Annotated in this window: 54 protein-coding genes (1 of these 54 running past the window's edge); 28 read left to right on the top strand and 26 right to left on the bottom strand. The window is 62.4% G+C overall.

The features are described 5' to 3' along the window. On the bottom strand, positions 1-446 hold the beginning of the coding sequence (locus tag AC3WWH_RS22200) for an alpha/beta fold hydrolase (RefSeq protein ID WP_058324067.1). The gene continues 463 nt to the left of window position 1, outside the view; 446 of the gene's 909 nt are visible here — the first part of the coding sequence; it begins with the start codon at positions 444-446; its stop codon lies beyond the left edge, outside the window. 17 nt (positions 447-463) lie between these two features. On the opposite strand from AC3WWH_RS22200, the gene AC3WWH_RS22195 reads away from it, so the two are divergent. After that, on the top strand, positions 464-976 hold the full coding sequence (locus AC3WWH_RS22195; RefSeq protein ID WP_093232993.1) for a MarR family winged helix-turn-helix transcriptional regulator: 513 nt from the start codon (positions 464-466) through the stop codon (positions 974-976). Positions 977-994: 18 nt separating this feature from the next. On the opposite strand, the gene AC3WWH_RS22190 is transcribed toward AC3WWH_RS22195, so the two are convergent. Beyond that, positions 995-1,369, bottom strand: coding sequence for a gamma-butyrobetaine hydroxylase family protein (locus tag AC3WWH_RS22190; RefSeq protein ID WP_057248853.1), 375 nt, complete (start codon positions 1,367-1,369; stop codon positions 995-997). A gap of 253 nt (positions 1,370-1,622) precedes the next feature. On the opposite strand from AC3WWH_RS22190, the gene moaA reads away from it, so the two are divergent. Beyond that, the gene (moaA, locus tag AC3WWH_RS22185) at positions 1,623-2,672 is read left to right on the top strand and encodes a GTP 3',8-cyclase MoaA (protein WP_082641101.1); all 1,050 of its coding nucleotides are present in this window, start codon (positions 1,623-1,625) and stop codon (positions 2,670-2,672) included. Positions 2,673-2,956: 284 nt separating this feature from the next. On the opposite strand, the gene AC3WWH_RS22180 is transcribed toward moaA, so the two are convergent. Continuing rightward, positions 2,957-5,500: a methyl-accepting chemotaxis protein gene (locus tag AC3WWH_RS22180; RefSeq protein ID WP_058324065.1), complete on the bottom strand. Its 2,544-nt coding sequence runs from the start codon at positions 5,498-5,500 to the stop codon at positions 2,957-2,959. A 452-nt stretch (positions 5,501-5,952) separates the two neighbouring features. Here AC3WWH_RS22180 and AC3WWH_RS22175 point away from each other — a divergent pair, with 452 nt between their 5' ends. Genes AC3WWH_RS22175 through mobB form a run of 3 tightly spaced genes read left to right on the top strand, consistent with a single transcriptional unit; the run spans position 5,953 to position 8,058 of the window. Then, entirely contained in the window at positions 5,953-6,861 is a 909-nt protein-coding gene (locus tag AC3WWH_RS22175; RefSeq protein ID WP_058324064.1) for a DMT family transporter, read from the top strand. 10 nt (positions 6,862-6,871) lie between these two features. Next, a complete protein-coding gene (gene mobA / locus AC3WWH_RS22170) occupies positions 6,872-7,534 on the top strand; it encodes a molybdenum cofactor guanylyltransferase MobA (protein ID WP_058324063.1) in 663 nt (220 codons plus the stop codon). Further along, positions 7,531-8,058 (top strand): molybdopterin-guanine dinucleotide biosynthesis protein B, encoded by a 528-nt coding sequence (gene mobB / locus AC3WWH_RS22165; RefSeq protein ID WP_058324062.1) that lies wholly within the window; start codon positions 7,531-7,533, stop codon positions 8,056-8,058. The genes mobA and mobB overlap by 4 nt, the downstream gene beginning before the upstream one ends. Before the next feature lie 46 nt (positions 8,059-8,104). Here mobB and AC3WWH_RS22160 read toward each other — a convergent pair whose 3' ends face one another. From AC3WWH_RS22160 to AC3WWH_RS22150, 3 genes are all read right to left on the bottom strand, one after another. After that, the gene (locus AC3WWH_RS22160; RefSeq protein ID WP_058324061.1) at positions 8,105-9,706 is read right to left on the bottom strand and encodes a tetratricopeptide repeat protein; all 1,602 of its coding nucleotides are present in this window, start codon (positions 9,704-9,706) and stop codon (positions 8,105-8,107) included. A 269-nt stretch (positions 9,707-9,975) separates the two neighbouring features. Next, the gene (locus tag AC3WWH_RS22155) at positions 9,976-10,719 is read right to left on the bottom strand and encodes a polysaccharide deacetylase family protein (protein ID WP_113399127.1); all 744 of its coding nucleotides are present in this window, start codon (positions 10,717-10,719) and stop codon (positions 9,976-9,978) included. Positions 10,720-10,864: 145 nt separating this feature from the next. Continuing rightward, a complete protein-coding gene (locus tag AC3WWH_RS22150; protein ID WP_058324059.1) occupies positions 10,865-13,213 on the bottom strand; it encodes an OmpA family protein in 2,349 nt (782 codons plus the stop codon). A gap of 417 nt (positions 13,214-13,630) precedes the next feature. Here AC3WWH_RS22150 and AC3WWH_RS22145 point away from each other — a divergent pair, with 417 nt between their 5' ends. The 4 genes from AC3WWH_RS22145 to AC3WWH_RS22130 all read left to right on the top strand — a co-directional run bounded on the left by AC3WWH_RS22145 (position 13,631) and on the right by AC3WWH_RS22130 (position 16,644). Beyond that, entirely contained in the window at positions 13,631-14,413 is a 783-nt protein-coding gene (locus AC3WWH_RS22145) for an ABC transporter substrate-binding protein (protein ID WP_058324058.1), read from the top strand. 168 nt (positions 14,414-14,581) lie between these two features. Next, the gene (locus AC3WWH_RS22140) at positions 14,582-15,385 is read left to right on the top strand and encodes an ABC transporter permease (RefSeq protein WP_057248842.1); all 804 of its coding nucleotides are present in this window, start codon (positions 14,582-14,584) and stop codon (positions 15,383-15,385) included. Next, positions 15,382-16,212 (top strand): ABC transporter permease, encoded by an 831-nt coding sequence (locus AC3WWH_RS22135; RefSeq protein ID WP_057248841.1) that lies wholly within the window; start codon positions 15,382-15,384, stop codon positions 16,210-16,212. Before AC3WWH_RS22140 ends, AC3WWH_RS22135 begins: the two co-directional genes overlap by 4 nt. A gap of 165 nt (positions 16,213-16,377) precedes the next feature. Beyond that, positions 16,378-16,644: an usg protein gene (locus AC3WWH_RS22130; RefSeq protein WP_057248840.1), complete on the top strand. Its 267-nt coding sequence runs from the start codon at positions 16,378-16,380 to the stop codon at positions 16,642-16,644. 118 nt (positions 16,645-16,762) lie between these two features. Here AC3WWH_RS22130 and AC3WWH_RS22125 read toward each other — a convergent pair whose 3' ends face one another. Next, complete coding sequence (locus tag AC3WWH_RS22125) at positions 16,763-17,488, bottom strand: DUF2270 domain-containing protein (protein ID WP_057248839.1); 726 nt, start codon at positions 17,486-17,488, stop codon at positions 16,763-16,765. A 204-nt stretch (positions 17,489-17,692) separates the two neighbouring features. On the opposite strand from AC3WWH_RS22125, the gene AC3WWH_RS22120 reads away from it, so the two are divergent. After that, positions 17,693-18,520 (top strand): class I SAM-dependent methyltransferase, encoded by an 828-nt coding sequence (locus tag AC3WWH_RS22120; protein ID WP_057248838.1) that lies wholly within the window; start codon positions 17,693-17,695, stop codon positions 18,518-18,520. Between the two features lie 47 nt (positions 18,521-18,567). Further along, the gene (locus AC3WWH_RS22115; RefSeq protein WP_492377280.1) at positions 18,568-18,690 is read left to right on the top strand and encodes a hypothetical protein; all 123 of its coding nucleotides are present in this window, start codon (positions 18,568-18,570) and stop codon (positions 18,688-18,690) included. A gap of 21 nt (positions 18,691-18,711) precedes the next feature. Here AC3WWH_RS22115 and AC3WWH_RS22110 read toward each other — a convergent pair whose 3' ends face one another. After that, complete coding sequence (locus AC3WWH_RS22110; RefSeq protein WP_058324057.1) at positions 18,712-19,680, bottom strand: DMT family transporter; 969 nt, start codon at positions 19,678-19,680, stop codon at positions 18,712-18,714. A gap of 402 nt (positions 19,681-20,082) precedes the next feature. On the opposite strand from AC3WWH_RS22110, the gene AC3WWH_RS22105 reads away from it, so the two are divergent. Both AC3WWH_RS22105 and AC3WWH_RS22100 read left to right on the top strand, forming a co-directional pair. Next, positions 20,083-20,952 carry an NAD(P)-dependent oxidoreductase gene (locus tag AC3WWH_RS22105; RefSeq protein ID WP_057248836.1) on the top strand — a complete coding sequence of 290 codons (870 nt, stop codon included), beginning with the start codon at positions 20,083-20,085 and terminating at the stop codon, positions 20,950-20,952. After that, positions 20,949-21,650, top strand: coding sequence for a DNA alkylation repair protein (locus tag AC3WWH_RS22100; protein ID WP_058324056.1), 702 nt, complete (start codon positions 20,949-20,951; stop codon positions 21,648-21,650). The genes AC3WWH_RS22105 and AC3WWH_RS22100 overlap by 4 nt, the downstream gene beginning before the upstream one ends. A gap of 119 nt (positions 21,651-21,769) precedes the next feature. Here AC3WWH_RS22100 and AC3WWH_RS22095 read toward each other — a convergent pair whose 3' ends face one another. The 3 genes from AC3WWH_RS22095 to AC3WWH_RS22085 all read right to left on the bottom strand — a co-directional run bounded on the left by AC3WWH_RS22095 (position 21,770) and on the right by AC3WWH_RS22085 (position 23,542). Then, entirely contained in the window at positions 21,770-22,258 is a 489-nt protein-coding gene (locus AC3WWH_RS22095; protein WP_057248834.1) for an Lrp/AsnC family transcriptional regulator, read from the bottom strand. Positions 22,259-22,323: 65 nt separating this feature from the next. Beyond that, entirely contained in the window at positions 22,324-22,962 is a 639-nt protein-coding gene (locus AC3WWH_RS22090) for a uracil-DNA glycosylase family protein (protein ID WP_058324055.1), read from the bottom strand. Next, positions 22,955-23,542: a thermonuclease family protein gene (locus tag AC3WWH_RS22085; RefSeq protein WP_058324054.1), complete on the bottom strand. Its 588-nt coding sequence runs from the start codon at positions 23,540-23,542 to the stop codon at positions 22,955-22,957. The genes AC3WWH_RS22090 and AC3WWH_RS22085 overlap by 8 nt, the downstream gene beginning before the upstream one ends. 314 nt (positions 23,543-23,856) lie before the next feature. Here AC3WWH_RS22085 and AC3WWH_RS22080 point away from each other — a divergent pair, with 314 nt between their 5' ends. Both AC3WWH_RS22080 and AC3WWH_RS22075 read left to right on the top strand, forming a co-directional pair. Continuing rightward, positions 23,857-25,392: a sensor histidine kinase gene (locus tag AC3WWH_RS22080; protein ID WP_058324053.1), complete on the top strand. Its 1,536-nt coding sequence runs from the start codon at positions 23,857-23,859 to the stop codon at positions 25,390-25,392. A gap of 3 nt (positions 25,393-25,395) precedes the next feature. Continuing rightward, positions 25,396-25,941, top strand: coding sequence for a GNAT family N-acetyltransferase (locus AC3WWH_RS22075; RefSeq protein WP_058324052.1), 546 nt, complete (start codon positions 25,396-25,398; stop codon positions 25,939-25,941). 4 nt (positions 25,942-25,945) lie between these two features. Here the strand turns inward: AC3WWH_RS22075 and AC3WWH_RS22070 are convergent, their stop codons facing one another. Further along, positions 25,946-26,359 carry a diacylglycerol kinase gene (locus tag AC3WWH_RS22070; RefSeq protein WP_058324051.1) on the bottom strand — a complete coding sequence of 138 codons (414 nt, stop codon included), beginning with the start codon at positions 26,357-26,359 and terminating at the stop codon, positions 25,946-25,948. Positions 26,360-26,690: 331 nt separating this feature from the next. Continuing rightward, entirely contained in the window at positions 26,691-27,707 is a 1,017-nt protein-coding gene (cobT, locus tag AC3WWH_RS22065) for a nicotinate-nucleotide--dimethylbenzimidazole phosphoribosyltransferase (protein ID WP_057248828.1), read from the bottom strand. A 213-nt stretch (positions 27,708-27,920) separates the two neighbouring features. On the opposite strand from cobT, the gene AC3WWH_RS22060 reads away from it, so the two are divergent. The 3 genes from AC3WWH_RS22060 to AC3WWH_RS22050 are packed head-to-tail and all read left to right on the top strand — an operon-like array spanning position 27,921 to position 29,665. Next, on the top strand, positions 27,921-28,709 hold the full coding sequence (locus AC3WWH_RS22060) for an adenosylcobinamide-GDP ribazoletransferase (protein WP_058324050.1): 789 nt from the start codon (positions 27,921-27,923) through the stop codon (positions 28,707-28,709). A 36-nt stretch (positions 28,710-28,745) separates the two neighbouring features. Then, a complete protein-coding gene (locus AC3WWH_RS22055; RefSeq protein WP_058324049.1) occupies positions 28,746-28,967 on the top strand; it encodes a DUF1289 domain-containing protein in 222 nt (73 codons plus the stop codon). Further along, entirely contained in the window at positions 28,964-29,665 is a 702-nt protein-coding gene (locus AC3WWH_RS22050) for a retropepsin-like aspartic protease family protein (protein WP_058324048.1), read from the top strand. Before AC3WWH_RS22055 ends, AC3WWH_RS22050 begins: the two co-directional genes overlap by 4 nt. 38 nt (positions 29,666-29,703) lie before the next feature. Here AC3WWH_RS22050 and AC3WWH_RS22045 read toward each other — a convergent pair whose 3' ends face one another. The 8 genes from AC3WWH_RS22045 to AC3WWH_RS22010 form a co-directional block, all read right to left on the bottom strand. Next, a complete protein-coding gene (locus AC3WWH_RS22045; protein WP_058324047.1) occupies positions 29,704-30,465 on the bottom strand; it encodes an ABC transporter permease in 762 nt (253 codons plus the stop codon). Continuing rightward, positions 30,462-31,388, bottom strand: a complete 927-nt coding sequence (locus AC3WWH_RS22040) for an ABC transporter ATP-binding protein (protein ID WP_057248823.1) — start codon at positions 31,386-31,388, stop codon at positions 30,462-30,464. Before AC3WWH_RS22040 ends, AC3WWH_RS22045 begins: the two co-directional genes overlap by 4 nt. Before the next feature lie 105 nt (positions 31,389-31,493). Then, a complete protein-coding gene (locus tag AC3WWH_RS22035; protein WP_058324046.1) occupies positions 31,494-31,976 on the bottom strand; it encodes a YeeE/YedE family protein in 483 nt (160 codons plus the stop codon). Beyond that, positions 31,973-32,380 carry a YeeE/YedE family protein gene (locus tag AC3WWH_RS22030; RefSeq protein ID WP_058324045.1) on the bottom strand — a complete coding sequence of 136 codons (408 nt, stop codon included), beginning with the start codon at positions 32,378-32,380 and terminating at the stop codon, positions 31,973-31,975. The genes AC3WWH_RS22035 and AC3WWH_RS22030 overlap by 4 nt, the downstream gene beginning before the upstream one ends. Next, positions 32,377-32,709, bottom strand: a complete 333-nt coding sequence (locus AC3WWH_RS22025) for an ArsR/SmtB family transcription factor (RefSeq protein WP_057248820.1) — start codon at positions 32,707-32,709, stop codon at positions 32,377-32,379. Before AC3WWH_RS22025 ends, AC3WWH_RS22030 begins: the two co-directional genes overlap by 4 nt. A gap of 635 nt (positions 32,710-33,344) precedes the next feature. Beyond that, positions 33,345-34,601: an extensin-like domain-containing protein gene (locus AC3WWH_RS22020; RefSeq protein WP_058324044.1), complete on the bottom strand. Its 1,257-nt coding sequence runs from the start codon at positions 34,599-34,601 to the stop codon at positions 33,345-33,347. 320 nt (positions 34,602-34,921) lie between these two features. Continuing rightward, positions 34,922-35,473, bottom strand: coding sequence for a Kazal-type serine protease inhibitor family protein (locus AC3WWH_RS22015; protein ID WP_057248818.1), 552 nt, complete (start codon positions 35,471-35,473; stop codon positions 34,922-34,924). Between the two features lie 268 nt (positions 35,474-35,741). Further along, positions 35,742-37,556 carry a methyl-accepting chemotaxis protein gene (locus AC3WWH_RS22010; RefSeq protein WP_058324043.1) on the bottom strand — a complete coding sequence of 605 codons (1,815 nt, stop codon included), beginning with the start codon at positions 37,554-37,556 and terminating at the stop codon, positions 35,742-35,744. Between the two features lie 275 nt (positions 37,557-37,831). Between AC3WWH_RS22010 and AC3WWH_RS22005 the strand changes: the two genes are divergently transcribed. The 3 genes from AC3WWH_RS22005 to AC3WWH_RS21995 all read left to right on the top strand — a co-directional run bounded on the left by AC3WWH_RS22005 (position 37,832) and on the right by AC3WWH_RS21995 (position 39,595). Beyond that, positions 37,832-38,224 (top strand): acyl-CoA thioesterase, encoded by a 393-nt coding sequence (locus AC3WWH_RS22005; RefSeq protein WP_057248816.1) that lies wholly within the window; start codon positions 37,832-37,834, stop codon positions 38,222-38,224. Between the two features lie 68 nt (positions 38,225-38,292). Then, positions 38,293-38,823: a hypothetical protein gene (locus tag AC3WWH_RS22000; protein WP_373419928.1), complete on the top strand. Its 531-nt coding sequence runs from the start codon at positions 38,293-38,295 to the stop codon at positions 38,821-38,823. Positions 38,824-38,959: 136 nt separating this feature from the next. Then, complete coding sequence (locus AC3WWH_RS21995) at positions 38,960-39,595, top strand: TerC family protein (RefSeq protein WP_058324041.1); 636 nt, start codon at positions 38,960-38,962, stop codon at positions 39,593-39,595. A 104-nt stretch (positions 39,596-39,699) separates the two neighbouring features. On the opposite strand, the gene AC3WWH_RS21990 is transcribed toward AC3WWH_RS21995, so the two are convergent. Further along, on the bottom strand, positions 39,700-40,053 hold the full coding sequence (locus tag AC3WWH_RS21990; RefSeq protein WP_057248813.1) for a DMT family protein: 354 nt from the start codon (positions 40,051-40,053) through the stop codon (positions 39,700-39,702). A gap of 485 nt (positions 40,054-40,538) precedes the next feature. On the opposite strand from AC3WWH_RS21990, the gene AC3WWH_RS21985 reads away from it, so the two are divergent. Continuing rightward, a complete protein-coding gene (locus tag AC3WWH_RS21985) occupies positions 40,539-40,982 on the top strand; it encodes a TIGR02594 family protein (protein ID WP_057248812.1) in 444 nt (147 codons plus the stop codon). A 218-nt stretch (positions 40,983-41,200) separates the two neighbouring features. On the opposite strand, the gene AC3WWH_RS21980 is transcribed toward AC3WWH_RS21985, so the two are convergent. Next, complete coding sequence (locus AC3WWH_RS21980) at positions 41,201-41,716, bottom strand: GNAT family N-acetyltransferase (protein WP_058324040.1); 516 nt, start codon at positions 41,714-41,716, stop codon at positions 41,201-41,203. A gap of 232 nt (positions 41,717-41,948) precedes the next feature. Then, positions 41,949-42,554, bottom strand: coding sequence for an Asp/Glu racemase (locus tag AC3WWH_RS21975; RefSeq protein ID WP_245299239.1), 606 nt, complete (start codon positions 42,552-42,554; stop codon positions 41,949-41,951). Between the two features lie 148 nt (positions 42,555-42,702). Here AC3WWH_RS21975 and AC3WWH_RS21970 point away from each other — a divergent pair, with 148 nt between their 5' ends. After that, complete coding sequence (locus tag AC3WWH_RS21970; RefSeq protein ID WP_058324039.1) at positions 42,703-44,457, top strand: adenylate/guanylate cyclase domain-containing protein; 1,755 nt, start codon at positions 42,703-42,705, stop codon at positions 44,455-44,457. 6 nt (positions 44,458-44,463) lie between these two features. After that, positions 44,464-46,635, top strand: coding sequence for a CHASE2 domain-containing protein (locus AC3WWH_RS21965; protein ID WP_057248809.1), 2,172 nt, complete (start codon positions 44,464-44,466; stop codon positions 46,633-46,635). Positions 46,636-46,837: 202 nt separating this feature from the next. On the opposite strand, the gene AC3WWH_RS21960 is transcribed toward AC3WWH_RS21965, so the two are convergent. Together AC3WWH_RS21960 and AC3WWH_RS21955 are read right to left on the bottom strand one after the other, a co-directional pair. Then, complete coding sequence (locus AC3WWH_RS21960; protein ID WP_058324038.1) at positions 46,838-47,854, bottom strand: FecR family protein; 1,017 nt, start codon at positions 47,852-47,854, stop codon at positions 46,838-46,840. A gap of 183 nt (positions 47,855-48,037) precedes the next feature. Continuing rightward, positions 48,038-49,012, bottom strand: a complete 975-nt coding sequence (locus AC3WWH_RS21955; RefSeq protein WP_058324037.1) for a FecR family protein — start codon at positions 49,010-49,012, stop codon at positions 48,038-48,040. A 320-nt stretch (positions 49,013-49,332) separates the two neighbouring features. Here AC3WWH_RS21955 and uvrB point away from each other — a divergent pair, with 320 nt between their 5' ends. The 4 genes from uvrB to AC3WWH_RS21935 all read left to right on the top strand — a co-directional run bounded on the left by uvrB (position 49,333) and on the right by AC3WWH_RS21935 (position 54,854). Then, a complete protein-coding gene (uvrB, locus tag AC3WWH_RS21950; protein ID WP_058324036.1) occupies positions 49,333-52,278 on the top strand; it encodes an excinuclease ABC subunit UvrB in 2,946 nt (981 codons plus the stop codon). Between the two features lie 152 nt (positions 52,279-52,430). Next, positions 52,431-52,934: a hypothetical protein gene (locus tag AC3WWH_RS21945; protein ID WP_492377279.1), complete on the top strand. Its 504-nt coding sequence runs from the start codon at positions 52,431-52,433 to the stop codon at positions 52,932-52,934. Beyond that, entirely contained in the window at positions 52,931-54,421 is a 1,491-nt protein-coding gene (locus tag AC3WWH_RS21940) for a hypothetical protein (protein WP_058324226.1), read from the top strand. The genes AC3WWH_RS21945 and AC3WWH_RS21940 overlap by 4 nt, the downstream gene beginning before the upstream one ends. A 235-nt stretch (positions 54,422-54,656) precedes the next feature. Next, on the top strand, positions 54,657-54,854 hold the full coding sequence (locus tag AC3WWH_RS21935; protein ID WP_492377278.1) for a hypothetical protein: 198 nt from the start codon (positions 54,657-54,659) through the stop codon (positions 54,852-54,854). Positions 54,855-54,884 lie beyond the last annotated feature (30 nt).

Genomic DNA, 54,884 nt, shown 5'->3' with positions numbered 1-54,884 from the left:
TTGCCGAAATGCCGCCAGGCGGCGTCGATCGCCCTGACCGCTGCAGGCATCGTGAGTGTGCGTCCCGGCGAACCGCCATGCCCCGGCCAGTCGAGCGTCACCACTTCAGCGCCGCCTTTGACCAGGCCATCGATCATCGCAGCCAAGTAGTCGCTGCGCGATCCCCAGCCATGCACGAGCAGGATGCGCTTGGCGTTGGCGGCATTGCGCGGAGCGGCGAACTGGCGTGCCAGCACCCAGCCGCCGGCATAGGAAAGCGTCACCGGCTGCCCCGTGGCGATCACGGGCGCCGCGGCCGCGAGCGCCGCCCTCTCCTTGGCGTTCTTAGGCTGCCGGCCGGGCGTCACGCTGAAAAGCTTGAAGGCAAGCCTGCCGGCGGCCTCGGGCGAGAACGCTGCCACGCCTTTCAGCGTGTGGCGGATGACCTTGATCGCAAAGGGTGCCATAGTGGGAATCTCTTGTTATGTTCAATGCTGAACATAATTGTACAACGTTGAACAAAAATCAAGTGACGACAGAACACCATTTCCCTTGGGATCACCCCCGTTTCCGCAGCTGGATCGCGGTTGCGCGCGCCTGCCAGCTCATGCAGCAGACGGTGACGCGCGAGATCGCCCATCTCGACATCAAGCCGCCACACCTCGATATCCTGATCAACCTCTACCGCTTCGACGGCATTTCGCAGCAGGAACTGGCACGCAAACTGCTGGTGGGCCGCTCCAACATGAGCATGCTGTTGCCGCAGCTGGAAAAGCGCGGCCTGATCCTGCGCCGCGGTGACGAGAAGGACAAACGGGTACTGCGGTTGTCGCTGACACAGGAGGGCCGCAACCTTACGGAGGCAGCCATGGAGATCCACACGGCGCTGATCGAGAAATTGCTGGACGACGAGCCGTTGGAGGACTGCATGGTGGTCACCCGATCCATGGAGCGGCTGATCGGGATACTGCTGAAAGAAGAGGACGAACTGGCCTGACGACAGGCACAGTCGAGATCAGCGCGGCTTTTCCGTCTTGTCGCGCGACATGCCCTTCTCAGCGAGTTCCTGTTCATAAGCACCGAAGAGCTCTCCACCCTTCTCGCCGAGTTCGCGCAGATAGCTCCAGGTGAAGATGCCGGTATCGTGAAAATCGTCGAAACCGATGCGCACCGCGTAGTTGCCGGTTGGCTGCACTGAAATGATCTGCACGTTGCGCTTGCCGGGCACCGTCACCCGTTGGCCCGGCCCATGGCCCTGCACTTCGGCAGACGGCGATAGTACCCGCAGCATCTCCGCCGAGAGATCGAAGGATGCGCCATCGTTGAAGGCGACGACGAGCCGGTGGCGATCCTTGGAGACACGCAGTTCCGTCGGCCAGATTTCACTCATATTGCCTGCTCCTGTTCGCGAACGGCAAACGCGATGCCGTCCATTCGCCGTGATCCGCCTGAAAGCTTCATCGCACCTTGCTTGCTGAAACCTCCTATCCCTGATGCGGCTTTGACTTAGGGATGAGTATGCACTAGCGCAGAAATCGGCTGGCGAGAATTACCCTGCTCTTCCGATCAACACTTTGCGACAGTATGCGCCTTGACGCGAGCAGGTTCGACAACGACATTGAAAGGGCTGGGAGAAAGCCGTTTTGAACACAGCCACGATAGACAGGTTCGGCGCCAGGCCGCTAGAGCAGAAGACCGTTCCAATGATCGACCCCTTCGGTCGGGCGATTACCTATCTGCGCGTGTCGGTCACCGATCGCTGCGATTTCCGCTGCACCTATTGCATGGCGGAACACATGACCTTCCTGCCGAAGAAGGATCTGCTGACGCTCGAAGAATTGCACCGGCTCTGTTCCGCCTTCATCGCCAAGGGCGTGCGCAAGCTGCGGCTCACCGGCGGCGAGCCGCTGGTGCGCAAGAACATCATGTTCCTGGTGCGTGAACTCGGCAAGGAGATCGAGGCCGGCCGGCTCGACGAGTTGACGCTGACGACCAATGGCTCGCAGCTCGCGAAATATGCCTCCGAGCTTGTCGAGTGCGGCGTCAAGCGCATCAACGTCTCGCTCGACACGCTCGATCCGGCGAAGTTCCACCAGATCACCCGCTGGGGTGACCTCTCCAAGGTCATGGAAGGCATCGACGCGGCCCAGGCTGCCGGCCTCAAGATCAAGATCAACGCCGTGGCGCTGAAAGGTTTCAACGACGCGGAGATCCCCGATCTCATGCGCTGGGCCCATGGCCGCGGCATGGACCTGACGCTGATCGAAACCATGCCGATGGGCGAGATCGAAGAAGACCGCACCGACCACTACCTGCCGCTCTCCGAGATGCGCCGGCAATTGGAACAGAGCTTCACGTTCTCGGACATCCCCTATCGCACCGGCGGCCCTGCCCGTTATCTCGAGGTCGCCGAAACCGGCGGACGGCTCGGCCTTATCACGCCGATGACGCATAACTTCTGCGAAAGCTGCAACCGCGTCCGCCTCACCTGCACCGGCACGCTCTATATGTGCCTCGGCCAGAACGACGCGGCCGACCTGCGCACTGCGCTCCGCGCCTCCGAAGACGATGCCTATTTGAGCCAGGTGATTGACGAGGCGATCGGCCGCAAGCCGAAAGGCCACGACTTCATCATCGACCGGGAGCACAACCGCCCCGCCGTCGCCCGCCACATGAGCGTCACCGGCGGCTGAGCTTCCCGCACGATACCAACTTTGGATGAACAACCGGCAGGCGGCCCCTCAACCGCCTGCCGGCACCTTCTCCCTCGCCAAGCGGGGAGAAGGGAATGTGGGGCACACGCTCGTGTCCCCACGTACTCCGCACAGATGCGTCGACGGCTTGCGCTTTCCGGCGACCTACATTGGGATGTCTTGCCGCAGTGCACGTCCCCTCGCCCCGCTTGCGGGGAGAGGGTTAGGGTGAGGGGCTGACAAGCCGGGCGGCAAGCCTTGAAAGCCGCCGTCGGAGGAACAGATCAGGCCGCGTAGCTCCCGCGCCCCTGCGCCTGCGCACCCATTCCCTCCGTACCGGTGCGGAAGCGCTCGATCTTCTCGTTAAGCGCTTCCACCTGCCGGCGCAGCCCGTGGATCTCGGCGGTGTTCTCCTCGACCATCGCGGCGTTCTGCTGGGTGATCAGTTCGACCTCGTGCACGGCGGAATTGACCTCGTTGAGGCCGGTATATTGGTCAGCCGCCGAGGCCTCGATATTGCTGACGAGGTCGTGGATCGTGGTGATGTGACTGTTGATGACGGTGAGCGCATCGCCTGTCTCCTGCACCAGAGCCACGCCGCTCCGCACCTGTGCCGAGCTTTCCGAAATCAGCCCCTTGATCTCGCGGGCCGCTCCTGCGCAACGCTGGGCAAGCTCGCGCACCTCCTGCGCCACCACGGCAAAGCCACGTCCGGCCTCGCCTGCCCGCGCCGCCTCGACGCCGGCATTCAGCGCCAGGAGGTTGGTCTGGAAAGCGATCTCGTCGATGACGCCGATGATCGTGCTGATCTTCTCCGACGAGCGATTGATCTCCGCCATGGCGTCGATCGCCTTGGCGACCACCTGGCCGGAATGCTTGGCATAAGAATTGGTTTCGCCCACCGACACCGTCGTCTTGCGCGCACTTTCGGCCGTCGTGCGGACGATCTCCGTCAATTGCCGAAGGGCACGCGAGCTTTCCTCGAGTGCGGCCGCCTGCTGCTCGGTGCGGCGTGCCAGGTCGTCAGCCGACGACGCGAGATTGCCGGTGCCACCGGTGATCTCGCCGGTAACGACACGCACGTCGGCCAGCGTCGCCCGCAGTGCCTCGACCGCATTGTTGTAGGTGCGGGCCATGATCACGTAGTCGGCCGGCAGGTCCTCGGCCATGCCTTCCTCGAGATTGCCGTCGGCGAGAGCTGCGAGAACATCCGAAAGCGCATTCAGCGCCTGCATCTGCTCGGCCTCGACACGGGCACGCTCCGCGGCGCGGCGCGCTTCTTCTTCTGCCGAAAGCGCACGCGCCGCCTCCGCCTCGCGCCCCAGCCGCACGTTCTCGAGGGCATTGTCGCGGAACACGGCAACGGAGCGCACCATGTCGCCGATCTCGTCGCCGCGGTTGCGACCCTCGATGGCAACGTCGAGATCGCCGCCGGCAAGCCGCGTCATCGTTTCGGTCACGCGCTTCAGCGGGCCACGCAGCGTTTCGACCAGCATCAGGCCACCGATGATGGCGAGCAGCGTGCCGGCAATCATGGCGACGATCGAGACATCGGCCGAGCGCTGGCTGTCGACCTTGCCGGCTTCCTGCGCGCTGCTGACGAAACTCTCAAGCGTGGTGCTGGCAGTGGCCACGAGTGCCGAAGCTTCCGCCTTGGCCGCCAGCCAGCGGCCGCCGACGTCGATCAGTGCCGCGGTGTCCTTGTCGATGTTGCCGAGCGAGGGCCCAAGCTTCGCCGGAAGATCGCGAAGCGCCGCGTTCTTGCCGCCGAGTTCGCCGAGCTTGCCCGCCGTTTCGCGAACCGCCTGGATGTCAGCCATGACCGGCTCGCGGCCCGCGGCATCGAGCTTGCGGTGCAACTCGCTGATATGCAGCCGCGTGCTGTCGAGCCCCTTGAAGGTATCGCCCATCAGCGCGATGAGGGTCTTCAGTTGTGAAATCTCGGCATCCATGCCGACGAAGCGCTTGGCCGCCGTATCCGAGTTCTTGGCTGCCTCCTTGGCGAAGTCCGCTTCATATTTGGAGAACTTGCTGAGGATCGGCACCAGCGCGTTTTTCTTCGCCTCGCTGTCTTCGGCACCGGCAAGGATCGCCTGAACCTTGAGCGCCTGTTCCTTCACGTCGGCAATCGGCGCTTGCACCTTTTCCGAGGCAATCTTTTCGGCCTCATCGATCTGCTTCACGAGATGCGGCAGCAGCTTGCCCGCCTGATCGATCTTGGCATCCGGATTGACGGCCATCGTGACCGGCAGTCGGAATTTCTTGATGCGCTCGGCCAGGCCCTGATAGGCGGCGGCATCGAAGAGCAGCGCCTTGGCGAAGGCTTCCTTCTCGCCGGATTCCTTGCGGATGATGTCGATCTGCTTGTAGGCACTGTTGCCCTGCTCGGTCATGTCGGCGAGCGCCGTTTCCAGCGATGCCGTCACCTGGTCCCGCTCGAGCTTGGTCACCCAGAGTTTGTCCGTCTGGCTGCGCATCGTCTCACCCAGCGCCAGCACCGAGGCGATCTCCGCCTTGTCCTCACCGCGCGTCAGCAGGCCGTCCAGCGTCTTCACGCCGCTTTCCTGCTCGTCGATCTGGCTCGCCAAAGCAGCCCGAGTTTCCTCGCTCGGCGCATCGGCAAAAGCCTGCAGCGCGCTGCGCAGCGCCTGGAAGTCCGAGAGATTGTTGATGGTTTCCCGCGTCACGGTCATATGGCCGTTGAGCGTGCGGGCGGTGAAGAAGCCAATGAGACCAATACCGGCAATCAGCGCCACAAGCGGAACCACGAAAAGCAGAACCTTGGTGACGATCCGCAAACGCTGCAGCAGGCGATCGATGAAAGACATTGCGCACCCCTGAATTATTCTTATGGGAAGCAGGCCCGCGCGGCGGCTTTTCTTGGTGGAAACACCGATGGGACGAGTGCCGAAGGCTCTCCTAAGCCTGGGCAGACGTCCCTGGAATGGCCACCCTGCAAGGTTACTGCGGCGCCACCCCGCCGATCGCGTCATGCGAATGGATGCGGAATTGCAGCGACGATAGGCAGCGAAACTTAAGATTCCGCGAATAAGCTCAGTTCGCCGGCGGACGTTTTAGCGGCCTGCCACAGTCTTCCGGGCAATTGAACTCGGCCGGGGCTGACCGTTCTACTTGCGCTGAAAGAAAAACGGCCGCCGCATGCGAACCCGTTTGCACAAGCCGGCAGCCAATGCTTAAACATTGGGCGATCCATCCCGTGGATTCGCCTCCCCATTCGTCGACAGCGTAGCCCGCTTTCCGGCGCCGCAGGACAGCCAGCATGCAAGCCTCCACCAATTTCCGCGGCATTCTTTTCATGTGCCTGGCGATGGTCACGTTCTCCTGCAACGACGCGCTGGTCAAATCCGTCACCGGCGCGATGAACGTGGGCCAGATCATCTTCGTGCGCGGGCTGCTGACGACGCTGATGGTGGTGCTCGCCGCCTGGCAATTTCGCGCCTTTCGTCCGCTCCGCACCCTGATGCAGCCGGTGATCCTGCTGCGCATCGCCATGGAGGCGCTCGCCTCGGTCACCTATATCTCCGCCCTCGGCCAGATCCCGCTCGCCAATGCCTCGGCGATCATGCAGGCACTGCCCCTGGCCGTCACGCTCGGCGCCGCCCTGTTCCTTGGCGAGCCAGTCGGCTGGCGGCGCTGGACGGCGATCATCGCCGGCTTCATCGGCGTGCTGATCGTGCTTCGGCCCGGTCCCGAGGGCTTCACGCCGGCGGCACTGACCGTCGTCGCCTGCGTGTTCGTCACGGCAACCCGCGATCTCTGCACCCGCCGCATCGGCCATGACGTGCCCTCGCTTTACATCACCGTGTCGACCTCCCTTGTCACAACCATCGTCGGTGCCGTCCTCATCCAGCCGATGGGCGGCTGGCAGCCAATGTCGGCGATGACCTTCAGCCACATCGCCGCCGCGAGCATCCTGCTGATGCTCGGTTACCAGACGATCGTGCTGGCAATGCGCGCCGGCGATATCTCGGTCATTGCGCCCTTCCGCTACACCAGCCTGATCTGGTCGATCGCGATCGGTATCTTCTTCTTTACGGAAGTGCCCGATACCTGGATGCTGGTCGGCGTTGCGGTCATTATCGGTTCGGGCCTCTACACCTTCTACCGCGAGACCCTGCGCGGCCGAAAAGCGGTCGCCCAGCGCTCGCTGACCGGCCCTTTGGAATAGGAGCCGCGCGATGCCGGACACCTCACGCCCTCTGATCAGCGAACCGCTGCCCGCCGTCATCCTCGCAGGCGGATTGTCGCGCCGCATGGGAAGCCCGAAGTCTGACCTTCACCTGGGTGGCCGCACGATGCTTTCGCACATCATCGCGCGGCTTCGTCCCCAGGTCACCAGCATAGCCGTCAACCTCAACGCCGAACCGGCAGACACCATCGACGGAAATACGCCCGTTGTTGCCGATACGGTTCCGGGCTTTCTCGGACCGCTCGCCGGCGTGCTGACGGCCATGCGCTATGTGGCAGGGGCTACGCCGGAAGCATCCCATGTCGTGGTCGTTCCGACCGACACGCCCTTCTTTCCTGACGACCTCGTCGCGCGACTGATCGCCGCCTTGACCCAACGTCAACAGATTTCCGTCGCGGCATCCGTCGGCCAGATGCATCCACTGTTTGCGCTCTGGCCAGTTGCGCTCGCCGACGAGCTGGAGACCTGGCTGACGAGCGACCCGAAGCGGCGCGTCCGTGCCTTCATCGAACGCCATGCCTCGGTAACGGTCGACTTTCCTGTCACCATGACGCCGAAGGGCGCATTCGATCCCTTCTTCAACGTCAACACTCCTGCGGATCTCACCGAGGCGAAGGAATGGTTGAGCTTTTTCGAGGACAGCAGAGCATGAACGCCATGAAGATCTTCGGCATCGCCGGCTGGAAGAATTCCGGCAAGACCGGACTGATGGTGCGGCTCGTCACCGAATTGACGCAGCGCGGCTACGTGGTTTCCACCGTCAAGCACGCGCACCACGACTTCGACATCGACAAGGTCGGCGCCGACAGCTACCGCCATCGCGAGGCTGGCGCCCACGAGGTGACGATCGTCTCCGGCACGCGGTTTGCGATCATGCACGAATTGCGCGGCGCACTGGAACCGTCCTTCGAGGACATCCTTGCGCGGCTTGCCCCTTGCGATCTTGTGCTCGTCGAGGGCTACAAGCGCGAACCGATCCCGAAGATCGAGGCCCGGCGCCTGGAATCGGCGAACCGCGAGCCGCTGGCCCCCACCGATCCGCATATCTGCGCGATCGCTGCCGATCACCCGGTTGCGGACACTGATCTCGCGGTGTTCGATCTCGACGACACCTCTGCCATCGCCGATTTCGTCGAGCAGGTCACCGGATTGCAGCGCAAGGACAACGCCTCCTGACGACGGCATGTTTCCATACTGATCAGACACAGCGGCGCTTCAGGCTTCAACGCTGCGAAGCGTCGCGATACGCCTTCGGCAGCCCGGCCAGCGCCTGTTGCGTCTTTTGCATCCCCTGCGCGGCCGCCTTGGCATACCATTCGGCGGCGGTCGAAAGGTCCTTCTCCACGCCATCGCCTCTGGCATAGGCGATGCCGAGATTGAGCTCCGCGTCGGCATTTCCTTGTTCGGCCGCCTTACGGAACCAACTGACGGCAGCCGGGGCGTCGATTTCGACACCGATCCCGTTGAGATAGGCCATGGCGAGATTGTACTGCGCCAAGGCATAGCCTTGCTCGGCCGAGAGCCTGTAGAGCCGCACCGCTTCCTCAGCGTTTCTCTCGAGACCCTGGCCGTTTGCATACATGACCGCCAGATTGAATTGACCCTTTGGATCATCGCGCTCAGCGAGCGTCAGGAACCAGTGGTGCGCTTCCGCGTAGTTTTCCGCCACGCCGGTACCGTTCAGGTACATGACGCCGACATTCATCTGGGCCTGCGGATTCCCCTGTTTTGCTGCCTTCAGGAACAGTTCGAACGCCGCAGCCTCGTCCTTCTCGACGCCTCGACCCAGCATATAGAAGATCGCCAGATCCACCTGCGCCGAAACCATGCCCTGGTCGGCCGCCTTGCGGCACCATCTCACCGCCTCCCGATCGTCGCGCCCGACGCCGAAGGCGCGCACGTAAACGCCACAGAGGAGATTTTGCACGTCCTTGTTGCCGGCGTTTGCTGCAGGGCGGAGCCAGCGAATGCCCTCCCTGGCATTGATCCGCCCGGCCTCACTGTTGAAATAGAGCCGGCCGGCATTCGCTTGCCCTTCGATGTCTCCCTGCTCGGCGGCACGCAGATACCAGCGCAGCGCTTCGGCCAGATTGCGTTCCACCCCGGCACCTTTCTCGTACATGAAGCCGAGATTGTACTGAGCGCGGGCCTCGCCGGCGATCGCGGCTCGCGACGTCCATCGGTAGGCCTCCGCATCATTCTTCAGCGTGCCGTTTCCTTGAAAATAGGCGATGGACAGATTGTGCATGGCCGACACCAACCCCTGCTCTGCCGCCTTGCGATACCATTCAAAAGCCGCGGCCTGATCGCGCTTCGCGCCGCGCCCCTCCTGAAGCAGATAGCCGAGGTTGTATTGGGCCGCGGCATAACCTTGTTCCGCTGCCTGCCGGTAGTAGGCCACCGCCTGCACCTCGTCCTTGGCAACACCCAACCCCTGTTCGTAGTGAACCCCGAGACTGTATTGCGCGGCCGGGGTCTTCTGGTCGGCTGAAAGCCGAAACCAGCGTAGCGCCTCGGCATAGTTCTGCTTCACGCCTTCGGCACCATTGAAATAGATCGTACCAAGAAGGAACTGCGCCTTCGCATTGCCCTTCGCGGCCGCCTTCCCGTACCAGCCGATGGCTTTCAAAACGTCGCGCGCAACACCCTCACCTGTCTGGTAGCGTATGCCGATATCGATCTCAGCCTCGACATCGCCTTTCTCGGCGCGCTCCAGCACTTGCTCGAACGGCTGCAATGGCGCACTCGCACCATCCGCGCGCGCAGGCGACGCGAATGCCTGCGATAGCAGCGCGATAACGAACCCGATAACGATACGCTTCATCCACTCCTCCAGAGCCAGACGCATAGCTCGACAAGCCTAAGGGGGAGCTGCCGGCAACGGAAAATGGAATTCGACAAGCCGCTACTTTGCGTCGAGCAGCGGCCTTGCAACTGTCATGAGAGAAACGGCTTGGTCGAGCACGCACAATCCACCACGCGATATGGGATATGGAACATCGCCGCGCTCGGGGAGATATCACTCGACGCAGACATTTTCCGGCGCTGACCATTTCCTGACGGACATTTTCCGCAGCCAGCCGCCAAAATCCGTCAATTCGTCGCGCCGACCGTCATTTCATCCGGAATGTCATTCAATCGGACGAAGCTGTAGCCCTTCGCCTTGAGGTCGAGGATGCCGCGCGCGACGCCGGCGCCGGCGGAATGGGTCGGCTGGTTGATATGGGCGATGATGACATCGCCGTCCTTCGCTGCGCGAATCCGCTTTTCGGCGACGGCTGCGCCGAGCAGCGAGCCGCCGTCGCCGTTCACCGAGTAGCCGGCGATGCGATAACCCATGGCGCGGATCTGGCTCATCGACGAATGGGTATATTTGGCGGTTGCCCCACGGAACCAGTGCGGCGCCGGCAGGCCATGCGCCTTGATCGCCGTCGCACCGCCATCGACTTCGGCCGCAACCGCAGCCTCCGACCCGGCCGCCGCCAGACCATAGACCGAGACCTTCACGTCGATCGGCGGCACATGCATGGCGCCATGATCCTCGATCTCGAACAGATCCGGATGCGCCTTCATCACCTCGACGACGAGGCCGTTGCGCTTCAGCCAGCGCGCGGTCACGAAGATTGTCGCCGGAATGTGGTTCTCGATCAGGGTGCCGAGGATGCGCATGTCGGTCGCGCCGCTGCAGGCATCGAGCGTCAGGGCGACGCGCGGCGCCCCGCTCTTTCCATCTGGATTGGCCGGCAGCCGCAGATCCGGCTCCACGAGCCCCGGTGCTGCGACAGCCGATTGGGTGAGCATGATGAAGGCGAGGAACGGCAGGGCAACGGCTTTCATGGCAATCCGGAAATTAAAGAGGCTGGAGATCTGTGAAACGACGGAAACCCGCCTTTTGCGAGGCGGGTTTCCTAGAGCTATTCGGACATTCCTGCCCGAAGCTTGATCAGCGCTGTGCGACTTTGATCAGCGCTGGGCGACTTTGTTAGCGCTGCGCGACCGGACGGACCAGCGGCGTGACGCGGCGAATGGTGACGCGGCGGTTCTGCTGTTCGGCCTCCTCAGTCCGCACCTTGAGGAAGCGCTCGCCGTAGCCCTGGGTCACAAGGTTTTCCGGCGGAATGCCGTAGACCTCGGTCAGCAGCGATGCGACCGATTCGGCGCGCTTATCCGAAAGCACGAGGTTCGAGCGGTCCGAGCCGACGGCATCAGTGTGGCCTTCGATGAAGAAGGTTTCACCCGGATCCTTCGCCAGAACCTTCTCCATTGCGGCCGCGACCTTGCGCATCGTTTTCGCCTGCGACATCGACACTTCGGCGCTGCCCGTCGGGAAGGTGATCGTATCGAGATCGATACGGCGAACCTTGTCGCGCAGGCGGGCCGAATGACGCACCTCGTCCATCGTGTAGACGCGCTCGACGCGCTCGACCGGCGGCTCGGCCAGGAACTCGTAGTAGTCACGGTCCGGGTCGTCGGAAACGTCGGCAATATAATCACTCACCGGGATGCGCAGACGCATCGGCGGCAGTTCGTAGCCGACGTCGGTGATCGCCGGACGCGGGCCTTCGTCACGCTCGGGAGCATAGATCATCAGATATTCGTTGCCGTCGCGGTCAACGCGCGAGCGCTGCAGGATGTCGCCGTAGCGGTTGTAGACGGTGACGATCCGGTAGCCGCCCGGACGCAGGATGGTTTCGCGGGTGCGGCCGCGCGGAAGTTCGTCGTAATAGGTCTCTTCCGCATCGTGACGCAGACGCGGACGGTCGTCGCCGCGCACGAAGATCTGATCGCCGACGCCGAGGATCACGCGGTTGTCGACCTGCTCGACGACCTTCACCTCGGTGATGTTGTTGGTGACGTTGTTGATGGTCGTGTTGTTGTTGATCACCGTGTTGTTGATGACGGTGTTGTTGACGATGTTGGTCGTCTCCGGAACCACGAAGACCGGCGCCTCATCGACGCGCGTGCCCTTTTCGTTGAGGTTCGCCTCGATCTTCTGCGTCAGGTCGGCCGGGGTCTCGGCGGTGATGGCAGCCTGGGATGCGGCATCGTCTGCCGGCGCCGGCGCGTCTTCTTCCTTGGCGCGCAGCTCCTCGCGCAGCTTCTGGCGCTCTTCGCGCGCCTGGTTGCCGCCGGCATTGTCGGCGTCCTTGTCGCTGTCGAGCACGGCCGCACCGTTTTCAACCGGCAGAACGACGGTCTCGTCGGTCGCCGCCGGGTCTTCGGCGATCTTCACCTTTTCTTCTTCGGTGCGGGTGTCGACCACTTCCGGAACCGGCTGCTGCACCTGCGGCTGCTGCTCGGCGGTCGCCGGCTGCTCGGTCCCCGGGACGGGTTGACCTTCGCCGGTCTGCGGCTGCTCGGTGCCAGGCACAGGCTGGCCCTCGCCGGTCTGCGGTTGCTCCGTGCCGGGCACAGGCTGGCCCTCGCCGGTCTGCGGTTGCTCCGTGCCCGGTACAAGCTGGCCTTCGCCAGTCTGGGGTTGCGGCTCCGTGCCCGGCGCCGTTTCGGTCGGCGCGGGCTGTTCGCCTGCCTTCTGCTCTTCGGTCACGGGCGGCTGCTCGCCGGCCTTCTGCTCTTCGGTGGTCGCAGGCTGTTCGGCTGCCTTGCCGCCTTCCGGCGGGCATGCGGTCGATGCATCCTGACCTTTTGGCACCACGCAGGTACCGGGCTGAGCCTGTTCCGCAGCTTTCTGCTGTTCTTCAGCTGCCTTCTGCTGTTCGGCAGCCTGGCGGGCCGCTTCGTCTTCTGCGGCCTTCTGCTGTTCAGCGGCTTTCTGTTGCTCTTCGGCAGCCTTCTGCTCGTCAGCGGCCTTCTGCTGCTCGGCCGCCTGGCGGGCAGCTTCTTCCTCAGCCGCCTTCTGCTGTTCAGCGGCTGCACGGGCAGCCTCTTCCTCGGCAGCCTTCTGTTGTTCAGCCGCCGCGCGGGCAGCCTCTTCCTCGGCAGCCTTCTGCTGTTCAGCCGCCGCGCGGGCAGCCTCTTCCTCAGCGGCCTTCTGCTGTTCAGCGGCTTGGCGGGCAGCCTCTTCCTCAGCGGCCTTCTGCTGTTCGGCGGCCTGGCGGGCAGCCTCTTCTTCGGCAGCCTTCTGTTGCTCAGCAGCCTGGCGCGCAGCCTCTTCTTCGGCCGCCTTCTGCTGTTCGGCCGCCTGGCGTGCTGCCTCTTCTTCGGCCTGGCGCTGCTTCTGCAGCAGCAGCTCTTCCTCAGACTGACCGCCACCCTCCTGTGCAACCTCGAATGGCTTCATCAGGTTGTCGGCGACAGCGGGCGGAACCGCGACGGACACCGACAGCACCGGCAGCGCGACGGTTGCAAACAGCTTGGATCGAATCGACATTTGTCTTCCTTCCTCTTCTTGGGAGGTCCTGGTCCCGCATCCTCTTCCCAGCGTATGACACGGCTAAGAATGGGTGCGAACGCGAATACTCACGGGGCCTTGACCCAAGGTTCCGGCTTTTTTGTGTTGCCAACGACACGCGCCGTCAAGTGCAATGCCCGAGCCACGCGCCGGTTCCTTGATAAGGGCTAGCGGAGGCAAGATTAACCGGCGCTGAACGCACCGTTCATGTTCATTGCGCGACCCGCTACCACAATCTGCGGTCGAAATCCTTTTCCCGGTGAGCACCGTCGCTTTCCTGTTGATTTTTACAGGAAAAGAGTACGAATATCGCCGCAACCGGAGGCAAACGCTCCGGCAGAAATTGGCATCCGTGAAAAACAAAAAACCGGATGTCGGCCAACAGAGAGGACTATCATGCGTATTTCCAAGCGGCTGGCAGCCGCCGCATCGGCTGCCGTTTTCGTGCTCATGGCAAGCTCGGCCATGGCCGACGGCGAAAAGGTCGTTATCGGCACGGAAGGCGCCTACCCGCCCTTCAACAACCTTGCAGCGGACGGCACGCTGACGGGCTTCGACATCGACATCGCCAAGGCACTGTGCACGGAAATGAAGGCCGAATGCACCTTCGTCACGCAGGACTGGGACGGCATCATTCCGGCGCTGATCGCCAAGAAGTTCGACGCCATCATCGCATCCATGTCGATCACTGCCGAGCGCAAGGAAAAGGTCGACTTTACCAACAAGTACTACAACACGCCGCCGGCAATTGTCGTGCCGAAGGATTCGCCGATCACCGAGGCGACCGAGGCAGCGCTTGCGGGCAAGACGCTCGGCGCGCAGGGCTCCACCACCCATTCCAACTATGCCGAAGCGCATATGAAGGGTGCGGACATCAAGCTCTATCCGACGGCTGACGAATACAAGCTCGACATCGCCAACGGCCGTATCGACGCCGTCATCGACGACGTGGTCGTTCTCTCCGAATGGCTGAAGTCGACAGACGGTGCCTGCTGCAAGCTGCTCGGCACGCTGCCGATCGACCCCGTCATCAACGGCGAAGGCGCCGGCATTGCCGTGCGCAAGGGCGACGACGCGCTGCGCGAAAAGTTCAACAAGGCGATCGAAGCGATCCGCGCCAACGGCAAGTACAAGGAAATCAACGAAAAGTACTTCCCGTTCGACGTTTATGGCAGCTGATTGACGGGATCCGGCGCGATTTCCTAGTGAATCATGCCGGAGAAACGTCAGTTCATGCGAAAAATGCAACGGCGGACGGCTTGCCCTTCCGCCGTTTTTGTTTGACAAGAGCCTAAAACAAAGCGCGATCGATACACACAAAAACGGCGCAAAGGGGAAACTTCTGACATGAGCGGGTTGTTTGCCGGCTTCTATTCCATCCTTTCCTGGATCGGATCGATCGTCGATCCATTCTGCGGCCCCGTCGGGGTCTTTCGTTGGCTGGCGCCCGGCACCTTGCTGGCCTGCGGCGACACAGGCTGGGGCGACGATATCGCCTACGGCTTCGTGGTTACCGCGAGCCTTGCCATCGCGACGCTGCCCGTCGGCCTGCTGATCGGCTTTTTCATCGCCCTCGGAAAGCAGTCCGAAGAGCGCACCATACGGTTGGCCGCCAATATCTACACGACGATCTTCCGCGGCCTGCCCGAACTGCTGACGCTCTTCATCGTCTATTACGGCCTGCAGATCCTCGTTCAGCAGTTGCTGGCGACGCTCGGCTACGAGGGGCCGGTGGAGATCAACGCCTTCTTCGCCGGCATGATCGCGCTCGGCGTCGTGTTCTCCGCCTATTGTTCCGAAGTGCTGCTCTCGGCCTTCAAGGCCATTCCGCATGGACAATACGAGGCCGGCGATGCCCTTGGCTTGCATCGCGGCAGGACCATGCGCCTCATCATCCTGCCGCAGCTCGTGCGCATCGCGCTGCCCGGACTCGGCAATCTCTGGATGGCGCTGCTCAAGGACACCGCCCTCGTCTCGGTGGTGGGCCTGACCGACATCCTGCGCCAGACCGGCGTAGCCGCCCGCGTTACCAAGCAAGCCTTTGAATTCTATGGTGTCGCCTGCGTGCTCTTCCTGATCCTCGCGATGATTTCCTCGATCGTCTTTGCGAACCTGGAACGCTGGACCAAACGTGCGGAGATGGGCCGATGAGCACTGTTGCAACGATGATCCCGCCGCAGGCCCCGCCTCCGGTTCCGCCAAGGCCCTATACGCTGACCCGCTTCGTCGGCAGCGTCGCGCTCGGCGTCTGGCTGGCGCTTGGCGTCGGCATCTTCCTGACCGTCGTCAATGGCTGGGACCCGGAGAAATTCGCGAAATACGGTCCGCGCTTCCTCTCCGGCCTCGGCGTCACGCTGATGCTGGTCTCGATCTCGATCGTCCTCGGCGCCCTTCTGTCGCTGCCGATCGCGTTTGCCCGCATGTCGAAGAACAAGCTCTGGTCGTGGCTCGCCTACGGCTATGTTTATTTTTTCCGCGGCACGCCGCTGCTCGCGCAGCTCTTCCTGATCTATTACGGCCTCGGCAGTTTCCGCCCGCAGCTGGAAACGGTCGGCCTGTGGTGGTTTTTCCGCGATGCGTGGAACTGCGCGCTCTTCGCCTTCACGCTCAACACCGCAGCCTACCAGGCGGAAATCCTGCGTGGCGCAATCGGGAGCGTGCCGCGCGGACAGCGTGAAGGTGCCGCCGCCCTTGGCCTGCCCGAGCGCGTCGCTTTCTGGAAGATCATCCTGCCGCAGGCGATGATCGTGGCGCTGCGCCCCTACGGCAATGAAATCATCCTGATGATCAAGGGCTCGGCGATCGTCGCGATCGTCACCGTCTTCGACCTGATGGGCGAAACCCGTTACGCCTTTTCCCGCACCTTCGACTTCCAGATGTATATCTGGGCGGCCATTCTCTACCTGATCATGGTCGAGATCCTGCGCAACATCTGGAGCATGCTGGAAGCGCGGCTGACCCGTCACCTCAAGCGCTGATTCCGGAAATCACCGACGAGCAAAGCTTGGCAGCACTCTCCGTGAGATGCTGCCAAGCTTTTGTTATTTCTTACGAAAGTTTCATTTCAGGGCAAATATTAGCCCTTGATTAAGAAATCGGGCGTTTCATCATAGAGACCAACCTTTGCGAGAAGTGAGGTCCTAATGACGAACGAAATGGAACTGCAACTGAAGGGCTACGGCCTGACGACCGCTCAGATCCTCTACCACATGCCGGATCATCCAACCTTCCTCCAGACCTATGTGTGGCAGCACTACGACCTGGCACCGGACTTTCCGGAAATGCGCAGCTTCCTGAAATTCTGGGAAGAGAAACTGGATGGACCGCTGCATTCGGTGCGCTATGTGCATCGCAAGCTGATCTCGGCGACGGAATGGCGCGCGCTCAAAGGCGAGTTCATTCTGCACTGAACCGCCGATCGAAACCGAGGAGCCTAAGGTGGCCTTCGGTCAGGCTACCGGCGTTGCGATCGGCAAGCCCTGATAACCGCGATCGCTCAGCGTTGCGGACGCTGCAGCCGATGCGCTCTCAGACATGCACCTCGCCATGCGCCAGTTCGCCTTCACGCGGCTCCCTGTGCAGCGAGCCGTAAAGGACAAGCGCATAGAACAGCAGAACGCCCAGGACCACCGGCCAGCCAGGCAAAGGGCCGAGTGCGGCATTCTCGGCGACATCGGTCCAGGACCGCACATGCCCGAAGGGTTCGCCATTGGCCGACATCTTCGGCGAGGAGATCTTCAGCGCCCAGGCCAGCAGCAGGATCAGATACATCCAGCAATAGTTGCGCTGCAGCCGCCGACAGAGCGCCTCGCGATAGGTCATCAGAAATGCCGGCTTGCGCAGGCTCTTGGCGATCGCCGCCGCCCAATTGAAGTTCGGCGCGCCGTCCGGCGCCAGGATTTGCGCGAAGTATCCGCGTTCCAACTGCCGCACGCGGGCGCGATAGACATCGAAGAAGCGGTAACGCCGCGCCTCGATCAAGAGCAGCAGCGTAATCAGCAGCATCGCGAAGAGCAGCACGCCGTGATGTGACGTCGGCGTCGACAGCGATACCGAAAGCAGCGCCGCAACCACGGTGATCGCCCAGTTCGAGGTTCGGTCGATGCGGTCGCGCCAGCCGGCCATACGGCCCATTTCACCGCGATAATAGTGCACGACCGCGTTGATCTGCTCCTGGGATGTTTGCGGCAGCGGCGGCCCCTTCGGCTCCTTGACCTCCGCACTGATGATCAGCGGGCCGAGCTCGGCGGACATCGGCGTTCCTCCCGTCTTTTCTTATGCTTGCGATGATGACTCCTTTCCTCTCGCCGATAAATCCCGACGGCGTCGCAGGGCGCCGTTTTTCGTTCAAAAGGCCAATGAAAACCTATTTGTCGTCCGGATACCGATTAATCCGCTCCGGTAAACGATCGCCGACGGCGATTGCCAAAGCGCCTCTGCGGACGTAAGAAACGCCCCATGACCCAGAAGAGCACGAAAATCGACGAGGAAGCGCTGGCGGAAGCCTATAACCGCGCCCTCTCCCTGGAAAAATCCGGCAAGTTCGATGCCGCCGCCGATGCCTATGCCGAAGTGCTGGCGCTCGACCCGGAAGACCACGGCGGCGCTGCCGTGCGCCTGGCCTCGATGGGACGCGGCGAGACGCCGGTGAAGGCGCCTGACGCCTATGTCGCCACCCTCTTCGACCAGCATGCCGAAGTGTTCGACAATGTGCTCGTCGACCAGCTCGGCTACTGCGTGCCGCTCCTCGTGCGCCAGCGGCTGCAGGCGCTTGAGCTTGGCCCGTTCGATCGTGTGCTCGATCTCGGCTGCGGCACGGGGCTCACCGGCGGCGCGCTCCGTGATATGGCCGACGACATCACCGGCATCGACCTCTCGGAAAACATGGTCGAGATCGCCCATGAGAAGGATCTCTACGAGACGCTCTACGTCGCCGAAGCGGTCGATTATCTCGATGACAACGACGACGAGCCCTTCGATCTGATCGTTGCGACCGACGTGCTTCCCTACATGGGCGCGCTCGAAGCGCTGTTTTTCGGCGCCGTCGACAACATGGTGCCCGGGGGCCTCCTGATCTTCTCCAGCGAGACCCTGCCCACCGAGACCTTCGCCGGTCGCGATTTTATGGTAGGCCCGCACCAGCGCTTCGCACACGCCGAGAGCTATCTCCGCAACCGTCTCGCCGCCACCGGTTTCGAGATCGTCGAAGTGGGCGACATCACCGTGCGTCTGGAAGAAGGCGAACCGATCGCCGGCCATCTGGTAATCGCGCGCTTCAAGCCCTGATCGGCAGACATGTTTCCTTAGGTCGTATTCGATGTAAGGATAATCGCATGGCAACATTCGCGGTGCAGGAGGCGTCATGCGAAGGGAGCATCGCGCCCTTCGCTCTTTTCGAGCGCTATGTCGCAGGCGCCACCAATGGCAGCTTTTGGCCCGCGGCGGCTGGGCGCTGACGCCGATCGGCCGCGGAGCGCCTACTGGTGCGCCAGCGCCGTCTTGCCCAATGAAAACTGCCTTTCGTAGAAAATGCGAACTGACAGAACGACCCCACCGATGAGGATTGCGATCCCCGCAGCTTCCATCGCGGTCGGCCATCGTGCATGAACGACGAGACCGCCGATGACCCCAAATGCCGTTTCCGAAACGATCAATTGCGCGGCCAGTGCAACGGGCAAGGTTCGAGACGCGACATTCCACGCCCACACTCCGCATACGGTTGCCAGAAGCGCGAAGGATGTACCCCAAAGATAGAGTGAGCCGGCGGCGTGCCACCCAAAACCGAGTTTTGGAAGCTGAAAGAGACCCATCGCTGCTCCAGCCGGGTAGAAGGCCAGCATCAAGACTCCTCCGCCAACGAGTATAAGCGCGGACCACACACCGGAGGGCATTTCAGGTCGGACGGCCAAGGCGGCCTGATTGGCAATCGCAAACCAGACCCACAACGCCACCGCCGCAAGCGCCAGCGGAACACCGATCCAGAAGGAACGGACGGATTCCAGTCCCTCTGCCGTGAACGCTGTGCCATTGACGAAAACAAGACCGAGCAGCACCAGCATGAGAGGCACCGTCAGGGATTGCCATGACACCGATCCCTGCCGCTGGTTGCCGACCACCATCAGAACGAGCGGAACCAAACCGAGAAAGGCGGGAGCAATCACCGGCCCAGCAAAGATGGCAGCTCCTGTCACCGTCAGGAAGTAGCCGACGTAGCCGATGAAGGCGAGCCAAATTGCTGAAAGCCAGTTTCGGAGCGTCAGGTGTTGTATCACCCCTCTATCCGAAAACAGAATGCAGAGGCCGACCAGAGCCGAGACCACATGACGGACAAGAGCAAAATCAAAGGTGGAGTAGTCGCCGATGATGAAAGGCACAACGAAGTTGAGCGAAAAGGCGAAGGCCGCGAAGAGCGCGGCAAGAACGCCTATGTAGAAACTCTTGTCCATAGTCCGGCCTCATTGGTTTTTCGGACGCTAATGCTTCCCTTCACGGTCCGCCATGCATGTGTTTGACAAACACCTTTTCCAGATTGGAAGTCGGCGCTTGAACGACCTAGCAGTTGAGCGAACTGTGCCTGGAAGGGCGCGTTGGACTTCAACTTCGGGGCCAACCTCGCTGGATTAGAGCGGCTCCATGTATACGGCGTGTGTTTGGCGAGCGCAGATGTGTACCAGAATGTACGGCGGGGTGGGTTTTCTCGGCAGTTGAAGCGCCTGGTGACTGCTCGCGGTACGCAACTGCCAACGCCACCCTCGTCACCATTGCTGGCCTGTGCCACATAACAGCACTCTTTTCCGCTCCCGTTCCATCGGCTACACCAAAGCGAAAGCAATGGGAGTATTCGGAAAATGGCAAAGGTCGCATTCATCGGTCTCGGCGTCATGGGCTATCCCATGGCCGGCCACCTCAAGGTCCGCGGCGGACACGAGCTGACGGTCTACAACCGTACCTTCGCCAAGGCCGAGAAATGGGCGGCCGAGTTCGGCGGCCGCGCAGCGCGGACACCGGCCGAAGCCGCCGATGGCGCCGAGTTCGTCTTCTCCTGCGTCGGCAATGACGACGACCTGCGCTCGGTAACGACCGGCAAGGACGGCGCCTTCGAAACGCTGAAGGCCGACGCCGTCTTCATCGACAACACCACCGCTTCGGCCGAAGTCGCCCGCGAACTCTATGCGGCAGCGAAGGCGCGCACCGCTCACTTCATCGATGCGCCGGTCTCCGGCGGCCAGGCCGGCGCCGAAAACGGCGTACTGACCGTCATGTGCGGCGGCGATGAACCGGCTTTCGATCGCGCCAAGCCAGTCATCGAAGCCTTTGCCCGCATGGTTGGCCTGATGGGCCCGGCCGGCGCCGGCCAGATCACCAAGATGATCAACCAGATCTGCATCGCCGGCCTCGTCCAGGGACTGGCCGAAGGCATCCACTTCGGCAAGAAGGCCGGGCTCGACATCGAGAAGGTTGTGGACGTCATCTCCAAGGGTGCTGCCGGCTCCTGGCAGATGGAAAACCGCCACAAGACGATGAACGCCGGCAAGTACGACTTCGGCTTTGCGGTCGACTGGATGCGCAAGGATCTCGACATCGTGCTGGCGGAGGCCCGCCGCAACGGTGCCAAGCTGCCGGTGACCGCTCTCGTCGACCAGTTCTACGGCGATGTCCAGGAAATGGGCGGCAACCGCTGGGATACGTCCTCGTTGCTCGCCCGCCTCGAAAAATGAGCCTCGGCCCGTCCTCGACCGCAGACGAGATCATCGCTCACCTGCGGTCGCTCGGCTCTGAAGACAATCTCGCCGGCATGGCGCGCTTCGGCATCGTCACCGAAGCCGCCCTCGGGCTCTCCAATGTCGAGCTGCACAAGGTGACGCGGCAGGTGAAGGTGGATCACCGCCGCGCGCTGAAGCTTTGGCAGTCCGGCATCCGCGAGGCGCGCATCCTGGCCGCGTTTACCGCCGACCCGAAAGAACTGACGCTGGAAGAGGCGCGCCGCTGGGGCGACGATTGCAATTCGTGGGAAGTGGTCGACACCGTTGCCGACCTTTTCATCGCCGCCCGCTTCGAGCGCGAACTGATCCCGGAATTCGCGGCCGACGAACGTGAATTCGTCCGGCGCATCGCCTTCGCGATGATTGCGACCGCTGCGGTCCACCTGAAGAAGGAACCGGACGCGACGCTCCTGAACTGGTTGCCGCTGATCGAGCGGCACGCAACCGACGAGCGGAACTTCGTGAAGAAGGCGGTCAACTGGGCGCTCCGACAGATCGGCAAGCGCAATTCCGCCTGCCATGGTCCTGCACTGGCGCTCGCAGAGCGCCTGGCCGAAAGCGCAAACCGCGCCGCCCGCTGGACGGGCAAGGACGCGGTTCGCGAACTTAAGAGCGACAAGGTGCTCGCGCGGCTTGGTCTCGATCAAAGCTGAGCCCGCTAGATCATTTCATTGTTTCATCGAAACACTGAAGTGATCTAAGTTTTTGAAATTACGCATTCCGGACGGAAAACCGTTTCACACTTTTCCTGGAATGCTCTAGCGCAGGCGTCTCAATCCTCGGCGGATTTCGCCTGGTCGATCATCATGTAATCGAGCGGAAGCTCGGTCGTGTACTTGATCTGCTCCATGGCGAAGGCAGAGGAGACGTCACGGATCTCGATCTTGGCGATCATGCGCTTGTAGAACGCGTCGTAGGCGGCGATGTCAGGAACGACCACACGCAGCAGATAGTCGACGTCGCCGCTCATGCGGTAGAATTCGACCACCTCGGGAAACTCGGACACCACCTCGGAGAAGCGGCGAAGCCATTCCATCGAGTGCGAATTCGTGCGGATCGACACGAACACCGTGACCTTGGTGTTGATCTTTACCGGATCGAGAAGGGCGACACGGCGGCGGATGACGCCGTCCTCTTCCATCTTCTGGATGCGCCGCCAGCACGGCGTGGTCGAAAGTCCCACCTTCTTGGCAAGGTCGGCAACGGCCAGCGTGGAATCCTCCTGCAACAGGCGCAGGATTTTGCGGTCTAGGCGGTCCATGAAAGTCCCTCTCGAATTATTTTTCCCTCTATAGCGCGAAATTGGTGAAGATAAAGAAAATTGTTTCAGGTTGTGAGCATAAGAACCCGCTCCCGCAGGAACGGCAGAACATCGGCCTCGAACCAGGGATTGCGCTTCAGCCAGCCGGTGTTGCGCCAGCTCGGATGCGGCAGCGGCAGAATGGCGGGATCCGCATTGCGCATCGCGTAGCGCCGCCAGTCCTTCACCGTCTCCGTCATCGATTTCGGGCATTCCGGACCGATGTGCCAGCGCTGCGCATAATGCCCGATCGCCAGCACCAGCTCGACCTGCGGCATCCGATCCATCACCCGCTGCCGCCAGAGCGGCGCGCATTCCCGCCGCGGCGGCAGGTCGCTGCCATGGGCGTCGTAACCGGGAAAGCAGAAGCCCATCGGCACGATCGCGAATTTCGCCGGATCGTAGAAGGTCTCGCGGTCCACCGCCAGCCATTGGCGGAGCCGATCGCCGGATGCATCGTTGAACGGCAAGCCGCTGTCATGCACACGAAGCCCGGGCGCCTGTCCTGCGATCAGGATGCGTGCCGTGGTCGAGATCACCGCCACCGGTCGCGGCTCGTGCGGCAGACGGTCGTCGTCGCCACGCAGCGGGCTGTCGCGACAGATGCGGCAGGCGGCAATTTCCGCTCTCAGCCGCTCCAGGTCAGGGAAATCGTTCTCAGGCATCGCCGATACCCGCAAACAAGGCGGTCAGCTGCTCCATGAGCCAGCGCCTCATGGTCTCGAGCCAACCATCGACCAGATGCGGCCCCTCGTCCGGATGGCCATTCGTGCGGCGCCATTCCTGCGGGGTCGTGAACGTGCCGACCCAGATGCCGCGCCGCTCTTTCTCTGCCCGTGCCTCTTCCGCTTGATAGTGCCCATAGCTGACCGCATACCCGGAGAGCACCATCTCACGGCCAATGTCCCGCCCGCCCGCTTCGCATGTGCCGAGGTCGCGGCCGTACCGATCGCGTCCGTGAAAACGACAGCGGACATCGCCGGCGGAAATCAGCGCCCTCAGGCGTTCGCGCGCCTGGCGGCCGCAATCCCAGGTCTCGCCGTCGCGCTCGCAGCTCTGGTCGAGTTCCGGCGCATCGATCCCCTCGATGCGAATGCGCTTGCCGTCAAGGCGAAGACTGTCGCCGTCGCTCGCGGACGCCGCTCCACGCGCCTCCCCGGTTGTGGCACGCTCCCCCACGGGCAGCTTGTCGGCGTAATAGGCGACGATCGAAAGCAGCAGAAGAATGATCCATCCGCCGAGCATGCCGCCACGGCCGGCCGATCGCGATCGCCCCGAAGACCCTCCGACTCGCCCGCCGGTGAAGCGGTATCTCGCCCGGCCCGATTTCACGTTTCCTGCACCTTTATCGCTACGCGCGCTCCCTGATCGAACCGGGACCGCATCACAAACATCGACGATTCCAAAAACTTAGAGGCGGAACCTCATGTGCCGGCTCTCAACTTTTGGCCCATGGACACCACCGCGCCATAATGGTTGTCGAATCCTTCACACACGGCAGCAACTTCTTAAGGATTGCTCACTAGACTGCAACGAAACCATAACCTTCGCATAAGAGCATGAGTATCGCTGCCAGCACCTCGACAGATAAGATCATTGTCGACAAGTCGCGAAACCATCGAAACAAGGCCGTTTCGAGGACGGTTCGCGCGACGCGAGAGCGGCTGCAAACGGGCTCGTCCGTGCCTTCGGGCTTCGAGCGCGAAATGCTCAATCTTTACATCGATTCGGCCCTGCACGGCGCCATCGCCATACCGGTGCTCGTCGCCCTGATTGCCGCCGTCGGGGTCTATCTCTCCGGCAATCTCAGCATCATCGTCTGGGCCGTCATGACCCTTTCGGCGCATGCGGTGACGCTGGTGCTAGCGAGGAAGGCGTGCAAGAAGGACATCGTTGCCGAAAAGGTCCCGGTCTGGCGCCGGCGCTTCCTGCTCGGCCAGGTGTTGATTGGTCTTTGCTGGGCCGCCTTCGTTGCGCAGGATTGCGCGTCGTGCGGCGATGTCCGCTTCGGTTTCTTCGAGGGCACTGCCCTGCTTTTCGCGCTTGCGGCCACTGCCATGGGCACGTTCCTGCTGCGCAATGCCCTGCTCTGCACCTTCACGCCCGTGGTCGCCGCACTGGCCTTTGTCTCGCTGACGACGGGCAATCCGATCTATATCGGCCTCACGGGCATCATCTCGCTGGCGCTGCTCTTCCTCGTGTTCATGACCGATCGCATGAACCGCGCCAATGTCCACATCCTCTCGGTTCAATCGGAGAAGGATGACCTGATCGCCGAGCTCGAAGTGGCAAAGTCGATGTCGGACGAGGCGCGGCGCCGGGCGGAGGAAGCGAACCTCGCCAAGTCGCGCTTCCTGGCCTCCATGTCGCATGAATTGCGCACGCCGCTGAACGCCATTCTTGGCTTCTCCGAGGTCATGTCGACGGAGGTCCTGGGTCCGCTCAGCAACCCGACCTACAAGGAATACACCAACGATATCCATCGTTCCGGCGAGCATCTGCTGAACCTGATCAACGAGATCCTCGACCTGTCGCGCATCGAGGCCGGCCGCTACGACCTGAACGAGGATGCGGTCAGCCTCGTCGAGATCGCCGAGGATTGCGTCGGCATGGTGCAATTGAGGGCGCGTGCCAAGAACATTACCATCCACTCGCAGTTCGAACTTGGCATGCCCTCGGTCTGGGTCGACGAGAAGGCAATGCGGCAGGTCATCCTCAATCTGCTGTCCAACGCCGTGAAATTCACCAATTCGGGCGGCGAAGTCACCTTCAAGGTCGGCTGGACGGCCGGCGGCGGACAATATCTCTCGATCAAGGACAACGGTCCGGGCATCCCGGAAGAGGAAATCCCGATCGTTCTGTCGGCCTTCGGTCAGGGCTCGATCGCCATCAAGAGCGCCGAGCAGGGCACCGGCCTCGGCCTGCCCATCGTCCAGGCCATTCTCGCCAAGCACAATGGCGAATTCATCCTGCGCTCCAAGCTTCGGGAAGGCACCGAGGCGATCGCCATCCTGCCGGCCCGCCGCGTGCTCGAGAGCCTGCCGGCAGTCGAGGACGTGGCAGCCCCGATCCGTCGTCGCAAGAGTTTCGCCTGATCCATGTTCATCGAAACGCAACGCTTGAGGCTTCGGCCCTGGGAGCAGCGCGACGTCGCGCCCTTTGCCGTCGCCAATGCCGATCCGGACGTGCGCCGCTACTATTTTCCTGACATTCTGACGCGAGAGAATACCGCGGCGATGATCGCCGACTGCGACCGGCACCTGCGCAGACACGGCTTCGGCTTTGTGGCCGTCGAGCGCAAGGCTGACGGAGCGCTCATCGGCGGTCTCGGCCTTTCGCATGCCGGAGACGAAATCCCCGGTGGCCCGCATGTCGAAATCGGCTGGATCCTCGCCCGCCCCTACTGGCGGCAAGGATATGCGCTCGAAGCGGCAAGCGCCTGTCTGCACCATGCCTGGTCGGCGCTCGCGCTTGCCGAGGTTATCGGCTATACCTCGCGCATCAACGAACCATCACGCGCGCTTATGGAAAAGCTCGGCATGCGCTCGGATCCGGCGGAGGATTTCGATGACGTGACGGTGCCAGAGGGCAACCCGCTGCGCCCGCACGTGCTCTATCGGATCGCGCCGAACGATCGGCGGTAACGGATCAGTTCATGAAACCGTCGAAGATCACGACGTAGCCGGCATAGACGCCGTTGGCGATGATCAGGCAGAGGCAGGCGAAGGAGCCGAGATCCTTGGCGTTCTTGCCCATTTCCGAGATTTCCGGCGAGACCCGATCGACGATTTCCTCGATCGCCGTGTTGATCGCCTCGAAGGCCATCATCAGCAGGAACAGGATCGCCATCGCCACGAACTGGAAAAAGGTCGCGCCGACGATGGCGAAGGCAACCATGGCGATGCCGAAAGCGATCAGCTCATGGCGGAAAGCAGCCTCGCTGATCAGCCGTTTCGCGCCGCCCAGCGAATAGCTGGCGGCAGCGAAGAGATGCCGAATGCCGGTCTGCTTCTCGACGGGACTCGTCTGTCCAATGCGGTGCGTGGTGTTCTTGGCGTCCATTTCTTCTCGACAAGGCTTGAAACTGCGCTTGCTTCGACATCGTGAATGAGGCGAATGCAAGGCGTTTGCCGGTTGCAGGCGTCTGCTGCATGTTTCCTTAAATTCCATCCGACTTAAGGATGAAAACATGCAGCACTTCAAAGTGCTGCAGCGACCTTTGCGCGTCTGACGAGACGCGCGGCGCTGTCAGACAATAGTTAGGGCTGCATGTGCGCTTTGGATAGGCGAGAAGCACGCGGCCATCAAGGCCCGCCACACGCGGGAATAGCGCCCGCGACAGGCTTTGGACAGCAATCGGCCGGCTTTGCCGTGAAAGCCGGCCGTATCTTGATTATTCCTTGTTGCTGACGCCAGCCTGCGCGAAGGTCGCCATGCCGCTGTGGCAGGCGGCCGCCGCCTTGACGATGCCGGCGGCAAGGGCCGCACCCGTGCCCTCGCCCAGCCGCATGCCGAGCGCCAGCAGCGGCGTCTTGCCGAGCTTCTCGATCGCGCGGATATGGCCCGGTTCGCCCGAGACGTGGCCGATCAGGCAGTGGTCGAGGGCTGACGGATTGGCCGCCTTCAGGATTGCCGCTGCCGCAGTCGCCACGTAGCCATCGATGATGACGGGCACCTTCTGCACGCGGGCTGCGAGGATCGCGCCCGCCATCGCCGCGATCTCGCGACCACCGAGGCGGCGCATCAGCTCGAGCGGATCGGAAAGGTGATCGCGATGCAGCGCCACCGCCTTCTCGACAGCGGCGATCTTGCGCTTCAGTACCTCGCCTTCGGAACCGGTACCCGGACCGACCCATTCCTCGGCGGTGCCACCGTAGAGGCCAAGATTGATCGCCGCCGCAATGGTGGTGTTACCGATGCCCATCTCGCCGATGCACAGCAGATCCGTGCCGCCGGCGATCGCCTCCATGCCGAAAGCCATTGTGGCCGCGCAATCCCGCTCCGAAAGTGCCGCTTCCTCGGTGATGTCGCCGGTCGGATATTCGAGCGCCAGGTCGAAGACCTTGAGGCCGAGGTCGTGGCTGACGCAGATCTGGTTGATCGCAGCACCACCGGCGGCGAAATTCTCGACCATCTGGGCGGTAACGGACGACGGGAACGGGGTGACGCCCTGACGGGTGACGCCGTGATTGCCGGCGAAGATCGCCACCAGCGGCCGGTTGACCGCCGGCGCCTTGCCGGTCCAGGCGGCGAGCCAGAAGGCGATCTCTTCGAGACGTCCGAGCGCGCCCGGCGGCTTCGTCAGCTGTGCGTCCCGCTCGCGCGCCGCGACCAGCGCTGCCGCATCCGGCCCCGGCAGGTTACGCAACAATTCGCGGAAATCATCAAACGGCAGACCGCTGGCACTCATGCTGGGAATCCTTGCATATCGTGAATCTACGCTCCTCATAGAGGGCGTCGAATATTCGGGCAACGGCATTTGCGCCAATCGGCGTCGCCGGAGCATGATCCGTCACGGGACGGACGATTCGACGCACGGCGTTTTGCATGCTCACCCTGCTCTCACTTGCGGGCGGCGGTGACATCTGCGATTGCGGCTGAGGGCCGGATCTTTGGAGGAGCCATGGGCTTTCTGGGCGATTTCTGTGACGACGTGGCGCGCTCGATCGGCTTCCTGAGCCGCATTCCCATGCCGGGACGCCACTTCGTCGGATATGACGGACGGCTGGACCGGGCCGTGCGCGCCTTCCCGCTCGCCGGCATCGTGATCGTCCTGCCCTCCGCAGCCGCTGCCAGCGCGATGATCGCGCTGCATGTGAGTTCGCTTTTTGCCGCCTTCGTCGTCGTCGCCATCCAGGCGCTGCTGACCGGCGCACTGCACGAGGACGGACTCGGCGACACGGCCGACGGCTTCGGCGGTGGACGCGACCGCGACGCGGCGCTCGCGATCATGAAGGACAGCCGCATCGGTACCTATGGCGCCGTCGCGCTCATTCTCTCCTTTGGCCTGCGCGTCTCGGCGCTCGCCTCCATCCTGCCGCTGTTCACGCCGCTTGGCGCCGGCATGGTGATCCTTGGTGCTGCAGCGCTCAGCCGCGCCGCCATGGTCTGGCACTGGTCCAGCCTGCCGCCGGCACGCAGTGGCGGTGTTGCAGCTTCCGCCGGCGTACCGGAGCCGGGAGCTGGCCGCTTCGCCCTCGGCTTTGGTCTTCTCGCCGCAATGCTGCTCTTCTATTTCGCCAAGGTACCGGCCTTCGGCCTGATCGCAACACTCCTCGCCTTCCTTGCCACTGTCAAAGGCTTCGGCCGGCTCGCAGCCGCCAAGATCGGGGGACATACGGGTGACACGATCGGTGCCACGCAGCAGCTCACGGAAATCGCAGTGCTCGGCGCCCTTGCGCTGACGGTTTGAAAGATCGATATATTCCGGGAAAAACTGGGCAACGCCATGGAATCTCCCTGCATTCTCGTCTGTTCCATCGATGACAACACCGGCTATTGTTTCGGCTGCGGCCGCACGCGTGACGAGATAGGCCGCTGGACGCTCTACACCGACGCCGAACGCCGGGCGATCATGACCACGCTGCCCGACCGGCTAGAGACGGTCGAACGCAAGCCTCGGCGCGAAACGCGCCGCAGCCGCATGGCGAGGGAACGCGGAGAAGCATGACCCGTCTCGCCATCCTGCTCTCGATCCTGGCCATTGGGCTCATCCTGCTGATCGTCAACCACGATGCCGGCCGCACCATGGGCCTTGCCAACGACGATTTCGGCCGGCTGGTCTCGTTGGGTGCGATCGCCACGCTGATCGGCGCCGGGGTCCTGCAAAGCCGCCGCCGTTTCGGCGAAGGGCTGCGCCAGGTCGCCATCTGGCTCCTCATCACGCTCGCCCTCGTCTCGGCCTATGTCTACCGCTTCGAATTGCATGGCTTCGGCAATCGCCTGCTCGCCGGCCTCGTCCCCGGCCGCGCGACCGTGATCACCGACAGCGAGGGCCAGCAGGAAGTGGTGCTGCACAAGATGCTGAACGGCCATTTCGAAACCGGCGTGACGGTCAACGGCAAGGACATCAACATGCTGGTCGATACCGGCGCCAGCAGCATCGCGCTGACCTACGAGGATGCCGAGCGGATCGGCCTTGATCCGGAAAACCTCAGCTACATCGTCACCGTCATGACGGCGAACGGCCGGGCGCAGGCGGCACCCGTCATGCTCCAGGAAATCTCCGTCGGCCCGATCACCCGGCGCAACATCGGCGCGACCGTGGCCGCCAAGGGGCGGCTCGACCAGAGCCTGCTCGGCATGAGTTTCCTGTCGACGCTGGAGATGCTGCAGATGCGCACCGACGAGCTGCGCCTGCGCGACTGAGCCACAGGCGTCAGAACAAACCGCAGCGGCGCCTGCCGTCAGTTTCTGAGCCGGTAGCCGGTGCGGAAGATCCAGGCGAGGATCGACATGCAGACCGTCAGGAAGGCGAGGATGATCACGGCGCTGAAGATCGGGTTGACGTCGGAAACCTCGAAGAAGCTCCAGCGGAAACCGCTGATCAGATAGAGCACCGGATTGAAGTGACTGACCGCCTGCCAGAAGGGTGGCAGCATCTTCACCGAATAGAAGCTGCCGCCGAGGAAGACGAGCGGCGGGATCACCAGCATCGGGATCAGGTTCAGCTGCTCGAAGTCCTTGGCCCAGATGCCGATAATGAAGCCGAACAGGCTGAAGGAAATGGCCGTCAACACGAAGAAGAACACCATCACGAACGGATGCGCGATCGTCAGGTCGACGAACAGCGAGGCCGTCAAGAGGATGATCGTCCCGATCATCAGCCCCTTGGTCGCCGCCGCGCCGACATAGCCGAGCACGATCTCGACCATCGACACCGGCGAGGACAGAACCTCGTAGATCGTGCCGGTGAATTTCGGGAAATAGATGCCGAAGGAGCCGTTGCCGATGCACTGCGTCAAGAGCGTCAGCATCATCAGGCCCGGCGTGATGAACGCGCCGTAGGAAACGCCGTCGATCTCCTGGATGCGTCCGCCGATCGCGGCGCCGAAGACGATGAAATAGAGAGAAGTGGAGATGACTGGCGACACCACGCTCTGCAACAGGGTGCGGCGGGTACGCGCCATCTCGAAGAAATAGATCGACTTGATCGCTTCGATATTCATCGCCCTGCCCCCACGATTTCGACGAAGATGTCTTCCAGCGAGCTCTGCCGCGTGGAAATGTCCTTGAGCCGGATACCGGCTTCGGCGAGGGCCGCCAGCAGAGTGGTAATGCCGGTGCGTTCGGCGCTCGTGTCGTAATCGTAGATCAGACAGTGACCATCACCCTCGAGCGTCAGATTGTAGCTCGACAGCGTTTCGGGAACGCCATCCAGTGGATTGGCGAGATCGACCCGCAACTGCTTGCGCCCGAGCTTCGACATCAGTGCCGCCTTGTCCTCGACCAGCAGGATCTTGCCGCCGTTGATGACGCCGATGCGGTCGGCGATTTCCTCCGCCTCTTCGATGTAATGCGTCGTCAGGATGATGGTGACGCCGGAAGCGCGCAGCCGCTCGACAACCTCCCACATGCTCTTGCGCAGGTTGACGTCGACGCCGGCCGTCGGTTCGTCGAGGAAAAGCACCCGCGGTTCGTGCGACAGCGCCTTGGCGATCAGCACGCGCCGTTTCATGCCGCCGGAGAGTTCGCGCAGCATGTTGTCCTTTTTGTCCCAGAGCGACAGGTCCTTCAGCACCTTCTCGATATGGGCGGGGTTCGGCTTCTTGCCGTGCAGGCCGCGGGAGAAGGAGACCGTGTTCCACACGGTTTCGAAGGCGTCAGTGGTCAGTTCCTGGGGCACGAGCCCGATCATCGCGCGCGTCTCGCGAAACTCGCGCACCACGTCATTGCCGCCGACCGTCACCGTTCCGCCGCTCGGATTGACGATGCCGCAGATGATCGAGATCAGCGTCGTCTTGCCGGCGCCGTTCGGCCCGAGCAGCGCCAGGATCTCGCCTTCCTCGATATCGAGGCTGACGCCCTTCAGCGCCTGAAAGCCGGAGGCATAGGTCTTCGACAGATTGGAAACGGAAACGATAGGCGCCATGAAGCTGATCCGGATGCGGGGGGCAAAGTCGGCAGGTTTCGCCTATATGGGACAATTGATTGCGATTTGCAGCCTACCGGATGGAAAAAACAAGGTGACGCTTTGTCAATGCGGCTGCGACAGGCGAGCCTCCGTCCCCGCGCCGCCGCCCATTTGCGAAGGTTTGCGCGCCACCAGCCGGTCATGGATGAGCATGCCCGCAACCATCGCCGCGACGAAAAGGATCGTCGGGGGCAAACCGAGCGACAGCGAAGCGAGCGCCGGGCCCGGGCAAAGCCCCACCAGCCCCCAGCCGACGCCGAAGATTGCCGCGCCGACAATCAGTCGCCTGTCGATGACCTGATTGTCCGGCAAATGGAAGGTTTCGTCGAACAAAGGACGCGTAAGCCGGCGCGTCAGCAGGACACCAAGCGCGGAAACAAAGACAGCGCCGCCGAGCACGAAGGCAAGGCTCGGGTTCCAGTTGCCGGTGATATCCAGAAACGCCCGCACGCGGGCAGGATCGAGCATGCCGGACAGCGAAAGACCAAAACCGAACACGAGGCCGGAGACGAGCGTCGCCGCGAGGCGGAAGAAGGCTCCGTTCATGCAAGCAAGCCCATGACAAAGACCGTGACGATCGCCGCGGCCATGAAGGTGGCAACCGCCGCAATCGAACGTCGCGACAGCCTTGCAAGGCCGACGACGCCGTGGCCGCTGGTGCAGCCGGAGCCCATGCGGGACCCGAAGCCGACCAGCAGCCCTCCAGCCACCAGAAGCGTCCAAGAGGATGTGACCGTCACCACCGGCCAGGTGCCGAAGACGAGACGAAAAAGCAGCGGCCCCGCCATCAGCCCCAACACAAACAACACGCCGGTAGGAACCTGCGCGCCCTGCAGCAGACGTCCGGCGATCCCGCTGATCCCGGCCACCCGGCCATTGGCCACCATCAGGATCGCTGCCGAAAGGCCGATCAACAGCCCACCCGCCAGCGCATTCTCGTATTCATTCATGTTTTGGAACCATCCCGACAGAAGATCTGATAGAGCGCGCCAACCAGACGCGCCACCTTGTCGTGACTAAGCCGATAGAACACTTGCTTGGCCTGCCGACGGGTCGAGACAATGCCGGCATCACGCAACACCGTCAATTGCTGCGAGAGGGTCGGCTGGCGAATGCTCAGACTCTCTTCGAGAGCCGCCACCGAGTGCTCACCCTCCAGCAAAGCACTCACGATCAACAGACGATTTCGATTGGCGAGAGTTCTCAGTATTTTCGAAACTTCGGCAGCGTGCACGGCCATATCCGTGCGCACCCCCGGAAATTGCATAACAGTTCCCATAACTTCCTCCTGTCGTTGCCCTAGGAGTGAGTGGAGCCCCAATGCTTGCTGCGGTTTGCCGACTACTATCCGTGATTGTTATACGAAGTAATATATTATCGTATTACTTATTAATAAACCAGACGAAACAAGACAGCGCGATCAGCCCTAATCCCCCTGGCCTGTCCGTTGACTGTCAAATCATATAGAAAATTCAGATCGTTACAACGAGACCGCAACAGGGATGAAAACGCCATATTTGGGGCAACCGCCCGGACTATCTCAGGCAGCGGTAAAACTTCTGGTATAGTGATCTCAAATACGAGCCTGCGACGACACTTTGGGCCCCCGGCCCGAACGCCCGAAACTGCATTTCGGCGGAGGGTAAACGCCGGCGCAAATGCAGGCATCATCCGTTATCCGGCGAAAGATCTGCGAATGAATCGTCGCCAATCCCGTTCCCTTGTCACGAAACGGTGATGGTCTTCGAGCAATTTGCTCGCGCGGCGCGATATCGCCCTTTTGATTCGCGCTCGTGATTTGCACGCCGGAGCCTCCCCCTTTTGCTCCGGTTGTTGGGCCGGCCTCCCCGCCGGCCTCTTTTTTTGCCGCATGCCATTTTCGCAGCCGCCAGCAGGAAGGTCCCGCACACCACGTCAGTCGCAGTGACGGTAGCCGGTCTTGCGGGTTCTCAGATCGAAGTGGAAATGGTCCTTGTGGAACGGGTCGCTGCCCGGCCCGAGCACGGTGTTGAAATACTTGCAGCTATCGGAGCGCACGGCCTTCAGGAGGCCGCGTTCGCGGAACGCGAAGAAGCCCTTCTTGCGGACATCGATTTCCTTGCCGTTCTTCAAGACGAACTTGCCGACATCGATGGCGTTGCCATGCGCATGTTCGGACATCGGATTGCCGCGGCGGGAATTCATCGCGCGGCAGGAATAACCGCCGAGCGGCTTGATCGTCTTGACGCCCGACCAGTAGCGGTAGCGGGACGACGGCGCGAGTTCGTACTTCACCCACTTGGCGAAGGCTTCCGTCACCTCGCAATTGAGCTTGACCGCCGGCTTCACGCCAATACCGCCGGAGAGACCGCTGAGCTCGATCGGGTAGTCGATGCCGCAGGACGGCCCGTTGCTGATGCGCGGAATATCACGGAACACCACGCCGAGTTTCTTCAGGCGCTGGCGGCAGGCAATCTCGGAAGCCGGCATTTCGCCGGTGTAGTCGGGCGCCGACATCGGATTGCGCACGCGCGGCAGGAAGGCGACCTGCTCCGGCTCCTGGGTCCGCTGAATGGCGCGTCGCTCTTCCATGGCGCGTGCACGCTGCGCCTCTTCGGCTGCAGCCTTCTCGGGAGAAAGCGGCGGCAGGTCCGGATCGTAGCCAAGGTTCGCCTCGTCCGCAGGCGCAGCCCCGGACGCCCCGCCGAGCTGGCGCACATTGTCTTCGCCGATGCCGTCGACGACCGGCTGGCTGGCATTGCCCTCGGCGATCTCGTTGCTCTGCTCTTGCGCCAGGCCGACGACCGGCTGCTCGACGCCGAGCATGGCATCCATGTTGACGCCTTCATCGGGAATGGCCGTGGAACCTGCATTCGCCGGCTGCGCGCCGGAGGAAACCGCCTCGTCGCTATCGATCATCGGCAGCGAGCGCCGCGTTTGTTGAGGCGCCGCCTGCGCCGGTGCAACATAGTCCGGATTGCCGTTGCCCGTCGAAGCCGATGTTGCGGCGGGATAGGCCGCCACCTCGTCTTGCGGCACCGCGTCGACCGGCACGGGCCCGATCGAACCGACCCGGGAGCCGCCATCGATGCGGCCCGGCGGCGAAAGCGCGTCGTCGGTCGAACAGGCGACAAGCGATAGTGTCAGAACGAGTGCCGTCAGCGGGCGATGGAGACGAGTAACATACGCCATACCGGACTGCGCCTTCCTTCGGGCGGTCAGAAGACCACCACTCATCACCCCACCGCCCCCGCAACGGCGTACCCAGAGGCACGCAAGGATCGCTGCAGCACTTCGAATTGCTGCCTTTCGCCTGTGTCGCAAACAGGGCACAGCTGTCGAAAGACCTGATTTCGGGGGCATTTTATTCAAATACGGTAAACGAAGCCTTGCGTCCGATACCCGCGATCAAGGGTGCGGATGCTTGCCGTTCCGACTGACCGCCGATAGCAAGAAGCCCGCGTCTTCGTCAGACGCGGGCTTCAAGTTTTCAGCTACGGATCCGCTGGATATCAGCGGCACTCGCCGCGATGCACGACTCGGAAGCCAGCACCGCCAGCCTCGCAGGCGTTCGAGAAGGTTTGCACGCGGCCGCCGCGCTGGCCGCAGACCGGCGCGAATTCGCGGGTGCAGAACTGGCCTTCGGAGGGACGGTCATCGTCGCGACGGCATTCGCCGCGGCCGATCACCTGGAAGCCCTCCGAGCGCGCCTGGCAGGCGTTCGAGAAGGTCTGCGTGCGCCGTCCGCGCTGGCCGCACACCGGATTGTACTCCATAGTGCAGGCCTGCGGTTCGCGATCCGGCGGGCGATAGTCCGGACGGCATTCGCCACGATGAATGACATTGAAACCGTCGGCCCTTGCCTGGCAGGAATTCGGGAAGGTGCGCATGCGATTGCCACGCTCGCCGCACACGGGCGCATATTCCATCGTGCAGACCGGCGGGCGGGTCGGCCTCGGCCCTGGACGCGGCTCGTCGACGACCACCGTACAGGCGGAGAGGAAGCCGAGCGCCAGCATCAGCACGGCGATCGGGCGCGTCAGAAGAAGTTTGAGAAGTGCCATGGATGTCCCCTCTAAGGCAGCGGTCAGCAACCGGAGCGACGCCCCGTCGAACACCTCCCGCATCTCGCGTATCTATCCGCAGCTATCGTGAGGTCAAGACTATGCGGCTTGCTTTGCACGGCAATCACGGACGCACGTGACGGGGGCACTGCCCGGCTCACGGATCGATGTGGAGCTCGGTTGCAGCCACGCGACACTTCTTCTTGTCAGCGCACAAGGCCCGCGTGGCAATGCCACGCGGGCCTTGTGCAATTCCAGACTATAGAGATCAGGCGGCGCGGCCGTAAGCCGAATGCGATGCCGAGGACTGCAGCCGGAACTTCGTCAGCAACGACTTCAGTTCCCGGCTCTCGGCAGCCAGCGTCTGGCTTGCGGCAGTCGTTTCCTCGACCATCGCGGCGTTCTGCTGGGTCATCTGGTCCATGCTGTTGACGGCGACATTGACCTCCTGCAAACCGGTCGCCTGTTCCCGTGCTGCGGTCGCGATGGAGGCCACCTGTTCGTTGACCCGATTGACCAGCGTCTCGATCTCCGTCAGCGCTTCGCCGGTCGACCGGACCAGCTGGACACCGGCACCGACCTCGCGCACCGAGGCGCCGATCAGTTCCTTGATCTCCTTGGCGGCACCCGCCGAGCGCTGCGCCAACTCACGCACCTCCTGCGCGACGACGGCAAAGCCACGGCCGGCCTCACCGGCGCGCGCTGCCTCGACGCCGGCATTGAGCGCCAGGAGATTCGTCTGGAAGGCGATCTCGTCGATCACCCCGATGATCTGGCCGATCCGGCCGGACGAGCCTTCGATCCGCCCCATGGCGTCGATGGCATTGCGCACGATGCCGCCGGACTTGGCAGCGCTCGCCTTGGTCTCGTTGACCATATCGCGCGCCTCGTTCGCCCGCTCGGAAGCGTGGCGAACCGTCGAGGTGATCTCGTCAAGTGCTGCCGCCGTCTCTTCGAGGGCCGCTGCCTGCTGCTCCGTCCGGCGCGAGAGATTGTTCGCCGCTTCCGAAATGTCGCCGGCACTGGCAGTGACGATCTCGGTCGAGTGCGAGATGGAGCCGATGACATCGCGAAGCGCCGCGACGGCCGTATTGAAGTCCTCTCTCAGCTTGCCGTATTCCGGCGCGATATGGCCGATCTCGGCGGTAAGGTCGCCGCTTGCCAAGAGCTCGAGCGCGGCACCGACGGTCTCCATCGCATCCGCTTGCGCTTCCGCCGTTGCCCGCTGGCGCTGCTCGTTGCCGCGGCGCTCGGAACTAAGCCGCTCCTGCTGCTCGACCTCGCGTGAGCGCAGTTCCAGCCGTTCGCGAACGGAATCGCGCAGCACCACCAGCACCTTGGCCATCTGGCCAATTTCGTCGCCGCGGTCGGTCTCCGGCACCTCAGACGAAAGGTCCTCATCGGCGATCGCCCGCATCGACGCCTTCAGCTTCTCGACCGGCTTGACGACGCTGCGCACGATCGCAAGCGCCGCCATCAGAATGGCGAGTGCGGCGGCGGCGAGGATGCCGGCGACCTGCCAGGCGCGTTCGCGGAACATCGCCGCGAGGTCGTCGGCATAGACGCCGGTACCGACCACCCAGCCCCAGGGCTTGAAGCCGGCAACGTGCGAATATTTCAGCACCGGCGCGTCAGCGCCCGGCTTCGGCCAATAGTAATCGACGAAGCCCTGGCCACTCTTTTCGACGGTCTTGACGAACTCGACGAAGAGGTGCTTGCCGTTCGGATCCTTGTTTTCGGTGAGGTCCTTGCCGTCGAGCTCGGGCTTGATCGGATGCATCACCATGGTCGGATGCATGTCGTTGATCCAGAAATAGCCGTTGCCCTGGTAGCGCATCGCCTTGATCGCCTCGAGAGCGCGTTTCTGCGCCTCCTCACGCGAAAGCGTGCCGGCCACCTCCTGCTTGTGATAGGCGTCGAACACCGCGATCGCGTTCTCGTCCATTGCCGCGAGCATCGCCTTGCGCTCGCCGACGAGTTTGTCCTGCGCCTGAAACAGACCGAATGTCAGCGCTGCTGCCATGGTCAAAAGCGCAAATGCCACCAGCGCGTAGAGACGCGCCGAGATCCTGAATTTCTTCATTGCCAATCCCCTGCCCCTTCGGCGCTCTCGGCGCCGCCCCTTCGCAACCTGGCCGCCGCCGGCATGGCCGGCCGCACTCCAAGAGCCTGCAGGATAGGGAAAGGTCTTTGCAAAGCCCCTAACAACCGATCCCTAAATTTCACATTTCTCAAGCACCCCTTCGAAAGTCTAACGCGACAGCACGGCGCGATGCTGCTCGCATTTGTGCGGCGGCGGGCCTTCCCTCGGCAAGCGCGGTCGGGTTACATCTTTCATCCAACAGGGAGACAGGCCGCATGACCGAACAGACCAAACCGACCGGCGAGCTGACCTTGCGCACGCTCGCCATGCCCGGCGACGCCAATGCGGCCGGCGATATCTTCGGCGGCTGGGTGATGGCACAGATGGACCTTTCCTGCGGTATCCGTGCGGCCGAGCGCGCCCGCGGCCGTGTGGTCACCGCGGCAGTCAAGGAGATGGCCTTCGCGCTTCCGGTCAAGATCGGCGACACGCTCTGCATCTATACCGATGTCGTCAAGGTCGGCCGCACCTCGATGACGCTCAAGGTCGAGGCCTGGGCCCAGCGCTATCTCTCTTCGCATCGCATGGAAAAAGTGACGGATGCGATCTTCGTCATGGTCGCGCTCGACGAAAACGGCAAGCCCAAGCCGGTGCCGGCGGAGGAATAGGAGCGGCCGCCGTGGATCAGGTTCCGACCAACCCGGAAATCTTCCCGCATATCCGCACCGTCATGGGCATGGTCGTCAGCCTGAGCCTGGCGAGACTACTCAGCGGACTGGCGCTCTTCGTGCAGCACCCCGGCAAGACGCGCGTCTATTGGATCCACCTCGGCTGGGTCCTGTTCATGTTCGTGTTCCTCGTGCATTTCTGGTGGTGGGAGTTCCACCTGCATTCGCTCGCCGTGATCGACGTCAGCGTCTACCTGTTCGTCATCCTCTATTGCTGCGTCTTCTTCTTCCTCTGCGTGATGCTGTTCCCGACGACGCTCGAGGACTATAGCGACTACGAACACTATTTCATGTCGCGCCGTGCCTGGTTCTTCGGTTTCCTCGCGCTTGCCTTTGCCGTCGACCTCGTCGACACCGCGCTGAAGGGCAAGCAGTATTTTGCCTCCTACGGTCTCGAATACCCCGCCCGCAACACCGCCTATATCCTCTTCTGTATCGCCGCCTGGACGGCGAATCGGCGCTTCCATGCCGCCTTCGTTGTCGCTGCTGTCGCCTATCAGCTTCTCTGGATGTATCGGGCCTTCGACCTCCTGGATTGAGACCGTCGATCGGATCGTCTGCGGAGGTTTTCCGCCTGGGGGTGCACCTCGCCCCTTGATCCCGAGGCGAGGCGATGCTTTATCCGTTAGACATATTTGAATCTCGCATCATGGCACGTCGGGGGACTGTCGCATCATGGAAATCTTTACCGCCGCCGGTCTGGCAGCGCTTCTGCAAGTCATCGTCATCGACCTCGTTCTCGCCGGCGACAACGCCGTCGTCATCGGCCTTGCCGCGGCCGGGCTGCCGACGGAGCAGCGCAAGAAGGTCATCCTCGTCGGCATCATCGCGGCAACCGTGCTGCGCATCGCGCTCGCCAGCGTCACGGTCCAGCTCCTGGAAATCATCGGCCTTTTGCTCGCCGGTGGCATTTTGCTGCTGTGGGTCTGCTGGAAGATGTGGCGCGAAATCCGCGAGCAGCAGGCAGCGCACGCGGCAGGCGAAAGCGGCGTTGGCAGCAATGCGCCCCAGAAGACCTTCATGCAGGCGGCCATCCAGATCGTCATCGCCGACATCTCGATGTCGCTCGACAACGTGCTGGCCGTCGCAGGCGCCGCCCGCGAACATCCGACGATCCTGGTTATCGGCCTTGCGCTTTCGATTGCGATGATGGGCGTGGCAGCCGGTTTCATCGCCCGGCTGCTCAACCGTTATCACTGGATCGCCTATATCGGCCTCGCAATCATCCTCTATGTCGCGCTCGACATGATCTATCGCGGCTGGGTCGAGGTCTGGCCGCACGTCGCGCCGGCCGTGGCAGCCATGGTCTGACGCCAGCGCGACGCGCTGCAGACCGTTAACAATGCAAAAGGCAGGGCTTGGGCCCTGCCTTTTTGTTTGCAGCGGTCTTAACCGCTACAGCGGCCGGACGCCTCTTAGCCCTTGAAGATGAACGAGGCGCCTAAGGCGATCAGGGCGAAACCGACCAGATGGTTCCAGCCGATCGACTCCTTCAGCCAGAAAACTGAGAAGGCGGCAAAGACCAGAAGCGTGATCACCTCCTGCATCGTCTTCAGCTGTGCGGCGGAATAGACCTGATGGCCGATGCGGTTGGCCGGCACCGCCAGGCAATATTCGAAGAAGGCAATGCCCCAGCTTGCCACGATCGCCATGTAGAGCGGTGACGACGTGTATTTCAGATGCCCATACCAGGCGAAGGTCATGAAGACGTTGGAAAACAGGAGCAGAAGAATCGGCCAGAGATAGGCCGGAGAGAGAGTGAAGGACATAGAGAACCTCGGGGCGCGAATCATGCTCCGACGATGCCCCGCAGCCCCGTCCGGGCGCAAGTCCTGCCGGCCTTCCATTGGCTCAAGTGACGCCTCGGAGCGAGCCGATACGGGATTTTCTGCCGGTCAGGGTGTCGAATCGACGACGAACCAGCATTTTTTCCGTCATTTAGCAAGTCATGCCCCAATATTTTACGGGTTTTGCCACAATTTTGTACTGGCGCATGAGCAATGTCGCTCGACTGTCCGACGGGACAGGCAGGGGAATACCACACTTCGAAACGGCGGTTGCCGTGAAGTTGGCTCCGCGCCTTGCGCGCGGTTCGCCGACACGCCGATGCTGCGTATCAGACGCTGGGCACGCGCATGTCCGCTGAAATTTCCCATGGGAACATTGGAAACAGTTGAGCAACCGGGTGCCATGCCGGCGATCGCCAGGCCGCCCCGACCGTTCGCACCCAGCAACTTGTCAAGGAGACCTGACCATGAAGGTCCTGGCGTTTCTTGCGGCTGCCTATGTCGCGCTCCTATCGCCATCTCTTGCCAGCGCGGGCATGCTTGCCCAGGCGCAGCAATACAAAGGCCTGCACGAGGTGAAGAACAACAAGACCCTTCGCGCAGCGCTCGGCATCAACCCGGCACGTACCCCCTGGTGCGGCCATTTCATGGGCATGGTTGCCCGCAAGTCCGGCCGCAGTCCACCGCAGAGCTTCGGCTTCGCCCGCTCGTGGCTTCGGTTCGGTGCACCGGTGAAGCTCGCCTATGCGCGCGCCGGCGATATTGTCGTCGTGCGCACCGGTCGTGGCTACCACGTCGGCATCCTGTCCGCGATGTCGAAGTCGACGGCCCAGTTGATCGGCGGCAATCAGTCCGGCGGCGTCAGGGTCTCGCAGTTCGCCCGGGGCCAGGTCGTCGGCGTCCGGCGCTAGAGCATCCCGCTTCAAGTGGAATCACTTGAAGCGGAAAGATGCTCTAGAAACAATGTGCTAGAGCGACCCTAGAGCGTTCATCTGAACGCACGGCGCTCTGGAGCGGCAAGCCAAGGGCGAGGAACCACTTCGCACCAGGCCTTGTGCCGGAGGGCCTAAAGCCCAACCCGGACCAGAGATCAGCATCGCCGCATCGGGCGGACCGCTGATGCGCGTCCTCACGCGAGCGCCAGGCACATTGCGCAGCGCCGCTCGGGCGGAAGGCCGTGCGCGGCCTCGTTTGCAAGGATCTGCGCGAGACGCGCGTCGAGTTCGTCCCCGGCAAGCGTAGCGAAGCCGAGTGTGCGGTAGAAGTGCTCGTTCCATTTGAGATCGCGGAACGTCGTCAGCGTTACCGCGGCAAGCGAACGTGCGCGCGCATGCGCGATCGCAGCCAGCATCATGGCGCGCCCAAGCCCGCGGCCCTGGCTTTCCTGCAGCACGGCAAGCTGCCAGATGTGCAGCGCACCCTCGGCGCTCGCGGCACAAAGGAAGCCGAGCGGTCGATCCTGCTCGTCGACGGCCACCAGGGACAGGCCGGTGCGCAGGAAGTCGACATGAGCTTCCGCGGACTGGACATCGTCGTCGGCAATCCAGGCCAGGTCGGGGATGGTGCGAAAAAGCGCGCCGGAGGAGCGCTCTATGTCGGGCAGCAAACCTGTATCGTCTTCACGTGTGGGTCGAATCAGGGTCATAGTGACCGCATCCTACAGCGCAGGCCGTCGTAGGGGTGCGCGAAGTTCGCTGCCGCCCTTCAAAATCGCGAGAATCATTAGCCGGATAACGGAATATCGCTAGTCGGCGATCATATTCATGGCCGACTCGAGCCCGGCCGCCGGACTCGACAGCGGCCGCGGTCCGTTGCGGACATGATCGGCGGCGCCAGCCATGGACGCCTGGGCCAGCGCAACGATGGAGGCTCCATCCTCATAGGCCGCTTCTGCCGCCCCGGGCGATCGCAGCAAGGTAGCCGTCACGGCTTCCCGCCTTGAACAGCGCCCACGCACCCTCGACGAGACGAACCTCGAGGACAGCGCCGGAACGATGCGCCGCCTCGGCAAAAAGCGCCGTGGTGGGTGCGACCGTTGTTTCCACCGCGCAAAGCACTACCAGCTTGCCGCCGGTCGCGGCCGCCTTCTCCGCCAGCGCCGCATCGACGCGCAGGATCGGGACGGCGGTGCCCAACCCGGCCCTCACAACGCTCGGCCCGAGCGTCGAGCAGGTCAGCAGCACGGCGTCGGCCTTCGCCGCCAGCGCCGAGAGAACCGCCGCTGTCTGCTGCGTGATGTCCTCGGTCAGGCCGCCCGCTTCCTCCGCCGCGCGCAGCAGATCGGCGCGGACCGTATGGCGCAAGTTCGCGGAGGACAATCCGAGTTCGCGCGCAGCATTCTCGAAAACGGCGACGTTGCTGTCGGCCGTATGCAGGCAGGAGATGATCAATTGGCGGCCTTTGAATGACGAACGCCTGACCGCGCGGTTCTGACTTTGCGAAACTTGCACAATCGCCGCACGCCGGGAAGCGTCGCCGGACACAATCTGTCGTAGAGGCCACACGAACCGTCTATTTGCGCCTCCGGCCCAGCAATGGACACAAATCGGGGCAATTTATGCTTCTCGACTTTTCTAATTTAAGTTACGCTTATTTTCCTTCTGACCAGATGCCGCGGGAGGGGCTGCCCTCTTGGAACGGAAGCTCGCCGTGATCCTTGCTGCCGATGTCGCTGGCTACAGTCGCCTTGTCGCGATTGACGAGGAAGGTGCGCTCGCAACACTTGCCACCTATTGTGCAACGATTTCAAGCCTTGTGACCGAGCATGGCGGCCGCATCTTCGGCGCCGCTGGCGATAGCCTTGTCGCGGAATTCCAGAGTGCAGTGCAGGCGGTTCGGGCAGCGGTCGCCATCCAGCGGACCCTGCAGCGGAGAAACGCCGACCTCGCGCCGGAGCGGCGCATGGAGTTCCGCATCGGCCTCAATCTCGGCGACGTCGTGGTCGACGGCAGCAACCTGCTCGGCGACGGCGTGAATGTGGCGGCGCGGCTGCAGCAGGTGGCGAAACCGGCCGACATCTGCATCTCCGGTGCGTTGCACGACCAGATCGTCGGCAAGCTGGAGTTTCCCGTGCACCGGCTTGGCGATCGCGCGCTCAAGAACATGCCGCGCCCGGTGCCGGTCCACCGCGTCGACTGGCATGAGGACCCGGTGAGGCCGGATCTGCCCGGCATGCCGCTTGCCCTGCCCGACAAGCCGTCGATCGCCGTTCTGCCCTTCGTCAACATGTCCGGCGACCCCGAACAGGACTTCTTCGCCGACGGTCTGACCGAGGACATCATCACGGCGTTGTCGCTCTACCGCTGGTTCTTCGTCATCGCCCGCAACTCCTCTTTCGCCTACAAGGGCCGCGCCGTCGACGTCAAACAGATCGGCCGCGATCTCGGCGTGCGCTACATCGTCGAGGGCAGCGTGCGCCGCTCAGGCTCGCGCGTGCGCGTCACCGGACAGTTGATCGAGGCGGAAACCGGCATCCATCTCTGGGCGCAGCGCTACGAGCGCGAATTCGCCGACATTTTCGCCATCCAGGATGAGATCACCCAACATGTGGTCGCGGCGATCGAGCCGGAGATCCTGATTGGCGAAAACCGCCGGGCGCTGCTACGCGGCAGCGACAATCTCGACGCCTACGAATGCCACATGCGCGGCACGCTGCTGCATAATGCGCAGGACTCCGCCGCGCACTTCGACGACGCGATCGAGTGGCAACGCCGCGCGATCGCCCTCGACCCCGAATTCGGCCGCGCACACATGATGCTGGCCCGCTCGCTGTTTGCCCGCTGCTATTTCGGCTTCAGCGACGACATTGACCGGGATAGCGCGGAGTTGGCGGCGGAGGCTGCGCGCGCCGTCGTGATCGAGGATCACGATCCCTATTGCCACTATGTCATGTGCCTCGCCAATTTCGCTGCCCGGCGGCCGCATGCCGCGGTCCAGGAAGCGCAACAGGCGATCGATCTCAACCCCAATTTTGCGCTCGCTCACATGGCGCTCGGTTGGGCGCGCATCTATATCGGCCGTTTCGCCGAGGCATTGGACCCGCTGCACAAGGCGCTGAGGCTGAGCCCGCACGATCCGCTGACCTACCTCTTCTTCAACCGCATCGCTCTCGCCCACTACCACCTCGGCAATTACGAGGAAGCGCTGCGTCACGCCGAACGGGCGCTGCTCCTGCGCCGCACCTATTTCAACCTGGTCATTCTGCTCGCCTGCCTTGGCCAGCTCGACCGCAACGAGGAAGCCCGCAGGATCGTTCCCGAGGCCGTCGCCAACGCGCCTGTCGATTTACCGCGCTACTGGCGCTTCTTCACCGGCTATGTCGACCCTGCCGACCACGCACATTTCAAAGACGGGCTCGTCAAGGCGGGCCTGCCCATCGTCCCGTAGGCCGCCATGACACGAGCCCAGCTGTTCGGCGTTCTCATCGGCCTCACAGTGGTGGCGTTCTTCACGGTCCTGCGCGCAAACGATCCGCAGCTTCTGAGGCAGGCGCGCGACGTCACCTTCGACGAATACCAGCGGATCGCGCCGCGCGGCTTCGAGACCATGCCGGTCAAGGTGATCGATATCGACGAGGCGTCGCTGCGTGAATTCGGCCAATGGCCCTGGCCGCGCGACCGCCTGGCGAATTTGACCAACCGGCTGACCGAGATGGGCGCGGCAGCGATTGCCTTCGACGTGCTCTTTGCCGAGCCCGACCGCCTGTCGCCGCGCACGGTCGTGCGCGACGTCGGCGGCGTCGATCCATCCTTCGTCGCAACCCTGCCCGATAATGACGAGATCTTTGCCCAGGCGATCCAAGACAAGCCGGTCGTGCTCGGTTTCGGCCTCACCAACGACGGCAGTTACCTGCCGTCGGTCAAGGCGGGCTTTGCCTTCACCGGCGAAACCGCTGCCGAGGCGCCGCCGCGCCTGCACGCCGCAACGCCGCTACGGCCCCAGCTCGAAGCCAACGCCGCCGGGCTCGGCCATATCAGCCTCAATCCCGGCTCCTCCTCCGCGGTGGTGCGGGCCGCACCGCTGTTCCTCAGCGACGGGCAGCAGTTCTACCCGAGCCTCGCCCTGGAGGCGCTGCGCGTGGCGCAGGGCGCCTCGACCTACGTGCTCGCCGCAGCACCCAACGTCGCCAACACGCTCACCGCCGTCAAGATCGGCGACTTCGTCGTGCCGCTCACCTCGACCGGCGAACTCTGGCTCTACGTCACGCCGGACACGACGGAGCGCTACATTTCCGCCCGGCGGGTTCTCACGGACGAAGCCTCCTCTCCGGACGTTCGCGCCGCGATCGAAGGCAGCATCGTCTTCATCGGCACGTCGGCTGCCGGACTGCAGGACGTGCGCACCACCGCGCTCGGGCAGAACGTGCCCGGCGTCTCCATCCATGCCCAGATCGTCGAGCAGATCCTCTCCGGCCGCTATCTGTCGCGTCCAGACTGGGCCGACGGGCTCGAAATCCTCTCGATCGCACTGGCCGGCACGCTGCTCGTGCTGTTGACCACTTTCGTCAGCCCGGTGGTGGCGCTGGTCTGCGGCCTCGCGGTCACGGTGTTGGGGCTCGCAGCCTCCTGGCTCGCCTTCTACTATGGCGGGCTGCTCGTCGATCCGCTGGCGCCGATCCTCGCCGCCTCGATCACCCATTTCTCCGCCACCGCCTATCGCTTCCTGGTGACGGATCGCGAACGACGCGAGGTCCGCCAGGCCTTCGGGCGCTATCTCTCGCCATCGCTGCTCTATCGCATCGAGCACACGCGCAATGCGCTGAGCCTTGGCGGCGACGACCGCGAGCTGACGGTGATGTTCGTCGACGTGCGCAGCTTCACCGAGATGAGCGAGCGCATGACGCCGACCGAGGTCGTCGCCTTCCTCAACACGCTGCTCGACGCGCTGAGCCGCCATGTGCTCGCCAATGAGGGCACGCTCGACAAGTTCATCGGCGATTCCATCATGGCCTTCTGGAACGCCCCGGTCGATGTGGTCAACCATCCGCAAAAGGCACTTCGCGCCGCGCTCGGCATGCGCGAGACCCTGGCCCGGCTGAATGCCGAAGACGCCTTCGGTTTCGGCTCCGGCCATGAGGTGCGCATCGGCATCGGCATCCATACCGGGCTCGCCTGCGTCGGCAACATGGGTGCCGAAACCCGCTTCAACTATTCGGCGGTCGGCGACACCGTCAACATCGCGGCCCGCATCGAAGCGGCCTGCAAGGACGTCAACTTCGACGTGCTCGTGTCGGAAGCGACGGCTGAGGCATTGCCGAATTGCGCGCTGCTGGATGCGGGAAGCCTGGGCCTCAAGGGAAAGACGACGCGAACCCGGCTTTTCGCGGTCGCCGGAGACGAGAACCTCGCCGCCTCGCCCGCCTTCGCGGAATTGCGGCTGCTGCATGACCGGCTCGTCTCGGTGCTACGCACGCGCGCGACCTCGAGCCGCAGCATCATCAACGCAGCGAAGCTGAAGTCTGCCGCCCTGGCACCGGGCCTGGTCGGCTTCTACGCCCGGATGTCGCGCCGATCGGAGCATTTCGCCGAAACGCCGGTCGAAGACGCCAAGCGCCCGGCGGAGTGAAACGTGCCGGACCTCAGCCGCAGACGACCGCCCGGCACATCGCCTCGACCTGGGCTCTCGGATCGTTCGCAAAGCTTTGATTTGTCGTTGGTTGAGCGCCGGCCCGCTTGTGCCTAGCGACAGGTCGTTGCCGACGCATCGTGAACGCTGCGCCGAAAGCGTTGGCAAACGACAGGCCGTCAGCGGCGCACACGGTCGGCGCTCAATTCTGGCTTTGGGTCTGGCTCTGGCTTTGGCTCTGTTCCTGGCGCTGCGTTCCACCGCCCTGTTGCGACTGTTCCTGCCGCTGTTCCTGTTCCTGGCGTTGGCTGCCCTGGCCCTGCCCTTGTTCCTGCTCCTGCCGCTGGGACTGTTCCTGCCGTTGGCTACCCTGTCCTTGTCCCTGTTCCTGGCGCTGCTCCTGCCGCTGCCGCTGGCTCTGTCCGCTCTGCTGCTGCCGCTGCCTTTGTTCCTGGCGCTGCGTCCTGGGTATCAGCGGTATTGGTTGACGCTGCTCGACGGCGGGGGGTTGCACAGTTTGCGGTTGGCGTTCGAGATCCTCCTGGAACACCGCCGCAAGGCTGCAGCCACCCCCCGCCCAGCCCAGCGCTCCGGACAGTCGTTGCCCACCGGAGAGGAAAGGAAGGGCTTGCGCATTGCCTAGTGATTTCAATGTATTGCGACTGACTCTTCTCGGATCGCTGATGCCGCCGCCAGGCTTGGCGACGACGCAGTCGCAACGCTGCGTCAATTGCCGGCAGCCGCCGGCGCCACAGAAGCTTGCGGCGCCGCTGAGCAGCACGACGGCGGTGGTGCCGTCGCGGCCGACATAAAAATCGAAGGCGGTGCCGCGAACGCCGATCGTGCCGGCCGGCGTGACGATTTGATAGGCGGAGTGCCCGGACTTGCCGCTGATCCAGCGGAACGTGCCCTTCGCGGCCATGATCGTCAGTTTCTTCACCGACTTGGCATCGTCATAGACGAACTTGTCGATGACCACCGACGAGCCCCAGCCGACCGCAAGCTTGGTGCCATCCTGGAAGACGAACTGGCCGAGACCGGACTTCGATGTCGAAATCCGTTCGTCCTTGTAGACCGGGTCCTTGACCGCGATCGGACCGCGTGCGCCGCTGACTGACGTGCGAATCTGCACCGCCTGACCGACAGGTTCGGCGGCGATGGTCGGACTGAATGTCACGGCACAAAACGCGATGAGTGCGGCACCACGCAAGCAGAACATGGCACCCTCCAAAGTGCTATTGTTATCACGTCACAGGGATTTATGTCTTGTCGCCCAATCGGGGTAACGCCATGCCGCAACCGTAAGAGTTAGGCGGTCATGGCCGCTCGCCCAGTCGTGGCCATTGGAGGCAATCGGCGGCGTGCGCGGAAGGTACCGAGCGTCAGGCGGCCTGCCGGTTCGTCAGTCATTGTGATGACTGCGCCCCTTCTGATGCCCCTTGTTCTGATGGTCGTTGGCATGTTCGAGCACATCCTTGTGGTTGGCATCCTCGCCGCGGATATCCGGATGTTTCATCTCCCAGTGGCGATTGCGGTAGCCTTCTTCCTGCACAGGCTTCTGAGGTTTTTCCTCCGGCTTCTGAGGTTTCTCCTCCGGCTTGTGCGGCCTCTCCTCGGGCTTCGGTTTTTCCTCGGGAGGCCTTTCTTCGACGGCGGGGGGTTGCACAGTTCGCGGTTGGCGTTCGAGATCCTCCTGGAACACCGCCGCAAGGCTGCAGCCGCCCCCCGCCCAGCCCAGCGCTCCGGACAGTCGTTGCCCACCGGAGAGGAAAGGAAGGGCTTGTGCATTGCCTAGCGATTTCAATGTATTGCGACTGACCCTTCTCGGATCGCTGATGCCGCCGCCCGGCTTGGCGACGACGCAGTCGCAACGCTGCGTCAATTGCCGGCAGCCGCCGGCGCCACAGAAGCTTGCGGCGCCGCTGAGCAGCACGACAGCGGTGGTGCCGTCGCGGCCGACATAAAAATCGAAGGCGGTGCCGCGAACGCCGATCGTGCCGGCCGGCGTGACGATTTCATAGGCGGAGTGCCCGGACTTGCCGCTGATCCAGCGGAACGTGCCCTTGGCGGCCATGATCGTCAGCTTCTTCACCGACTTGGCATCATCGTAGACGAATTTGTCGATGACCACGGACGAACCCCAGCCGACCGCAAGCTTGGTGCCATCCTGGAAGACGAACTGGCCGAGACCGGACTTCGATGTCGAAATCCGTTCGTCCTTGTAGACCGGGTCCTTGACCGCGATCGGACCTCGCGCGCCGCTGACTGACGTGCGAATCTGCACCGCCTGGCCGACAGGTTCGGCAGCGCTGACAGGAAGCGGTTGGCAAAACGCAGCACAAATCGAGATGAGTGCGGCGCCACGCAAGTAGAACATGGCACCCTCCAAAGTGTTATTGTTATCACGCTGCAGGGATTTATGTCTTGTCGCCCAATTGGAGTAACGTAACGGCACATCGCAACCGTAAGAGTTATATCAACGAGCCAGTCCGGCTCGTCGCGGTTGAGGCAAGCGTGACCCGGCCGTCGGCCCGAGTGGTGGCGCTGCCACTCGTTGGGCGCCCAGTCGTCCGCAAATTCAACGCCACGCCCCTGCCGTTTCGCGTGCAAAGCTGTCGCCGAAGCACTGCGAAATGTTGCCTTTTTGTACTCACTCGCCCCTTTTCTTTCGACCGGACTCTCGCCATATTCCCCGCCATGACCAAAGCTCCGAAGAATGCCCCGCCGAAGCCCTCCACGCCGTCCGGTTTCGAAGAAGCGCCGCAGGCGCCCTTGTCCGGCACGCCGCTCAGCGGCAACGTCTCGGATTGGGTGAAGCAGCTCGAGGCGGATGCGGAAGCCTCCGCTTTCGAAACCCAGCGTCAGATCGCCTCCAAGGCCGGCAAGCACCGCAAGACGGTAGAGATCGCCGCCTCGAAGGCGGCGCGCAAGGCCGCGGGCGCGGATGACGACGCGATGCCGAAGAAGGCCGGGAAGAAGAGCAAGGTCGAGATCGTCGGCAGCAAGTCCGCGCGCGGCACCTCGATGGGCGGCTCGACCGACCCGAAGACCCGCGCCGCCGCCGGCCTCAACCCGGTCGCCGGCCTGGACGTGTCGCTGGAGGATGCCGACAGGCTGACGGCCAAATCCGGCGTCACCGCCACGGTGGAAGCGCTGTCGGCGCTGATCGAAAGCGGCAACCCGCTGTTCAAGGACGGCAAGCTCTGGACGCCGCACCGCCCTGCCCGGCCGCCGAAATCCGAAGGCGGCGTCGAAATCCAGATGGTCTCCGATTACGAGCCGGCCGGCGACCAGCCGACGGCGATCGCCGATCTGGTCGAGGGCCTGAACTCCGGCGAGCGCAGCCAGGTGCTGCTCGGCGTCACCGGCTCGGGCAAGACCTTCACCATGGCCAAGGTGATCGAAGCCACGCAGCGTCCCGCCGTCATTCTGGCGCCGAACAAGACGCTGGCCGCCCAGCTCTATTCCGAGTTCAAGAACTTCTTCCCCAACAACGCGGTCGAATATTTCGTCTCCTACTACGACTATTACCAGCCGGAAGCCTATGTGCCGCGCTCGGATACCTTCATCGAGAAGGAATCCTCGATCAACGAACAGATCGACCGCATGCGCCACTCGGCCACCCGCTCGCTCTTGGAGCGCGACGACTGCATCATCGTCGCCTCGGTCTCCTGCATCTACGGTATCGGCTCGGTCGAGACCTATACCGCCATGACCTTCCAGATGAGCGTCGGCGACCGGCTCGACCAGCGGCAGCTGCTCGCCGACCTGGTGGCGCAGCAGTACAAGCGCCGCGACATGGATTTCCAGCGCGGCTCTTTTCGCGTACGCGGGGATACCATTGAAATCTTCCCGGCCCACTTGGAGGATGCGGCCTGGCGCATCTCCATGTTCGGCGACGAGATCGATGCGATCACCGAGTTCGACCCGCTGACCGGCCAGAAGACCGGCGACCTGAAATCGGTCAAAATCTACGCCAACTCGCACTATGTCACGCCGCGCCCGACGCTGAACGGCGCCATCAAGGCGATCAAGGAAGAGCTGGTGCATCGCCTGGCCGAGCTGGAAAAGGGCGGCCGCCTGCTCGAAGCCCAGCGGCTGGAACAGCGAACCCGCTACGACATCGAGATGCTGGAGGCGACCGGCTCCTGTGCCGGCATCGAGAACTATTCGCGCTACCTCACCGGCCGCAATCCCGGCGAGCCGCCGCCGACGCTGTTCGAATACATCCCTGACAATGCGCTGCTGTTCATCGACGAGAGCCATGTCTCCGTCAGCCAGATCGGCGGCATGTATCGCGGCGACTTCCGCCGCAAGGCGACGCTGGCCGAATACGGCTTCCGCCTGCCCTCGTGCATGGACAACCGCCCCTTGCGCTTCGAGGAATGGGACGCCATGCGCCCCGACACGATCGCCGTTTCGGCGACCCCCGGCAGCTGGGAACTGGAACAGTCCGGCGGCGTCTTTGCCGAACAGGTCATCCGCCCGACCGGCCTGATCGACCCGCCGGTCGAAGTGCGCTCGGCCAAGACCCAGGTCGACGACGTCTTGGGCGAAATCCGCGAGACGGCGGCCGCCGGCTACCGCACGCTGGTGACCGTGCTCACCAAGCGCATGGCCGAGGATCTCACCGAATACCTGCACGAACAGGGCATTCGCGTGCGCTACATGCACTCCGACATCGACACGCTGGAGCGCATCGAGATCATCCGCGACTTGCGGCTCGGCGCTTTCGACGTGCTCGTCGGCATCAACCTGCTGCGCGAGGGCCTCGACATTCCCGAATGCGGCTTCGTCGCCATTCTCGACGCCGACAAGGAAGGGTTCCTGCGCTCCGAGACGTCGCTGGTGCAGACCATCGGTCGCGCCGCCCGTAACGTCGACGGCAAGGTCATCCTCTATGCCGACCAGATCACCGGCTCGATGCAGCGTGCCATGGACGAGACCAGCCGCCGCCGCGAAAAGCAGATGGCCTATAACGAGGCCAACGGCATCACCCCGGAATCGGTGAAGGCAAAAATCTCCGACATTCTCGACTCGGTCTACGAAAAGGACCACGTCCGCGCCGACATCTCCGGCGTCGCCGGCAAGGGCTTCGCCGACGGCGGCCACCTCGTCGGCAACAACCTGCAGGCGCACCTCAACGCGCTGGAAAAGCAGATGCGCGACGCCGCCGCCGACCTCGACTTCGAAAAGGCCGCCCGCCTCCGCGACGAGATCAAACGCCTCAAGGCCGCCGAGCTGGCGGCGATGGACGACCCGATGGCACGGGAAGAGGCACGGTCGCAGGAGGGCCGCAAGGGTGCCTCCGCGTCGACGTCCCCTTCTTCTCCGTCATCCTCGTCCTCGGGTTCAACCCGAGGATCTAAGACCACGGACGACAAGTCTCTCTTCCAGAAACCGGCCCGCGACGACATGGGCCGCGACGTCGCGACCCCCGCCGGCGCGGACCGGTCGCTGTTCCGCAGGAACACTCTGGACGAAATGACCGTCGGCCGCACCGAAAAGCCTGTCATCGGCCACGTCCCGGAAAAACCGATCCTCACCCGGGCGAAACCGGGCGTGGGGTCCTATGAGGACCCGGCAGATGAGAAGCGGCAGAAGGGCCGGACGAAGGGGAAGACGGGGCGGCCGGGGCGGTGAAAACATCGCAGCGGTGTTCAAGCCGCGCGCGCTGGCAATCGCGTTACGCATTGCCTTTCAATTCTCAGTTGCGAACATCCACTGATAGCATAAGGTCGATAGACACGGACGAATCGGCCTGTAAAGCTGGATTGGGATTACTGAGATTGACTATGGATCAAGAATTTTTGAAAGCAGGCAATCCAAGTAAAATCGCAAGTGCGTACTCGAGTTTTCTTTCACCTGCGGACATAGATAAAATAAAAACAGAAGCCAGAAAGCACTCGGCCGCAATGTATAATCTAGGAATTACTCACTACAGATTTGCAATAAATTTGAAATCTCCGCATTGGCGCCAAAAGATCTCCAGGCTTTATTACGCAAGCTACAATGCATCGAAAGCAATCAGGTTTGACAATGACGGAAACCATTCAACAGATGTAAAAGACCATTCAAAAATCGGCGCATTGCCGAATAACTTTCCCAACAAAGCGACATACGAAAATACGCTCAGCACTTTACGAGACGATAGAAATTCTTGCGATTATGACCACTTGGCGAAGGCTACAGATCTCATAAACACTACATCCGACTATTCGCGTCTGGTAACCTCCTTCCTCCGCGATGCCCATGATTACCTCACGCTTCGCGGAGTTCAGTTAGGAAAGAAAATATGAACTCGAAGAAGGCAGCTGACGAAGTTCTTTCTAACTTCGAAAAGAGAACCGGTCTCGTTGGGTTAGAATATGAAGATATCGAGAAAGGTGATCGCCTAGTAAGAGTTATCTATGTTTCGGCCGTAACCGACAGATTTTACTCGATTCTGAACGAATGCATTCAGCAATTTGGAGGAGGCAGCGATTTTCACGTTACTCTGAAACAAAGAACTCGCGACTTCATTATCAGTGGGCCGGAAGCTCGACTTCTGCTGAAGGTTCTAAGTGAGAGCCAAAATATCAATCAGTACAGCTTTTCGGACGACTTTTTCGATCGCTACACACCCTCAGTGACCGGGGCCGAAGCTCAAATCGTGTCCGCAGCGAATCATGTGGTGACAGGGAGGCGAGGCGCGGGAAAATCAATGCTCCTGCTCTATTGCTTTAGAGTTCGCCAACGCGAAAATCTGCCGAATGCTTGGGTAGATTTGCAAATGTTTTCCGGTAGAAACGATGAACAGGCGGTTTCGGACGTTATTACCGAGATACTTTACAAGATAGATTTTCCACCTTCGGTTTCAGAGGAAGTCGCAAGCCTACGACACAAGCTTGAAGCAACGGAGCATTCTGTCGCAGACCTGAGAAAACTCACACCACGGCTTCGGCGTTTGCTCGAAAGCGTTTCCTCCAGCGACAATCTATTTATTTACTTGGATGATCTCCACGTATTCCCGTCAGAATACCAGCACATCTTAATGGATGTACTCTACTCAATAGCAAGGGGAAATAGAGTATACCTAAAGATATCAGCGATTGAAAATCTAGTTAAGACCTACGACAACGCGAGCAAGGCAGGCATCGAGATCCCACAAGACGCGCAGCGACTTGGCTTGGACTACAATCTAACGACTCCTGATAAGGCCACAAAACATCTCGAGGCCATTCTTGACTCGCATGCGGCCTATTCCGGGTTGCCGTCCATACGGAGGCTCTGCTCATCCGCGGAGGTGCTTCCGCGTTTAACTTGGGTGAGCGCGGGCGTCCCACGTGATGGGATAAATCTATTCTCGCAGTCGATGTTGAAGGCCGCGTCGGAGAACAGAAAGCGGGTAACAGTTTCCAACGTTAACATGGCCGCGTCGGACAACTTGAGCATTAAGATTAAAGATCTTCAAACGGACGCGAGCGCCTCCGCCGCCCGGTTAAATGATCTGCTAGAAAAGATCAGAAATTTTTGCGTCATAATAAACAAGACCAATGCATTTTTGGTAGAAATAAAATCGGGAGAGGCACATTTTAAGGATATCATGAGCCTTGTTCAACTACGCCTTTTACACGTTATTTCTGAGGGAATAACACCAAAGGAAGCAGGGACAAAATTTATGGCACTGATATTGGACTACGGCCTGTATACCGGTGTTCGCGCAGCAGCTAGCGTAGAGTTGTTTAACAAACAAACTACGCAGGTATCCGCGAAAGACCTTAGAAGATTAAAGATACTTAGGTGAGGTATAGTCCCCGCTATCGCGTTGCCTGAGTTGGGCTAACCGACGACGACCCCTTGCCGCCTCCCCCATTCCCCGCTACAACCAAACGATGATCAAGACCGCGCTCATCGCTGCCACCTATTATGCGACGTCTCCATAGGGAGCGGCGCGTTTCGATCATGCCTTTAAACAAGCCGCCGTCAGGCGGCTTTGTTTTGTTCAGTGCTCCCTGGCGGCAATGCCATGGAGAGCCCTAATGACCCATTCCGACAGCCCCACCGATGCCTTTCAGCCGCGTTCGGCGATCACCCGGACGCTGGTCGAGCGCGGTTATGTCAACCAGGTGACCGACCTTGCGGGCGTCGACAGCGCTTTTGCGGCCGGGATCGTGCCGGTTTATGCCGGCTGGAGACCTCGAATTACCGCTGATTTGGTGATCGGCGGCGCGGCCTGATGGCTGTTGGCGTCTTTCGCCTGCGATTTC

It is taken from the genome of Ensifer sp. EB106-03-01-XG145 (genome assembly GCF_058792075.1).
This window is presented reverse-complemented; position numbering and strand designations above follow the sequence as displayed.

What these genes read in the sequence shown, in the direction of transcription:
- mobB (WP_058324062.1), top strand. Translation starts at nt 7,531, where the DNA reads ATGAACGCCATGAAGATCTTCGGCATCGCCGGCTGGAAGAATTCCGGC.
- AC3WWH_RS22180 (WP_058324065.1), bottom strand. Translation starts at nt 5,500, where the DNA reads ATGTCTTTCATCGATCGCCTGCTGCAGCGTTTGCGGATCGTCACCAAG.
- AC3WWH_RS22155 (WP_113399127.1), bottom strand. Translation starts at nt 10,719, where the DNA reads ATGAAAGCCGTTGCCCTGCCGTTCCTCGCCTTCATCATGCTCACCCAA.
- AC3WWH_RS22130 (WP_057248840.1), top strand. Translation starts at nt 16,378, where the DNA reads ATGACGAACGAAATGGAACTGCAACTGAAGGGCTACGGCCTGACGACC.
- AC3WWH_RS22050 (WP_058324048.1), top strand. Translation starts at nt 28,964, where the DNA reads ATGACCCGTCTCGCCATCCTGCTCTCGATCCTGGCCATTGGGCTCATC.
- AC3WWH_RS22125 (WP_057248839.1), bottom strand. Translation starts at nt 17,488, where the DNA reads ATGTCCGCCGAGCTCGGCCCGCTGATCATCAGTGCGGAGGTCAAGGAG.
- AC3WWH_RS22190 (WP_057248853.1), bottom strand. Translation starts at nt 1,369, where the DNA reads ATGAGTGAAATCTGGCCGACGGAACTGCGTGTCTCCAAGGATCGCCAC.
- AC3WWH_RS22090 (WP_058324055.1), bottom strand. Translation starts at nt 22,962, where the DNA reads ATGCCTGAGAACGATTTCCCTGACCTGGAGCGGCTGAGAGCGGAAATT.
- AC3WWH_RS21985 (WP_057248812.1), top strand. Translation starts at nt 40,539, where the DNA reads ATGAAGGTCCTGGCGTTTCTTGCGGCTGCCTATGTCGCGCTCCTATCG.
- AC3WWH_RS22195 (WP_093232993.1), top strand. Translation starts at nt 464, where the DNA reads ATGTTCAATGCTGAACATAATTGTACAACGTTGAACAAAAATCAAGTG.
- AC3WWH_RS22105 (WP_057248836.1), top strand. Translation starts at nt 20,083, where the DNA reads ATGGCAAAGGTCGCATTCATCGGTCTCGGCGTCATGGGCTATCCCATG.
- AC3WWH_RS22115 (WP_492377280.1), top strand. Translation starts at nt 18,568, where the DNA reads ATGGCAACATTCGCGGTGCAGGAGGCGTCATGCGAAGGGAGCATCGCG.
- uvrB (WP_058324036.1), top strand. Translation starts at nt 49,333, where the DNA reads ATGACCAAAGCTCCGAAGAATGCCCCGCCGAAGCCCTCCACGCCGTCC.
- AC3WWH_RS22015 (WP_057248818.1), bottom strand. Translation starts at nt 35,473, where the DNA reads ATGGCACTTCTCAAACTTCTTCTGACGCGCCCGATCGCCGTGCTGATG.
- AC3WWH_RS21955 (WP_058324037.1), bottom strand. Translation starts at nt 49,012, where the DNA reads ATGTTCTACTTGCGTGGCGCCGCACTCATCTCGATTTGTGCTGCGTTT.
- AC3WWH_RS21960 (WP_058324038.1), bottom strand. Translation starts at nt 47,854, where the DNA reads ATGTTCTGCTTGCGTGGTGCCGCACTCATCGCGTTTTGTGCCGTGACA.
- AC3WWH_RS21945 (WP_492377279.1), top strand. Translation starts at nt 52,431, where the DNA reads ATGGATCAAGAATTTTTGAAAGCAGGCAATCCAAGTAAAATCGCAAGT.
- AC3WWH_RS21990 (WP_057248813.1), bottom strand. Translation starts at nt 40,053, where the DNA reads ATGTCCTTCACTCTCTCTCCGGCCTATCTCTGGCCGATTCTTCTGCTC.
- AC3WWH_RS22030 (WP_058324045.1), bottom strand. Translation starts at nt 32,380, where the DNA reads ATGAATGAATACGAGAATGCGCTGGCGGGTGGGCTGTTGATCGGCCTT.
- AC3WWH_RS22005 (WP_057248816.1), top strand. Translation starts at nt 37,832, where the DNA reads ATGACCGAACAGACCAAACCGACCGGCGAGCTGACCTTGCGCACGCTC.
- AC3WWH_RS22025 (WP_057248820.1), bottom strand. Translation starts at nt 32,709, where the DNA reads ATGGGAACTGTTATGCAATTTCCGGGGGTGCGCACGGATATGGCCGTG.
- AC3WWH_RS22160 (WP_058324061.1), bottom strand. Translation starts at nt 9,706, where the DNA reads ATGAAGCGTATCGTTATCGGGTTCGTTATCGCGCTGCTATCGCAGGCA.
- AC3WWH_RS22145 (WP_058324058.1), top strand. Translation starts at nt 13,631, where the DNA reads ATGCGTATTTCCAAGCGGCTGGCAGCCGCCGCATCGGCTGCCGTTTTC.
- AC3WWH_RS22020 (WP_058324044.1), bottom strand. Translation starts at nt 34,601, where the DNA reads ATGGCGTATGTTACTCGTCTCCATCGCCCGCTGACGGCACTCGTTCTG.
- AC3WWH_RS22110 (WP_058324057.1), bottom strand. Translation starts at nt 19,680, where the DNA reads ATGGACAAGAGTTTCTACATAGGCGTTCTTGCCGCGCTCTTCGCGGCC.
- AC3WWH_RS21965 (WP_057248809.1), top strand. Translation starts at nt 44,464, where the DNA reads ATGACACGAGCCCAGCTGTTCGGCGTTCTCATCGGCCTCACAGTGGTG.
- AC3WWH_RS22080 (WP_058324053.1), top strand. Translation starts at nt 23,857, where the DNA reads ATGAGTATCGCTGCCAGCACCTCGACAGATAAGATCATTGTCGACAAG.
- AC3WWH_RS22120 (WP_057248838.1), top strand. Translation starts at nt 17,693, where the DNA reads ATGACCCAGAAGAGCACGAAAATCGACGAGGAAGCGCTGGCGGAAGCC.
- AC3WWH_RS21940 (WP_058324226.1), top strand. Translation starts at nt 52,931, where the DNA reads ATGAACTCGAAGAAGGCAGCTGACGAAGTTCTTTCTAACTTCGAAAAG.
- AC3WWH_RS22010 (WP_058324043.1), bottom strand. Translation starts at nt 37,556, where the DNA reads ATGAAGAAATTCAGGATCTCGGCGCGTCTCTACGCGCTGGTGGCATTT.
- AC3WWH_RS22060 (WP_058324050.1), top strand. Translation starts at nt 27,921, where the DNA reads ATGGGCTTTCTGGGCGATTTCTGTGACGACGTGGCGCGCTCGATCGGC.
- AC3WWH_RS22070 (WP_058324051.1), bottom strand. Translation starts at nt 26,359, where the DNA reads ATGGACGCCAAGAACACCACGCACCGCATTGGACAGACGAGTCCCGTC.
- AC3WWH_RS22135 (WP_057248841.1), top strand. Translation starts at nt 15,382, where the DNA reads ATGAGCACTGTTGCAACGATGATCCCGCCGCAGGCCCCGCCTCCGGTT.
- AC3WWH_RS22045 (WP_058324047.1), bottom strand. Translation starts at nt 30,465, where the DNA reads ATGAATATCGAAGCGATCAAGTCGATCTATTTCTTCGAGATGGCGCGT.
- AC3WWH_RS22095 (WP_057248834.1), bottom strand. Translation starts at nt 22,258, where the DNA reads ATGGACCGCCTAGACCGCAAAATCCTGCGCCTGTTGCAGGAGGATTCC.
- AC3WWH_RS22150 (WP_058324059.1), bottom strand. Translation starts at nt 13,213, where the DNA reads ATGTCGATTCGATCCAAGCTGTTTGCAACCGTCGCGCTGCCGGTGCTG.
- cobT (WP_057248828.1), bottom strand. Translation starts at nt 27,707, where the DNA reads ATGAGTGCCAGCGGTCTGCCGTTTGATGATTTCCGCGAATTGTTGCGT.
- AC3WWH_RS21995 (WP_058324041.1), top strand. Translation starts at nt 38,960, where the DNA reads ATGGAAATCTTTACCGCCGCCGGTCTGGCAGCGCTTCTGCAAGTCATC.
- AC3WWH_RS22140 (WP_057248842.1), top strand. Translation starts at nt 14,582, where the DNA reads ATGAGCGGGTTGTTTGCCGGCTTCTATTCCATCCTTTCCTGGATCGGA.
- AC3WWH_RS22000 (WP_373419928.1), top strand. Translation starts at nt 38,293, where the DNA reads ATGGTCGTCAGCCTGAGCCTGGCGAGACTACTCAGCGGACTGGCGCTC.
- mobA (WP_058324063.1), top strand. Translation starts at nt 6,872, where the DNA reads ATGCCGGACACCTCACGCCCTCTGATCAGCGAACCGCTGCCCGCCGTC.
- AC3WWH_RS22085 (WP_058324054.1), bottom strand. Translation starts at nt 23,542, where the DNA reads ATGCTCGGCGGATGGATCATTCTTCTGCTGCTTTCGATCGTCGCCTAT.
- AC3WWH_RS22175 (WP_058324064.1), top strand. Translation starts at nt 5,953, where the DNA reads ATGCAAGCCTCCACCAATTTCCGCGGCATTCTTTTCATGTGCCTGGCG.
- AC3WWH_RS22040 (WP_057248823.1), bottom strand. Translation starts at nt 31,388, where the DNA reads ATGGCGCCTATCGTTTCCGTTTCCAATCTGTCGAAGACCTATGCCTCC.
- AC3WWH_RS22100 (WP_058324056.1), top strand. Translation starts at nt 20,949, where the DNA reads ATGAGCCTCGGCCCGTCCTCGACCGCAGACGAGATCATCGCTCACCTG.
- AC3WWH_RS22055 (WP_058324049.1), top strand. Translation starts at nt 28,746, where the DNA reads ATGGAATCTCCCTGCATTCTCGTCTGTTCCATCGATGACAACACCGGC.
- AC3WWH_RS22075 (WP_058324052.1), top strand. Translation starts at nt 25,396, where the DNA reads ATGTTCATCGAAACGCAACGCTTGAGGCTTCGGCCCTGGGAGCAGCGC.
- AC3WWH_RS21980 (WP_058324040.1), bottom strand. Translation starts at nt 41,716, where the DNA reads ATGACCCTGATTCGACCCACACGTGAAGACGATACAGGTTTGCTGCCC.
- AC3WWH_RS22035 (WP_058324046.1), bottom strand. Translation starts at nt 31,976, where the DNA reads ATGAACGGAGCCTTCTTCCGCCTCGCGGCGACGCTCGTCTCCGGCCTC.
- AC3WWH_RS21935 (WP_492377278.1), top strand. Translation starts at nt 54,657, where the DNA reads ATGACCCATTCCGACAGCCCCACCGATGCCTTTCAGCCGCGTTCGGCG.